The 45,114-nt window shown below is 37.4% G+C and carries 42 protein-coding genes, 3 riboswitches and 1 other annotated feature; of the genes, 30 read left to right on the plus strand and 12 right to left on the minus strand.

The window, feature by feature from the left end:
- Positions 1–92: 92 nt before the first annotated feature.
- Positions 93–542, minus strand: a complete 450-nt coding sequence (locus V7147_RS17950; RefSeq protein ID WP_335369202.1) for a GNAT family N-acetyltransferase — start codon at positions 540–542, stop codon at positions 93–95.
- 247 nt (positions 543–789) lie between these two features.
- Here V7147_RS17950 and V7147_RS17955 point away from each other — a divergent pair, with 247 nt between their 5' ends.
- Positions 790–1,287 (plus strand): LURP-one-related/scramblase family protein, encoded by a 498-nt coding sequence (locus tag V7147_RS17955; RefSeq protein WP_335369203.1) that lies wholly within the window; start codon positions 790–792, stop codon positions 1,285–1,287.
- 200 nt (positions 1,288–1,487) lie between these two features.
- On the opposite strand, the gene V7147_RS17960 is transcribed toward V7147_RS17955, so the two are convergent.
- A complete protein-coding gene (locus V7147_RS17960) occupies positions 1,488–2,591 on the minus strand; it encodes a signal peptidase I (RefSeq protein ID WP_335369204.1) in 1,104 nt (367 codons plus the stop codon).
- A 277-nt stretch (positions 2,592–2,868) separates the two neighbouring features.
- Here V7147_RS17960 and V7147_RS17965 point away from each other — a divergent pair, with 277 nt between their 5' ends.
- The 12 genes from V7147_RS17965 to V7147_RS18020 all read left to right on the plus strand — a co-directional run bounded on the left by V7147_RS17965 (position 2,869) and on the right by V7147_RS18020 (position 14,737).
- Complete coding sequence (locus V7147_RS17965) at positions 2,869–3,474, plus strand: hypothetical protein (protein ID WP_335369205.1); 606 nt, start codon at positions 2,869–2,871, stop codon at positions 3,472–3,474.
- A 174-nt stretch (positions 3,475–3,648) separates the two neighbouring features.
- Positions 3,649–3,730, plus strand: a riboswitch (cyclic di-GMP riboswitch).
- Between the two features lie 57 nt (positions 3,731–3,787).
- Entirely contained in the window at positions 3,788–4,201 is a 414-nt protein-coding gene (locus V7147_RS17970) for a hypothetical protein (RefSeq protein WP_335369206.1), read from the plus strand.
- A 14-nt stretch (positions 4,202–4,215) separates the two neighbouring features.
- Entirely contained in the window at positions 4,216–5,328 is a 1,113-nt protein-coding gene (locus tag V7147_RS17975; RefSeq protein ID WP_335369207.1) for a DUF5305 family protein, read from the plus strand.
- Between the two features lie 142 nt (positions 5,329–5,470).
- The gene (locus V7147_RS17980; RefSeq protein ID WP_335369208.1) at positions 5,471–7,018 is read left to right on the plus strand and encodes a sensor histidine kinase; all 1,548 of its coding nucleotides are present in this window, start codon (positions 5,471–5,473) and stop codon (positions 7,016–7,018) included.
- Between the two features lie 5 nt (positions 7,019–7,023).
- Positions 7,024–7,665: a response regulator transcription factor gene (locus V7147_RS17985; RefSeq protein WP_335369209.1), complete on the plus strand. Its 642-nt coding sequence runs from the start codon at positions 7,024–7,026 to the stop codon at positions 7,663–7,665.
- A gap of 361 nt (positions 7,666–8,026) precedes the next feature.
- Positions 8,027–9,634 carry a sensor histidine kinase gene (locus tag V7147_RS17990; protein WP_335369210.1) on the plus strand — a complete coding sequence of 536 codons (1,608 nt, stop codon included), beginning with the start codon at positions 8,027–8,029 and terminating at the stop codon, positions 9,632–9,634.
- Positions 9,627–10,310, plus strand: a complete 684-nt coding sequence (locus V7147_RS17995; protein WP_335369211.1) for a response regulator — start codon at positions 9,627–9,629, stop codon at positions 10,308–10,310. Before V7147_RS17990 ends, V7147_RS17995 begins: the two co-directional genes overlap by 8 nt.
- Positions 10,311–10,476: 166 nt before the next feature.
- Positions 10,477–11,772 (plus strand): CitMHS family transporter, encoded by a 1,296-nt coding sequence (locus V7147_RS18000; RefSeq protein WP_335369212.1) that lies wholly within the window; start codon positions 10,477–10,479, stop codon positions 11,770–11,772.
- A gap of 92 nt (positions 11,773–11,864) precedes the next feature.
- A complete protein-coding gene (locus V7147_RS18005; protein WP_335369213.1) occupies positions 11,865–12,674 on the plus strand; it encodes a fumarylacetoacetate hydrolase family protein in 810 nt (269 codons plus the stop codon).
- A 78-nt stretch (positions 12,675–12,752) separates the two neighbouring features.
- Positions 12,753–12,799: riboswitch (PreQ1 riboswitch) on the plus strand.
- Positions 12,800–12,921: 122 nt separating this feature from the next.
- Positions 12,922–13,422 (plus strand): preQ(1) synthase, encoded by a 501-nt coding sequence (gene queF, locus V7147_RS18010; protein ID WP_335369214.1) that lies wholly within the window; start codon positions 12,922–12,924, stop codon positions 13,420–13,422.
- Positions 13,423–13,434: 12 nt separating this feature from the next.
- A riboswitch (PreQ1 riboswitch) is annotated at positions 13,435–13,478 on the plus strand.
- 52 nt (positions 13,479–13,530) lie between these two features.
- Complete coding sequence (gene queC / locus V7147_RS18015; protein ID WP_335369215.1) at positions 13,531–14,193, plus strand: 7-cyano-7-deazaguanine synthase QueC; 663 nt, start codon at positions 13,531–13,533, stop codon at positions 14,191–14,193.
- Between the two features lie 4 nt (positions 14,194–14,197).
- A complete protein-coding gene (locus V7147_RS18020) occupies positions 14,198–14,737 on the plus strand; it encodes a VUT family protein (RefSeq protein WP_335369216.1) in 540 nt (179 codons plus the stop codon).
- Positions 14,738–14,857: 120 nt separating this feature from the next.
- Here the strand turns inward: V7147_RS18020 and V7147_RS18025 are convergent, their stop codons facing one another.
- Entirely contained in the window at positions 14,858–15,733 is an 876-nt protein-coding gene (locus tag V7147_RS18025) for a LysM peptidoglycan-binding and 3D domain-containing protein (RefSeq protein WP_335369217.1), read from the minus strand.
- Positions 15,734–15,934: 201 nt separating this feature from the next.
- Here V7147_RS18025 and V7147_RS18030 point away from each other — a divergent pair, with 201 nt between their 5' ends.
- Complete coding sequence (locus tag V7147_RS18030; protein WP_335369218.1) at positions 15,935–16,273, plus strand: zinc ribbon domain-containing protein YjdM; 339 nt, start codon at positions 15,935–15,937, stop codon at positions 16,271–16,273.
- Positions 16,274–16,335: 62 nt separating this feature from the next.
- On the opposite strand, the gene V7147_RS18035 is transcribed toward V7147_RS18030, so the two are convergent.
- From V7147_RS18035 to V7147_RS18045, 3 genes are all read right to left on the minus strand, one after another.
- Positions 16,336–17,238, minus strand: a complete 903-nt coding sequence (locus tag V7147_RS18035) for an EamA family transporter (RefSeq protein ID WP_335369219.1) — start codon at positions 17,236–17,238, stop codon at positions 16,336–16,338.
- A 146-nt stretch (positions 17,239–17,384) separates the two neighbouring features.
- Positions 17,385–18,917 carry a glycine betaine uptake BCCT transporter gene (locus V7147_RS18040; RefSeq protein WP_335369220.1) on the minus strand — a complete coding sequence of 511 codons (1,533 nt, stop codon included), beginning with the start codon at positions 18,915–18,917 and terminating at the stop codon, positions 17,385–17,387.
- A gap of 69 nt (positions 18,918–18,986) precedes the next feature.
- The gene (locus tag V7147_RS18045) at positions 18,987–19,667 is read right to left on the minus strand and encodes a hypothetical protein (protein ID WP_335369221.1); all 681 of its coding nucleotides are present in this window, start codon (positions 19,665–19,667) and stop codon (positions 18,987–18,989) included.
- 480 nt (positions 19,668–20,147) lie between these two features.
- Here V7147_RS18045 and V7147_RS18050 point away from each other — a divergent pair, with 480 nt between their 5' ends.
- The 3 genes from V7147_RS18050 (at position 20,148) to V7147_RS18060 (ending at position 23,886) form a co-directional block, all read left to right on the plus strand.
- Positions 20,148–21,617, plus strand: a complete 1,470-nt coding sequence (locus tag V7147_RS18050) for a multicopper oxidase family protein (protein ID WP_335369222.1) — start codon at positions 20,148–20,150, stop codon at positions 21,615–21,617.
- Positions 21,618–21,812: 195 nt separating this feature from the next.
- On the plus strand, positions 21,813–22,376 hold the full coding sequence (locus V7147_RS18055) for an RNA polymerase sigma factor (RefSeq protein ID WP_335369223.1): 564 nt from the start codon (positions 21,813–21,815) through the stop codon (positions 22,374–22,376).
- A complete protein-coding gene (locus V7147_RS18060) occupies positions 22,354–23,886 on the plus strand; it encodes an anti-sigma factor family protein (RefSeq protein WP_335369224.1) in 1,533 nt (510 codons plus the stop codon). The genes V7147_RS18055 and V7147_RS18060 overlap by 23 nt, the downstream gene beginning before the upstream one ends.
- Positions 23,887–24,041: 155 nt before the next feature.
- Here V7147_RS18060 and V7147_RS18065 read toward each other — a convergent pair whose 3' ends face one another.
- A complete protein-coding gene (locus tag V7147_RS18065) occupies positions 24,042–24,887 on the minus strand; it encodes a formate/nitrite transporter family protein (protein ID WP_335369225.1) in 846 nt (281 codons plus the stop codon).
- 546 nt (positions 24,888–25,433) lie between these two features.
- On the opposite strand from V7147_RS18065, the gene V7147_RS18070 reads away from it, so the two are divergent.
- Positions 25,434–25,658, plus strand: a complete 225-nt coding sequence (locus V7147_RS18070; RefSeq protein ID WP_335369226.1) for a hexameric tyrosine-coordinated heme protein — start codon at positions 25,434–25,436, stop codon at positions 25,656–25,658.
- Positions 25,659–25,763: 105 nt separating this feature from the next.
- Positions 25,764–26,006: a DUF4190 domain-containing protein gene (locus V7147_RS18075; RefSeq protein WP_335369227.1), complete on the plus strand. Its 243-nt coding sequence runs from the start codon at positions 25,764–25,766 to the stop codon at positions 26,004–26,006.
- 73 nt (positions 26,007–26,079) lie between these two features.
- Here V7147_RS18075 and ahpF read toward each other — a convergent pair whose 3' ends face one another.
- Complete coding sequence (gene ahpF, locus V7147_RS18080; RefSeq protein WP_335369228.1) at positions 26,080–27,660, minus strand: alkyl hydroperoxide reductase subunit F; 1,581 nt, start codon at positions 27,658–27,660, stop codon at positions 26,080–26,082.
- A 12-nt stretch (positions 27,661–27,672) separates the two neighbouring features.
- Positions 27,673–28,242, minus strand: a complete 570-nt coding sequence (ahpC, locus tag V7147_RS18085) for an alkyl hydroperoxide reductase subunit C (protein ID WP_335369229.1) — start codon at positions 28,240–28,242, stop codon at positions 27,673–27,675.
- Between the two features lie 287 nt (positions 28,243–28,529).
- Positions 28,530–28,755: a binding site (T-box leader), on the plus strand.
- Between the two features lie 47 nt (positions 28,756–28,802).
- On the opposite strand from ahpC, the gene proB reads away from it, so the two are divergent.
- The 5 genes from proB to V7147_RS18110 all read left to right on the plus strand — a co-directional run bounded on the left by proB (position 28,803) and on the right by V7147_RS18110 (position 34,620).
- Entirely contained in the window at positions 28,803–29,930 is a 1,128-nt protein-coding gene (gene proB, locus V7147_RS18090) for a glutamate 5-kinase (RefSeq protein WP_335369230.1), read from the plus strand.
- A complete protein-coding gene (locus V7147_RS18095; protein ID WP_335369231.1) occupies positions 29,923–31,167 on the plus strand; it encodes a glutamate-5-semialdehyde dehydrogenase in 1,245 nt (414 codons plus the stop codon). Before proB ends, V7147_RS18095 begins: the two co-directional genes overlap by 8 nt.
- 352 nt (positions 31,168–31,519) lie before the next feature.
- Positions 31,520–32,692, plus strand: a complete 1,173-nt coding sequence (locus tag V7147_RS18100) for a ParM/StbA family protein (RefSeq protein WP_335369232.1) — start codon at positions 31,520–31,522, stop codon at positions 32,690–32,692.
- A 25-nt stretch (positions 32,693–32,717) separates the two neighbouring features.
- Positions 32,718–33,311 carry a hypothetical protein gene (locus V7147_RS18105; RefSeq protein WP_335369233.1) on the plus strand — a complete coding sequence of 198 codons (594 nt, stop codon included), beginning with the start codon at positions 32,718–32,720 and terminating at the stop codon, positions 33,309–33,311.
- 112 nt (positions 33,312–33,423) lie between these two features.
- The gene (locus V7147_RS18110) at positions 33,424–34,620 is read left to right on the plus strand and encodes a class I SAM-dependent rRNA methyltransferase (protein ID WP_335369234.1); all 1,197 of its coding nucleotides are present in this window, start codon (positions 33,424–33,426) and stop codon (positions 34,618–34,620) included.
- Between the two features lie 60 nt (positions 34,621–34,680).
- Here the strand turns inward: V7147_RS18110 and V7147_RS18115 are convergent, their stop codons facing one another.
- Positions 34,681–36,273: an acetolactate synthase large subunit gene (locus V7147_RS18115; protein WP_335369235.1), complete on the minus strand. Its 1,593-nt coding sequence runs from the start codon at positions 36,271–36,273 to the stop codon at positions 34,681–34,683.
- A gap of 141 nt (positions 36,274–36,414) precedes the next feature.
- Between V7147_RS18115 and V7147_RS18120 the strand changes: the two genes are divergently transcribed.
- Complete coding sequence (locus tag V7147_RS18120) at positions 36,415–37,257, plus strand: sulfurtransferase (protein ID WP_335369236.1); 843 nt, start codon at positions 36,415–36,417, stop codon at positions 37,255–37,257.
- A 24-nt stretch (positions 37,258–37,281) separates the two neighbouring features.
- Positions 37,282–38,283 (plus strand): 3-dehydro-L-gulonate 2-dehydrogenase, encoded by a 1,002-nt coding sequence (gene yiaK, locus V7147_RS18125; protein ID WP_335369237.1) that lies wholly within the window; start codon positions 37,282–37,284, stop codon positions 38,281–38,283.
- A 99-nt stretch (positions 38,284–38,382) separates the two neighbouring features.
- Here the strand turns inward: yiaK and V7147_RS18130 are convergent, their stop codons facing one another.
- Positions 38,383–39,258 (minus strand): LysR family transcriptional regulator, encoded by an 876-nt coding sequence (locus V7147_RS18130; protein WP_335369238.1) that lies wholly within the window; start codon positions 39,256–39,258, stop codon positions 38,383–38,385.
- 180 nt (positions 39,259–39,438) lie between these two features.
- Between V7147_RS18130 and V7147_RS18135 the strand changes: the two genes are divergently transcribed.
- The 4 genes from V7147_RS18135 to hprK all read left to right on the plus strand — a co-directional run bounded on the left by V7147_RS18135 (position 39,439) and on the right by hprK (position 44,037).
- Positions 39,439–40,896, plus strand: coding sequence for an aldehyde dehydrogenase family protein (locus tag V7147_RS18135; RefSeq protein WP_335369239.1), 1,458 nt, complete (start codon positions 39,439–39,441; stop codon positions 40,894–40,896).
- Between the two features lie 33 nt (positions 40,897–40,929).
- Entirely contained in the window at positions 40,930–42,168 is a 1,239-nt protein-coding gene (locus tag V7147_RS18140) for an MFS transporter (RefSeq protein ID WP_335369240.1), read from the plus strand.
- Positions 42,169–42,253: 85 nt separating this feature from the next.
- A complete protein-coding gene (locus V7147_RS18145) occupies positions 42,254–42,868 on the plus strand; it encodes an isochorismatase family cysteine hydrolase (RefSeq protein WP_335369241.1) in 615 nt (204 codons plus the stop codon).
- A 230-nt stretch (positions 42,869–43,098) separates the two neighbouring features.
- A complete protein-coding gene (gene hprK / locus V7147_RS18150; RefSeq protein WP_335369242.1) occupies positions 43,099–44,037 on the plus strand; it encodes an HPr(Ser) kinase/phosphatase in 939 nt (312 codons plus the stop codon).
- A 118-nt stretch (positions 44,038–44,155) separates the two neighbouring features.
- Here hprK and V7147_RS18155 read toward each other — a convergent pair.
- On the minus strand, positions 44,156–45,114 hold a 959-nt coding region (locus V7147_RS18155), incomplete at its 5' end, for a pyridoxal-phosphate-dependent aminotransferase family protein (protein ID WP_335369243.1).

A 45,114-nucleotide genomic window follows, 5' to 3' on the forward strand; every position in this document is an offset into this window, starting at 1 on the left:
ATATTTATGGCTAGTTTTGTAAAAAACTAGCCATAAATATAATGGTTTAATTCTGTTGGTAAATCATCGATATAACGGCAGAATTGCCTATTTTAAAACGTATATCGGGACACCTGTTCGCCACCGATAAGAAGCCCATCTATTTCTTGAAAGCCGATTTTCTCATAGACACGTTTTGCGTGTTCATTAGTAGGTTCATAAGATAGTGTGATCGTTTGATGGTGATCTTTTTTTATATTTCTTATATCGTCTATCACCAGTTTAATTGCCTGTTTTCCATATCCTTTGCCTTGATGTTTCTGATCGATCATCATCCGATAAATCCAGTATTCATGGTCATCCTCGTCAATTCCATAAAGTGTGAAACCTATCATTTCGTCGCCAAGATAGATTGCTTTTGCTTGGAAATTTTCAAGGAAATTTAACTGTGCCAGTGATATCGCATTAGATGCAACAAACTTCACCTGGTCTTCACGGACACGCAGAGATATAGCATCTTGCCAATTCTCCTTTGTAATCATTTTTAAATATAACATTTTCATCTGTCCTTCCTGAATTCATACTTTTTTTACGGCTACTTTTGTTTTAACAACAGGGGTTAGAAAAGTCAATCAATTATGACATCTCCACTATTAATAAATTTCAACTATTGTTCAGAATTGAAAGATGGGAGTTTTTAATGTAACGTTTTGGCTGTATAAATCGTTCTTCTATTTGACTATGAGTAGTGTTTGTTACTGAATATTTGGTATAATTATACAAATTGTTTTTTCTTAGGGGGAGATTAGAATGAAGCAACTTTATATAAAGCAGAAGGTATTTAGTCTAAGTGGCAAATTTACGGTAAAGGATCAGCGGGAGAAGGATGTGTATTATGTAGAGGGAAGTTTTATGAAAATCCCGAAGACTTTCTCCATTATGAATACAAAAAGGGATGAAGTTGCGCTCATTACGAAAAAAGTGTTCAGTTTTTTACCGAAGTTTTTTGTTGAAGTGAATGGTCAAGAAGTGTTAACGATTAAGAAGGAGTTTTCCTTTTTTAAAGCACGCTATACGATTGATGCTGCAGGCATTGAGGTACATGGTAATTGGTGGGATATGGATTTTCAGGTATTGCAGCATGGTAAAGTCGTTGGTCAGGTGAACAAGGAGTGGTTCACTTGGGGCGATAGCTACAAAGTTCAAATATTAAATGAAGAGATGGAAGCCATCATTATTGCGATTGTCGTCGCAATTGATTGTGTGAAGGCTGACCAAGCCGCAGCCTCCTCAGCAGCATCAAATTAACGGAGGAATGAACGGGTTTTCTTTAGAAAGTTCATAAATAAAAAAACAATCGACAGGGAACCAAAAATGGATTCCCTGCTTTTTATTATGGAGTTTTCTGCATCGTGATAACTCGTTTTAATTTTAATTTGAGATCTTTTTGAATAAAGACATTTTATTTTTATTTTGGCAAAATACACGGTAGCCAATTGCCAATAGAATTAGAAGATGCTTAGTAGTTTCCTCTTTTTCTTTCTAATTACTTTGAAGGTCTTTCTTCTCATTTTTCCATCAATAAATGGATAAATTATCAGTGGCAACCCCGGGATAATTGATATACCTACTACCGCAAGCCAATAGCTTTTCTGGGCAAGGAAGTAGATAAGCGAAGAGGGTAAAAGTGGATAAAATAACCCTACTTTAATGGTTGATTTATACTTGCCTGTTTTTTTTGCATTTACTGTATAATTAGTGTTGATTTGCTGTCCTTTTGATAAAGTCACTTTTTTATGACTTAATTTAATTTGTTTGTCATTGGTAGTTATAACTCCTATTAAAGGAAAGATTCCCTCATTCTTTATTTCTGATAACGGGCGAGATACGGAGTCACCAACCTTAAGTATACCAACATCACTGCCCGTCATTACTCCCTGACTTTGTTCAGATACTTCATAAACTTGATTTAAGGTATGTCCGGAAGATATCATTGTGCCACCTACAATAATAGAAATCGATAATCCCCCTATAAAATAGATGAGCTGTAGCTCCATTCCTTTACCTTTCTTTTTACGTTTTGGTCCAGGCTTCAATTCCCCAACTGCAATAATAATACCAAGAATTAATGCAAAGCCTGGTAAAAGCAAAGGATTGCCTTGATATTTTTCCATCCATAAGGATAAGAAGCCTATTTTATCGATAACTATTGGATTGTCACCAATTTCCACTGCTCTTGCGGCAATCCATTCCCTTTCAATAGGACCAGTATCATCTGCTTCTTGGTCAGAAAATTTATTTGCATCACCTTTGGTAATGAAACCTTCTTCTGTATTCCCGCCTATTACTCGATGGGCAATCCAACCTTTTGGAGCGAGACTTCCTTTTTCAGCTTTGAAAAAGACAATATCCCCTTCACTTATGTTGTCTTCTATATTGAGGTTTTCAACTATCACCATGTCGCCTCGTTCCCAAACAGGGTACATGCTATTTGATCGGATGACTGTTAGAAGGACAGGCTCTTTTGTGATAGCTGAACCAACTGCAGCAAGTAAGGTACATAAAACAACTGAAACTAATAGTACATTGATAACCTTGGAAAATAATTTCATAGAATTCCTCCTCACAATTTATTTTATTGTAAATTCAAAGTAGAATAAGCCTTCCAAAGTAGAATTCAACTGGTACAAAAGTATACCTTTTATTACAGAAAGTAGAATGATAGGGTGCTAAAAAGTGACCAAGATACTAGTAAAAAGTAGATTGCAAAAGTAGACGAATGATATGGAAATTGCACACTTGAGAGTGACGAAAGGAAGAGTAGAACCTTCTATACTAGGATTATAACGAAGGCTAACAAAGCCGGAAAAATAAAGGGAGGAATTTAAAATGAAAATGAAAAAAGGATTATTAATGGTAGTGTTCCTACTAGCCATCTCGAGTGTGATGGCGGCAATGTCTTACAACAAGGCAACTGTAACAAATGCTGCAGAATTGAAAATTGTTAATACGGATACTGCACTAGTAACACTCCAAAAAGACGCACCTTGGTCATGGGAAAATAAAACTGGGGCAAAAGATGACACAACTGTCATGAAGGATGGCGAACTTTTCTTTCAATTTGGTAAAGGAATTAATGGTGGAACTGGCGAAGCACAATTCCACGGTCTTCAGCCTAATAGTGAATACCAATGGAACCATGTATTTACAATTAGAAACAAATCCGCTGAAACAGTGAATGTAACAGTTCGCGCTACAGGCGACCTAGCACAATATGTTACATTTGGTACATCACACAACCCAAGAGCAGCATCTCCTGAGCCTACTTGGGGGAAACAAGGCAAATCTCTAGTATTTGAAAATGTAGGCCCAGAAGTTCGTTCTGGTTTACAGAATGTTAGAAGTGTCGCAGTGAAAATCAATATCCCTAGCGGCGCTAAAGTTTCACAAGAAGAAGTACTTGGATCTATCATTGTAGAAACTGAAGCAAAATAAGTAGATAGGATAAAGGAAGAATAAATGGTCCGCCATTATTCTTCCTTTTTTTTACTTTTAATATTTCTTTCGAGAAAAGGTTACAAATATTTACAAAAATAGAAACAAACGAATGCCATAATATAACAAAATTTTCAGAAAACAATAGTTATAATAGACTATGTAAAATGGATTATGTAATGGAAACTGTGAAATACGTCCTGTATCTGGGCACCTTGGGCGTATGGAGTTATTGGTGCAACCGGCCTGATTAAATTTGGACAAGTTGTTCAATTTAATTAGGCCATTTTTATTAAGTCGGGAGGGAGAATATTTGAAGCTAATCTTTTCTTTTTTGATAGTATTTTTGTCGATATCATTACTTCTAATTCAAACGAATAGTTTTTCAAGATCTGAAATCTCGAATGAGGCAATATTATCAATTGCCACTGAAGAAAATGCGCCTATTTCTGTAACTTATGGAAAAGATAATAGATTTACAGTCATAAATAGGACAGAAAGTTCCATAAAAATAGTGAGTATTGAATTACTAGATAATCCAGACCAAGCGATAATTGAAGCAGCTGAAATTGATTCTTATCAAATACGACCAGGAGGAGTTAAAGAGTTTGTTATACCTGGTAATCTAGAGGATCGAATTGGAGGAACGATAAAGCTAAACATCCACTGGGATGGTGGAAGAGCTGAAATTAAATCAACAATACCCGAACGAATTGGTGAAACATGAGAGAGGTGTTAAAAATGATAGAAGGTTTTTCAATTAAGCTAAAGAGATATAAAAACAAACTATCCATGGTTATCATAATTTTGCTGGTCGTATCTGTCGTATTTACAATCTATTCTTTTTTGCAGCCGGCAACAACTACTGTCCAGATTAATGACAATCTTGCACAAATTGAGACAGGTTTTGACTATAAGGCTGAGATTACACCAAACATCCTTTATCCAAACGGCGGGACAGTTGATGTGGGAGAAACATTCTTTAAAAAGATTACGGCAGCAATTCCCTTTCATTTAAAATCAACAATATATTCCGAAGGACAAGTTACTGCAATGGGAACACATGAAGTTCAATTGCTGATTAATGCAGGTGATATTTGGGAGAGGAAATTCCCATTAGAACAAAAACAAGCATTTGAAGAGAGAGGTACAGATATATTAGTAGTTGATCATACATATAAGATTGATCTTGAACAGGTTAAAGCATTTATAAAGCAAGTAGAAGAAGAAACAGGAATTGTACCAGGTCAGTATACACTTGAAGTATTGCCTAATATTCAGGGGACGATTAATGGTGTCGAAATCGAGGAGGATTTTCAGTTGCAGGATAGGCTAGTATTTCAATATTCATATGAAGAAATCCAGCTGGCTAGTGAAAAAAACTTTACATCAATGCTTACAGTGACTTCCTCAGAGGTAGCTCCTAATTTTATAAAAATATTTGGCAAAGCTTTCACTTTAAGTTTTGTACGTATAAGTAGCACCTTATTTTCAATTCTCTTATTATTAGTATTGGTTTATAGTAGGAAAAATTTAAAAGCAAACTCTATCTTAAATGAAACGTCTGAACTGGACATAATCAATAAACGATATGCAAATAGAATTATTCCAGTTTTACAAAAAATAAATCTAACCCAAAAATCAATTTTCGTGTTGGATTCTTTCAAGTCAATAATAAAAATTTCCGATGAAAAGGAGCTCCCTATTTTTTCAAATAGAGATGAAAAAGGAGATATTTCTTTATATTTTATTGTTGATGGGGATTATTTATATACCTATGAAACCGATAAGGTCAATAGAGTTTCGGATACTGAAAAAATAGCAGGTAGTGATAAAAAGTATGCTAGTGGTTAATATATTCTATCAATTCTTAAAAAAGGGTCCTACCAGCATAGTGAATCTTGTATTTGTTTTTCGATTTATTTCGCTTTCCCTGACATCTATCTTATATTTACTAGGGCCACAATCACCCTTTTACTTTAAAGTTGGTGTGGTTTTGTCTCTATGTGTTGCTGCTTGGATAATAACAGATATACAAAGGAAGTATTTTGAAAATAATACAATACTGAAGTGGACAGTGCTAGCTGAACTCCTTGGATTAACTTTATTGCTATTTCCCACGGGAGGTATTTCAAGTCCCTTTATATGGTATGCTCTTAACCCAGTATTAGTAGCTGCAAGCTTTCATACAACATATTTTTGCTGGGGAGCCTTAACCTTCTACCTAGGAAGCACAACATTAATTACCTATCAACTTTTTCAAATTGATATTGTTTTGCTATTGCAGGAAAAATCTAATTTTTATCTAGTTTGTTTACTTACAACATTGCTGGTAAAACTATTTTCAGATCTAACGAAGGAGTTATATGCTAAAAAGGTTTTGCTAAACAACCAGCAGTTAGAACTGGTAAATGTAAATAGAAATTTGACGGATATGAATCAAAAATATAAACAAACCATAGAACATGTAATGTCACTTTACCATCTTATGGAGAATTTTAATTCTAAGAAGAGTATAAATAAGTTAGTGGAAGAAGTAACTTTAGCTATAAAAAAATGTACACAAAGTGATGAAGTATTCTTTTGGATTACGGATCATAATCAAAAGAATAGCTTTATTGAAAATTTGACTAATAATCACCAATTAGAAAGTTATCTAAAAGGAAATTGGAACCAGATTCGAATGAAAAGAAAGACGTTTACTCACAAGATTAACAATGATTCATTTCTAATGAAAATCATTAGAAGCGCCAACAATGTTGGGGTTATAGGAGTAAAGGTCTCCCATGAAAATGACGAGAAAAATACCTTTCTATTAAATCGCCCATTTGAATACTTAGCTGAATTAAGCGAAATAATGCTTGAGAAGAAACATATGGATCAAATGATGGATCAAATGATTATCGTTGAAGAACAGAATCGCATTGCGAATGAAATCCATGATAGTGTATCTCAGAGATTGTTTGGTCTAGTTTGTGCGCTCCATAGCTTACAGATTAAGGGTAAAGATATGACTAGGGAAGAATTGAATCAAGAGTATAAGTTCCTTTCACGGTCAGCAAATACAACGTTAAAAGAACTACGTACAGCTATATATCGACTAAGCTCGGTGAAGAAGGGGGAAAAGCCTTTTCTTGTCCATCTTAAAAAATATTTAGATGAATACGCTAGATTAAATGACATAAGAATTAACTACCAAATATTTGGAGATGAAGAATTAGCTTCAGAAGGTTTAAAGCAGGCACTCTATCGCATAATTTGTGAAGCTTGTGGAAATGCGGTCCGGCATGGTGAATGTAATGTTATTGAATTAAAATTGTCATTTTTTGATGAGAAATTACTATTAGTTATTCAGGACGACGGCAAAGGAATAAATTTAACCATTGATTCCGACAAGAATGAAAAAGGAATTGGTCTAATCAATATGAGGAATATGGTCAACTCCTATTCTGGAACCATATACATTAATGGGGTAAAGGGCGAAGGAACCGAGATTCATATAGGGTTTCCTTTAATTAAAGTCAGAGAGAGTCAGGAGGTTTAAGGATAATGAAAATTGTAATTATTGACGACCATCCTTTAGTTAGAAAAGGATTAACTTCTATCCTTAGTTTGGACGGATCAATGGAGATTCTTGGAGAGGCAACGAATAGCAGGGAGGCAATGGAACTTTTTACTTCAACAAAGCCCGACCTTGCATTAGTGGATCTTCGATTAGCAAATGAATCCGGTTTGGATTTAATATCAAAAGCTATGAATCAAGGAGTTAATTGTAAATTTGTTGTGTTAACCTCATCAACAGATGAAAAGGACTTTATGCAAGCCAAAGAAAAAGAAGTAGATGGATATATTTTAAAAGAAGCTTTCCCAGAAGAGCTTATACATGCAATAAGAATTGTAGGTAAGGGTCGAAAGTATTATGATCCTGGAGTAATGGATATGGCCATGAAATCTATTGAATCTATCGATGACCTTGGAGATATCGAACAGTTAACCCCAAAAGAAAAGGAAGTGTTAATTGAACTAGGGAAGGGGCATTCAAATAAAGATATTTCACAGGTATTGTTTATAACCGAATACACTGTAAAAAAGCACGTGAGTCAAATTTTGGCAAAATTGAGTCTCCATGATAGAACACAAGCTGCATTATATGCCAATGCAAAGGGGCTAGTAACATATATGGTACATTGAATTAAGGTATGCAACCGTCTACGTTTGCATACCTTTTTAGCGTTAAGAAGGTATTCCAAGAAAAGACATAGAATATAAATAATAAACTGATTCATGTCGTCGCAATTGATTGTGTGAAGGCTGACCAAGCCGCAGCCTCCTCAGCAGCATCAAATTAACGGAGGAATAAACGGGTTTTCTTTAGAAAGTTCATAAATAAAAAAACAATCGACAGGGAACCAAAAATGGATTCCCTGCTTTTTATTATGGAGTTTTATCGGTTTTTTCTATATGTTAATAATGAATTAAGACCCGTCCCATAAAGGGAGTAATGGTTATAATGGATGTAGATAAATCAAGCTGTTAAAAGAAGGGAAGCTTCATGAAAACGAAGAGAATATCATTGCAGAAAAAAATATTTGGGTTTGTTTTTATACTGGGATTATTGTTAATTTTGTTGTTAACAGCGTTTTTTAGCTATATGGAAAGTAAGCTAATAGAGGAAAATAGGGGGAGACTGGCATTAGAGCTATCAAAAACGGTATCATTCATCCCTCCAATCATTACAGCGTTGGAAACAAAAGAATCGACAGACGAGATTCAACTCATTGCTGAAAGGATTCGCAAAGAAACAGGTGCAGAATTTGTTGTCATAGGGGATAAGAGTGGAACTAGATATTCCCATCCATTAAAATCAATGATAGGGAAAAAAATGAAGGGCGGAGATAACGAAAGAGCACTTCAAAGAGGGGAGTATTATGTGTCCAAGTCAAAGGGTTCACTTGGTCAATCAATAAGAGGAAAATCCCCTATTTTCAATCAAAAAGGTGAAATTATTGGAATTGTGTCCGTAGGGTTTTTATTAGAGGATATTCATCAACAAATCATGAACAATATAAGTAAGGTTCTATATGTTTCGCTTCTTGCACTAATCATATCAGTGATTGGTAGTTTCATCCTTGGTCGTAACATTCGTAAGGATACAATGGGGCTTGAGCCGTCCGAAATCGCCAGGCTATATAAAGAAAAAAAAGCAATCTTGCATGCCGTTAAAGAAGGGATTTTGGCTATTGACCAAGAAGGGTTTATCACGTCAATGAATCAACCAGCTAAAAAGCTATTAAACATTCATGGTTCGGTTCGTCATTTGAAAGTGGATGGTCTGTTTCCAAGTAAGGATCTTTATGAAGTATTAAGAACCGGAATTCCCCAAATCGATAAAGAAATGAATTGGAATAAGAAAACGGTTATTGTGAACATTACACCTCTCATTGATGAGCACAAAATTAGTGGGGTGGTTGCGTCATTCCGTGACAAAACTGAAATTACACACATGGTAAATACAATCTCGGAAGTAAAAAGCTATTCTGAAGATCTTCGTGCACAAACACATGAATTTACCAATAAATTATACGTGCTGTTAGGACTGCTTCAGCTTGGTGAATATGAGCAAGCAATTGACATGATAAAAACAGAAACAAAAACGGTCCAAATTCAAAACTCTGTTGTTTTTAATCAGATAAAAGATACGAAAACTCAAGCCATCATTTTGGGGAAATTAGGAAAAGCATCGGAAAAGAAGATCAAGTTTGAAATCGCATCTGATAGTTATTTAGAACCGTTGCCGCCTCATGTTAAGCTGTCAAATTTAATTATAATCCTTGGTAATTTAATTGATAACGCTTTTGAAGCTGTTTATGATGTGGAATCCCCTACAGTAAAATTCGCCACTACTGATATCGGAAGTGACATTATCTTTGAAATTGCAGACAACGGGAAGGGTATGAGCGAACAAGAAATACCACTTCTTTTTCAAAAGGGGTTTACAACAAAAAGCGGGTCGGAATTAAGAGGATATGGTCTTTCGAATGCGGAGGAGGCTGCTTTGGAAATGAATGGTATGATTGAAGTTCAAAGTGCACCGAATAGTGGAACTATATTTACAGTTTATCTTCCAAAGAACCCGCCAGAGGAGGAAAAGAGTGAATAAAATTAAGGTAGTTATAGCAGAAGACGATTTTCGAATTGCAGATATTCATGAAAAGTATTTAATGAAATTCAAGGATTTTGAGGTCATTGGAAAGACAATAAATGGGGAAGAAACCCTCCGATTACTTCATTCGGAACAGCCTGATTTATTACTACTGGACGTGTATCTGCCGGATATGCTGGGGGCTGAGATGCTGCCCATCATTCGAGAAGATTTCCCTAAAATGGGGATTATCATGATTACAGCAGCAACTGATAAGACCATCATTGAAAAAGCACTAAGTTATGGTGTTGAGCATTATCTAATCAAACCGGTTACCAGGGAACGATTTAATGAGGTAATCTTAGATTTTTTAAAAAAGTATTCCTTATTGATCTCCAAACAAGAGGTAAATCAAACGTATGTTGATTTCCTTTTTGGAAAAGGAAAACAAGATACAGATGGAAAGAGTAGGGGATTGCCTAAGGGAATTGATGAAATAACCTTAAGGAAGGTGAAAGCTGTTCTTTTTGAGAAAAGAGAAGGGCTTTCTGCTGAAGAGGTTGGTAAGGAAATCGGAGCATCACGAATTACTGCAAGACGATATTTAGAATACCTGTCATCGATAAAAGAGGCAAAAACGGAAGTTATATATGGAGTTGTGGGAAGACCAGAAAGAAAGTATTTCCCGGAGTAAGGGGGATTGCGAAAAAGTGCAATCTTCCTTTTTTATGTGGAAAAATCCCCCTGTGAACAATATGTACTAAATACTAGTTAATATACGATAATAACTTTATTTTGGTAACGTTTTCATAGAAAATATTTTTGATTATTATTAATTTACTTACAAAGGGGTGACGACAATGTTAGCTATTTTAGGATTTTTAATGATTATTACTTTTCTGGTTTTAATTATGACCAGACGTTTATCTGCCATGATTGCTCTTATTGTGATTCCAATTATATTTGCCTTAATGGGTGGGTTTGGAAAAGAAATGGGACCTATGGCATTAGAAGGAATAAGAAGTGTAGCACCAACAGGAATTATGATTTTATTTGCAATCCTGTTTTTTGGAATTATGATTGATGCGGGAGTATTTGATCCGATTATTCGAATTATCTTAAAGGTTGTAAAAGGGGATCCAGTAAAAATCGCAGTTGGAACAGCTGCACTTGCCCTATTTATCTCTCTTGATGGAGATGGAACAACTACGTATATGATTACCATTTCCGCGATGCTTCCGTTATACAAACGGATAGGAATGAAACCATTGGTCCTAGCGGGTATAGCTGTTTCTGCTTCAGGGGTAATGAATCTACTTCCTTGGGGAGGGCCTACTGCAAGGGCTATGACGGCATTACACCTTGAAATGGGGGATATCTTTACACCGGTTATCCCAGCTATGATTGGTGGTGTAGTGTTTGTTCTAATAATGGCCTACATCCTTGGTCGAAAAGAACGTAAACGTATTGGTGTATTAGAAATTGATTATAGCACATTGCCACAGGAGGCAGCGGCAACTGCTGAGGATGCTCATCTGAAACGTCCAAAATTAATTCTAGTAAACTATCTGATAACAATCATGCTATTGATTGCTCTTATTCAAGAGCTACTGCCTACTACCGTCTTGTTTATGATAGGTTTTGCCATTGCCATTACATTTAATTACCCGAATGTAAAAGAGCAAAAAGAACGGGTTATGCACTATGCGGATAATGCCTTATCCGTTGTATCCATGGTTTTTGCTGCGGGGATTTTTACAGGTATTCTGACAGGTACGGCAATGGTGGACGAAATGGCAAACGTTATGATTTCTCATATACCTGATGCCATGGGTTCACATTTAGCTATTTTTACCGCGGTTATTAGTGCGCCTTTAACATTTTTTATGTCAAATGATGCATTCTATTATGGAGTTTTGCCATTGCTTGCAAAAGCAGCTAGCGTGTATGGGATTGATCCTGCTATGATTGGAAGGGCATCACTATTAGGGCAACCAGTCCATTTATTAAGTCCACTTGTTCCTTCTACTTATTTATTAGTGGGAATGGTTGGCGAGGATTTTGGGGACCTACAGCGCGGCTTCTTGAAATGGGCATGTTGTTCCACTGCAGTCATGATTATAGTGGCGGTTGCTCTTTCGATTATTCCATTTTAATAAGATATATATAAAAAGTATGATAAAAGCTCCTTCATTGGGGCTTTTGGTTTGTTTGTAGTAGGAAAAAGATATATGGAGATGTTTCATTAATGAAAATGAAGGTATTACAAAGAACACAAACGGTCGTTCGTTATCAGAATCAAAAGGGTCAAATATACTATGGGATTGTTGAAGATAAGGAAATTTTACAGTTATCTAGTAGCTTTGATGAAATCATAAACAATGAGATCACGTTTGATCGTGTAAGAGTGAAGATTGAAGATGTGAAGATAGTGGAGCCTGTAAAGCCCCAAAAGATAATTAATTTTGGTTGGACATATGCTGGGCACGCGACAGAAACTGGTGGAAAGGCAAATCTCAAAGAACCTTTTTTATTTTTAAAACCTTCAACTTCTTTGATTCCAACTGAGGGTGAAATCATTCTTCCCCCAACAAGTTTAACGAATCAGGTGGAATTAGAGGGTGAAGTCGCACTCATTATTGGAAAACGTGGGAAAAATATTAAAGAAGAAGATGCTTTGGATTATGTTTTTGGTTGTACAATCTTTAATGATGTAACTGCAAGAGATCTGACTAAAAAAGATCCCCAATTTACACGAGGCAAAGGTTTCGATACATTTGGGCCGCTGGGGCCGTGGATTGTGACAGGATTAGATCCAACTAATTTACAAATTGTTACGACTTTAAACGGAAAAGTCGTACAAGATGGCAATACGAATCAGATGTCGTTTTCCATTCCATTCCTTATCAGTTGGATTTCGAAGGTTATGACTTTGGAGCCAGGTGATGTTATAGCTACAGGCTCACCATCTGGCAGCTGTCCAATGGAGTCGGGAGACGTAGTAACTGTGGAAGTTGAGAACATTGGGAAACTGCGAAATTACGTAAGAAAAGTGTAAAGATGGGAATTATAAAAATTTCCATTTGACGTTCCCACCTTTATAATATATATTATGATGTAGTAAAGAATGCCCGGGCTAGGAGAGGTTCATAGCTGATACCCTCTATAAAAAACTATGGAAACATGACAAATGCCATGTCCATAATCGGATGTGGCTTTTTGTTTGTTACATACGTTTTTTTATAGAATGTTTGGCGGAGCCTCTCTTGAAAAGTGTTGGGATACATTTACAAGGAGGTATTTTTATGTCTGGCCGAAACCAAGAAGAAGGCTTAAAGGATTTAACCCTATTGGGTAATCAAAATACACAATATTCATTTGATTATGCACCAGAGGTACTTGAAGCAGTGGATAATCTTCATTCAAATCGGGATTATTTTGTGAAGTTTAATTGCCCTGAATTCACTAGCCTGTGTCCACTTACACATCAACCTGATTTTGCAACGATGTATATTTCATATATTCCAAATCAAAAAATTGTTGAAAGTAAATCACTAAAGTTATATTTATTTAGTTTTCGAAATCATGGTGATTTCCATGAGGATTGCGTCAATATCATTATGAACGATTTAATTAACTTACTTGATCCAAGATATATCGAGGTTTGGGGGAAATTTACTCCACGTGGAGGCATCTCGATTGATCCATGGTGTAACTATGGGAAGCCTGGAACGAGGTATGAAGAGATGGCGCATTATCGTTTAATGAACCATGATTTAAATCCAGAAAAAATCGATAATCGATAAGAAAATTTAAATAAGAAAGAGGTTTTTAGCTACCCTCTTTAAAAAACTAAGAAGATACAGCACTTTTTCTTAGGGTGCTGTTTTTTTCGTTATAAGGTGGTTTTGACTATGAAACGGGAAAAAGCAATCGTTGTGTTTAGTGGAGGTCAAGATAGTACAACATGTCTGTTTTGGGCAAAGGAACATTTTGGAGAGGTTGAAGCAGTGACTTTTGATTATGGTCAAAAGCATCGTCTTGAAATCCAATGTGCGAAGGATATAGCAGCAGAACTTGGTGTCAAACATCACATTCTTGATATGTCGCTTCTGAATCAGCTTGCTCCGAATGCATTGACACGGCAAGATATTAGAGTAGAAGAGGGAGCAAACGGCGAGCTACCTTCGACTTTCGTTCCTGGTCGAAATCTACTCTTCCTTTCATTTGCAGGGGTTTTAGCGCGTCAAGTAGGGGCAAAGCATATCGTTACAGGAGTAAGTGAAACAGATTTTAGCGGATATCCTGATTGCCGAGATATTTTTATGAAATCTTTAAATGTAACGTTAAATTTATCGATGGACGATACTTTTGTGATTGAAACACCATTGATGTGGCTTAATAAGGCACAGACATGGGAGCTTGCTGATCAGCTTGGGGCACTTGAGTTTGTTCGGGAAAGAACGTTAACTTGCTATAACGGTGTAATCGCAGATGGCTGTGGTGAATGCCCAGCTTGTAAACTACGAAAAAAAGGGCTTGATGAATTTTTGGAGAAATCAAATATAGAGGGGTAATATTATGAGAATACTATTTTACTTAATATCTATTGTTGCCGCGAATGTGGTAACGGCAGCATTAGCACCATTGCAGTTTGGAATTTTTATTGTTCCAATGGGAACGCTGTTGGTTGGAGCAACCTTTATCCTTCGGGATCTAGTGCAAAATAAATATGGTAGAACAAAAACATATTTATTTATTTTTATAGCCTTAATCTTATCAGGATTGGTTTCATTTATGCTTGGGGATACATTATTAATTGTGGTGGCATCGGCCATTTCATTTGTTGTCTCTGAATCAGCTGATACAGAAATTTATTCAAGATTGAAACTACCAATAGCTTGGCGCGTATTCTACAGCGGAATTGTTGGAGGATTTCTCGACTCTGTTATTTTCGTGATTGTTGGCTTAAGTCCATTGGGAGCCAATATCCTGCCTTGGGAGGCTGTACCAGCGGCTATATTAGGGCAAATTATTGTTAAGACGATCATTCAAATGATCGGAGCTCTGATTTTGAGTCAAGTCAGAATGAATGGATTGGATAACGCAAAAGAAGCATAAGAGTAAGCTGAGATTGTCGGGGGTTACTTAACAACCTAAATGACGGAAAAGCCACTGCAAAAACTTGAACGTAAAAGTTTTGCAGTGGCTTTATTTGATTCATAATAAATGTGAATTTGGTCAGTCTAAAATAGTTACTTTTACTTGTCTTACACCGAAGTTGATGGCATCTTGTTTAGAAGGAATAAAAATATCAATTTTATTTCCTTTAATCGCACCACCCGTATCTCCGGCAATTGCCTCGCCATATCCTTCTACATGGACTTTACTACCAAGTGGAATAACAGATGGGTCAACTGAGATTACCTTTGCATTAGGGTTTTCTAGTAGGTTAATTCCAGTCGATGTAATTCCAGAACATCCTTCACATGTAGCCGTATAAGCTGTGGCTGTCACTGTAATTTCCTTAGAACTTGCATTACTGTTATCAGTAGCGGGCGCTGCAGCTGTCGTAGTGTTAGTTGCTTTAGTTGCTGGTACAGCAACTGGCGTTTCTTTTTGTGTTTCAACAGCGGGAGCAGCAGCTGGCGTTTCCTTTTGTGTTTCAACAGCTGGTTCCGCACTTGTATTGACCTTTGGTGATGCTGCAACAGTCTGTACAGTTTTTTCCGGAACAGCGACGGCACTATTTTTTACACCTTCAAAGATTACTAGATTTAATCCAGGATGGATCAGGTCAGGATCAGTATGTATTTGGTTCCATTCTGTTATTTGTGAAACAGTAACCTGATGGTCCTGGGCGATGTCCCATAATGTGTCACCTAATTGAACCGTATATTGTTTTTCTGGTACAATAATCAGTTCATCTCCAGGGCGGATGAGGTCTGTTGTAAGCTGGTTAAGCATTTTGATATTTTCTACAGATGTATTGTTTGCTCGGGATAGATCCCAAAGTGTATCTCCTTTTTGTACCGTGGTTGTTGAAGCTTGTACATTAGCACTTACTGTTACTGAGAGTACAGTACCCGCCAAAATTGAAACCATTTTTTTAAGCATTCTTTTACCCTCCATGTTCTTTGTTGCTAACTTTCAACCATCGTAACATAGATTTTTCTCAGAAAAAGAACAGGGAGGTATTAAATTGGTAACATCCGTGGCAATTATATTGCAAAAGTATTTCTAGTAGTAATTAACGTAATATAATGTATGCTAATATGTATGGAAGATTTCAAAATTTACTAATGGGGGAGATATGTTATGAGTAATCTACCAAATTGTCCAAAATGTAATTCCGAATATACTTATGAGGATGGAACACTTTTGGTCTGTCCAATATGCGGAAATGAATGGACTTTGGGATCAGAAGTAGAAAACAATGAAGATAAAAAGGTAGTTAAGGATGCAAATGGGAATGTATTAAATGATGGAGATACGGTAACAGTCATTAAAGACCTTAAGGTAAAAGGAAGTTCATCCACATTAAAGCAAGGTACCAAAGTAAAAAGTATCCGATTGGTAGAAGGTGACCACAACATCGATTGCAAAATAGAAGGTTTTGGAGCAATGCAATTAAAATCCGAGTTTGTTAAAAAGTAAGCAAAAAAGCGTTAAAGACGAGATTAATGTCTTTGACGCTTTTTTGAATTCACCCAAAAATTTTACCCTTCTACATGTCTCCTGGCTTTATAAAGCCTACCACCAAGTTCATTTAACACAATCGCTACTAATATAATAGCTGTGCCTAACCACTGTAGTCCCGTCACCGTTTCCGACAAAATAAGGCTGGCTGAAAGGATGGCAACCGGTAATTCAACCGATGTTAATATATTGGCGATTCCACCCGTAACCAATGGTGAGCCCACGGCGAAAAAGAGTGGGGGAAGAACTGCTCCAAATAGCGAAACACCAAGAGCAGCCGTGAATAAGTTTGCCTCCAGTGGCAGTACGGACGGTATGTCACGCATGAATAGGACAAGAATTAAAATGGTGGATCCTGTTGCCATTAAAGAGGTTCTGGCCAATGGATCCACTTCTACAGCGACTTTTCCACTGAAAAAAATAAATCCCGCATAAGTGAATGCAGAAAGAATACCAAATAAGAAACCTTTAAAAGGTAGTCCCTGAATGTCACCATTTACGATATTTGAAGCAAAAAAGACTCCAATCAAAATGATAACAATTGAAAAAATCGTTAAAGGGGAAGGTTTTATTTTGCTGAAAATCCATTCTAAAATAATGCCGATCCAAACGAATTGAAACATTAAAATAATGGCCAATGAAGCTGGCAGATATTGCATTGAACCATAGTAAAAGATACTTGTTAATCCGATAAAACAACCGGTTATCATAATTTGAGGAATATTCTTTTTGTTTAGTCCTTTAAAGCTTGGGCGTTTAATGAGAGTGATGGACCATAATAATAACGAGGAAATGATCATTTGAACGATATTAATTTGGCCAAGTGAATAGCCATGGCTGAACCCTAATTTTGCAAATATCGGTGTAAAACCGAAACATCCAGCACCTAATAGTACGAATAAGATGCCTTTATTTTTTTTCATTATGAAACCTCCTGCTGTTCAAAACTATTAAACTATTATAGCATACACGACGGGATTGGTTGGCCACTTTCAGAAGGTTCATTTTGGAAATGATCCAAATTAAAAATCTCCTTGATCTTCATTCCATCAAGGAGATTTTTGATGTTTCAGTTCTTTATTGAACGCGTCATACTTTTATTGCCTCTTTGTACTTCAACTTCACTTTTTAAACCTTTCAATAGTGAGAAGGACATGATGATCAAGATAATCGCAAAAGGAAGGGCAGCTGCGATGGAGGCCGTTTGCAATACCTCCAATCCCCCAGCTAAGAGTAGTACAGCAGCTAAAGCTGATTGAATAACACCCCAGGTTACTTTAATTTTATTTGAAGGATTTAATGTACCACCTTCACTTAACATGCCTAATACAAAAGTGGCAGTGTCAGCAACTGTTATATAATAAATGACCACGACAGCAAACCCTAAAATACTTAACATAGAACTTATTGGGAGATAATCAAAGAATGTAAAAATAGACAATGAGACGTCTTCAGTAATTTTGGCTGCAAGGTCATGATTTCCTGTGTTTTGAACAAGTTCTAATGCGGAACCGCCGAATACCGACATCCAAAGGCATGTTCCGAGGGTAGGAAAAATCAACACGCCAATCACAAACTCTCTAACTGTTCTTCCTTTCGAAACTCGGGCAATGAACATGCCAACAAATGGAGCCCAGGCGATCCACCATGCCCAATAAAACAACGTCCATGATGCAATCCATTCTCCTTCACCAAAGGGATTAAGTCTTAAACTCATCTGAAGAAAATCACTAATATAGAGACCTGATGTATTAAAAAAGACTTTTATAATAGTCATGGATGGACCAATAATAAAAATCAGCAGCATAATCGCAAAAGATATAATCATCGCTGCATTTGATAAGTATTGGATTCCTCTCTCTAAGCCTGTATTAATCGAGATTGTAAAAATAACTGTTGCGACTGCAATCACAATTAGCTGGACGAATAACCCATTAGGAATGCCGAATAAGTCATGCATTCCGGCCGTAACTTGCATAGCACCAAGACCTAAGGATGTTGCAATACCGAAAACTGTTGCAAAAATGGACAGGATGTCAATGGTCTTCCCAATTGGTCCATAAATTCGATCACCCAGCATTGGATAGAATGCCGAACTAACGGATGCAGGAAGTTTTTTGTTATATTGAAAAAAAGCAAGGGCTAAACCAATAACAGTGTAGATTGCCCATGGGTCCAGGCCCCAATGAAAAAAGGTATATTTCATTGCGGTATTGGCTGCGCCAACTGTATAGGGTTCACCAAATGGAGGATTTGTGTAATGGGTGACTGGTTCGGCAACACCCCAATATACAATTCCTATACCCATCCCGGCGCCGAACAACATTGCAAGCCAAGATGCGGTATTGAAATCAGGTCGGTCCGTTTTTTTACCTAGTCGAATATCACCATATCTCGAAAACAATAAATAAACAGAGAAAATCACAAAGAATAAGGTTGCACCAAGATATACCCAGCCGAGGTAATCAATGGAACCGTTATAGATAATATCGGTGACATGAGCAAGATTATCTGTAAAAAAGACACCCCATATAATAAAGATAAGGGTAAGGATTAATGAAATAATAAAAACGCTTGATCCGTTTTGACTTTTTCTAGCCATGGGAACCTCCTAATAAGATAAATGCATGATTTTTGGAAAGTTTATAGTAGGGTTCATTCAATGATGAACTCACGTATCCTGGTCCTGAAGATTGTAAAGAAACTCCCACTTGTCGGCGTTCATCAACTCAAACGCCGATATTTCCAGTCCGCCTCCTAGATAAACAGTTTCGGCTTTAACTGCCAGAACCATAGTTATAAACAATTCGGTACTGTCCTTTTTTTGATAGATGTCTCCTAAGGCTGGTAGCAATGCATTGTCTAAAAGATTCACATTTTGAGGCGGAGACTCCTGTAAGTCTGCAACATCACCAGATTCCATGTCTTTAAAATCAATCGGATGACTGTCTTTGCCACGGCCGGGGACCATTAACATATACTCATTGTGTTTAATTCCGTGAGAATTACTTGTAATGATTCCTTTTTTATCAATCGTTTCAGCCATTTCAATTTCATTTAGAGAATAAGTATCTAAGGAATCGGGCCTAGGGTTGTGAATTAAAATATAATCTCCTTCTTCAGCATTTTGATCGAGTCTGAGCGTATATGCTTTGTGATTGAAAATAAAGCTGTCCAGTTCCTTTGGTTTATATCTTTCCACTTGTGCTGCACTGGTTAAATGCTGTGTTAAATCCCTTAGCCTTATAAGATGAACGGATTGCTTATACATTGGTTTTACCCCATAAACCTTATGTAACTCGTTATTGTAATAGACAAATTGTCCTTTTCTAACCTGAAACAATTTCACCATTAAAACTCCCTTCAACCATTGGTTATCAAGCTGTGAAATTACTAGAGAAAATTGAATGTAGTGGAAGGATTTTCACTTTATCCTTCATTAGCATGTCTTTTTTTAGGTAAAACCATGTAAGAATTGGGAAGTTAAATATGAAGGAAGAGTTGTAGCCTTAAGGATCAGATTTGAGTTCTAATTATTCTAAAAAAGATCAATGATATTACTGAAACATTTTATCCCTCCAATGATTGTTTTGTTATCTCGATAATAGATATTTTTCTGTAAAAGTAGGGTATAAAACAACAATACATAGAGTAGTCTCTCCATTTGGATAAATATATAAAATTGGAAGTTGGCGGTATTTACTAATTATGTGTCGATTTTATGACAAAATAGTGATTCAAAATGGACGAAGAAAAAACGTAGTAAAATAGAGTAGATACAGGCTATAGAAGGTAATCTACAAATGGGTATGAGAGGGAGTAAGAGAAAAAATTGAGATCATATAATAGATATTTTGCACTACTACTAACGTTATTTACAATTAGTTTGGCAGGTTGTGGGAAGGAAGAAATCGTTACAAATGTAGGAGAGCTAGAATTTACGCAAGCCTTAAAAATACCAGAACTTGTCGAACCTACGATAGAATCTGATGGTACCAAAAACTTTACATTAACGATGCAAACAGGAACAACAGAAATGTTGCCTGGTAAAGCCGCGGACACATTTGGAATCAATGGTACCTATTTAGGTCCAACTATTAAGGCTTCACGCGGTGATAAGGTTTCTTTTAATGTTGTAAATCAATTAGGGGAGACTTCTACGTTACACTGGCACGGGATGAGATTGCCAGCTGTGATGGATGGAGGTCCACATCAGATGATTGAGGCAGGGGAAACATGGACACCACATTGGACAATTGACCAACCGTCTGCAACTACCTGGTATCACCCTCACTTACATGGGAAAACAGCACAACATGTCTATAAAGGGCTTGCAGGCATGTTTATTATCGATGATGAAGATTCGAAAAAGTTACCCTCTAACTATGGTGTTGATGATATACCGCTTATTATCCAAGATAAGTTGTTTACAAGTGAGGGCCAAATGAAAATGGATAGCGAAGGACTCTTTGGTACACTTGGAGACGAAATACTTGTGAACGGAACGTATGACCCTTATCTTGAGGTAACATCAAGCCAGGTCCGATTTCGTTTACTTAATGGCTCAAATGCAAGAGCCTATCATTTTGGCTTCATCGATGGCCGTTTATTTAAGCTTGTCGCAAACGATGCTGGACTCCTTCAAGAGCCAGTCTCTATGGACAACTTCATGTTAAGTCCAGGTGAACGAGCAGAAATTGTTGTTGAATTTAAACCTGGTGACGAAACCATTCTCCATAGTAAAAGCGGAAATAACGGTATTGATAATGGGGAATTTGATTTGTTGAAGATTGTTGCAGCCCCTGAATTAACGCAGGTCGCGCCAATAGATGGACAGCTTTCCACTGTTCCGCCAATAGAAGCACCAAAGAATGCACCAGTTCGTCAATTTAAACTAACGATGGAGAATAAGATTAATGATAAACTCATGGATATGCATCGAATCGATGAGGTTGTTCCAGCCGGTACAACGGAAATTTGGGAGATTAATAATTTTGGTTGGTCTCATAACTTCCATATCCATAATGCAGCTTTCCGAGTCTTGGATATCAATGATAAGGAACCTTCAGAGTATGAAAGAGGTAGAAAGGACACAGTGTTTGTTCCAAATGGATCAAAAGTTAGAATTGTAGTAGAGTTCGGGAATTATGCCGATCCACATGTTCCATACATGTATCACTGCCATTTATTGCGTCATGAAGACGACGGCATGATGGGCCAATTCTTATTAGTCGAACCAGGTACAGAATCACAGGTGCCAACCACATTACCTAAAAACGAAAATGGACATGATCACCATTAAATGGACTCTACCCCCCCTTAACGGATTAAACATCCAAACGAGGGGGTTTTCTTTTATTTTTGGCTCTTTAAGTTATTTTTATCTTTTCTAAAAAGATTTCATCAATAAATGAAATTATTTCAAATCAAAACTCGTTATAATAGATGAAATACAAAAACGAGACATGCGCGCGGTCGTTTGAGGTAGGAGGTCACAATGGAAGAGGAATTTCAATGGATCCAAGAAGTACTATCCGGGAACAAACAAGCCTATTCACACATCATTAATAAATATAAAAATCAGTTATATGCCACGATTTTGCGTATGACAAAAAATCCACACGATGCACAAGACTTAGTACAGGAAGCATTTATCAAAGTGTATTACCAAATTGATAAATATAATGAAAAAGGATCCTTTTCTAGTTGGTTTTATCGAGTGGCAATCAATCATTGTATGGATGAATTCCGAAAGAAACGTTCTAAACAGGTGGAGATGAATGAGGAATTAATGGGAAAGAACCCTAACCATCCTGAAGTTGTTTATTTAAAAAGGGAGGAAAACAGACAGATAGAGCTGTTATTGGTTACTCTTCCAGAAGATGAACGAATGATAATGCTTTTACGATATGTCAATGAGCTAAGCTATGAGGAGATAAGTGAACTAGTAGATGTCCCTGTTTCAACCGTTCGCAATAAACTTCATCGAGCTAAGAAAAAATTGAGAAATACAGTTAACCGTGAAGGAGGCTATTTTAATGAAATGTCCGACTGTAGATGAGCTTTCACATTATGTAGATGATTTAGAAACTGGTCACGAATCCCTAAATATAGACAACCATCTAAAAAGCTGTATCGAATGCAAGCAAGTTGCTAAAGCACTCATGGAAGAGCAACAATTAATAAAAGAAACATTCAAAACACCAATATTACCGGATAATTTTGCCTCACTCGTTCTTGATCAGCTTGAGCCATATGAAGAGAAAAGTATAGCACTTTCGGAACTTAAGACGAAGGGTGAGCAGCCAAAGGTCAAGCGTAAAAAGAATCGCATATTAATCGCTGCTGCCTGCTTATTGATTGGGATACCCACGACAGCCTTCGGAGCAGTAAAAGCCTATGATATGATTGTCCAAAAACAAAATTATGAAGTGATTATTTCAGTGGCAAATAGCATTTTCAATAAAGACAGTTGGTATCAGATGAAAGTCGGCTACTTACCAGAAAATATGGAAGCATACGATAGTTTGGCTATGAAATATTCATATAAAGATAACTATGCAAATGGAGGATTTTCATTCATTCTATGGAGATTAGGGAAAAATTCCGATTTTCAAGCATTGTATGCAAACGGCTATGAAGAAAAGGAGATCAATGGTAGGAAAGCAGTGATTGTTAATAAAGATACTGGAAACAAAAATGTAATATTTGATAGACAGGTCTTTCTCTTATTCGAAGAAGAGGGGATGATGTTACAAAGTTATGTTGGAAATGATGTAAATGATGAACAAATGATGAAGGTCATAGAGAGCATTTCACTCGAACCAACAACGGAGGAAAATGCTTCATACACAGCGGATTATGATGGAGCCCTTTTTGATAAAGAGAAGGAAACAACAGAATCTCGCATTATTGCTTTGAAAAAAGACAGCAACCAGTTATTTAGCGTAGGTAAAACAGTTCCAGTAACCATAAATGAGGAAGACAAACTTGAATTTGTAATAGAAAAAGTTGAAGTCTTTGATTCAATCAAAGATTTTAAACAAGGGAACTTTAAAGAATTGAGACTTGAAAATCTAGGCGCGAATAAGGCTTTAGATCAGGCAAATAAATTGTTACCGTACAACCGAGATGTATATAAGGTAGGAAATGGTAAAGATTCTGTTGACGAATTAGTAGAGTCACAATTAGTTAATCTGAAATTTGTCTACCTGACAACAACAGTAAAAAATATTAGTAAAAAGAAAACGGAAGAAATCTATATGCATCCATCCTTACGAGTGCTTAAATCTGAAAGGAATGCATGGAACTATGCTGGAGAAAATGGAATTGCCGAAGAAGGTATTATGACGGGCGAAGTTGATTACCTAGAACCACACGGAAATGGAAAAAGCTTTTACAATATTGGCAGCATCCAGCCAGGACAAACGATGAAGATTAACCTAGGTTATTTTGTAGATGAGGATAAATTGGATTCAATCTTCCTTGATGCTTTCCATTATAGTGGATTTGGTGACACTGAAAATATGAATGCGGAAGATCGTTGGTGGATTGATATTCGTCAAAAATAGAAGGGGTTATTAATAATTGTAGCCCTTTCTAGGTACTATTACCGTCCCAAAATAAAAGCCAAATTCCTTACGTATAGGGATTTGGCTTTTATCGTGTCAAGGCCCTGATTATAAACTTTCTCTGTTACTCTGATTCAGAAGTTAGTCAGGCGATATTAAATTTCTTTATCCTTAAGGGCAGTAGGGTACTGAACAATGACGTTTTCGGTTTTTTTTATCTTATTTTTATTCACCAAATGAAGTGCCAATGCTGTGAAAATAAAGCCACCAAAAAAATTACCGATTGTAACAGGAATTTGATTCCACATCCACCAATCACCTAATGTAATGTCTGCCCCCATAAGAATGGCTGTGGGAATAACAAACATGTTTACGACAGCGTGCTCAAAGCCATGGGCGAAAAACAAAAACACCGGTAGCCACATTGCAGCAATTTTTCCGATCGTTGAACTTGAAACGAATGCCATAAAAGCGCCTAAAGTGACCATCCAATTACATAATATAGCCTTTGTTAAAGCAACAATTAGTCCTTCTCCACCAAGGCTTTTATATGCAAGGGTTTTTCCCTCTGCGACGCTTATGATTTTATCAATCATAGCTCCCTGGGTGTCATGTCCTAATTTTGTCGCAACAATATAAAATAAAATACCATACAGCAGGCTTCCTAGAAGATTTCCAAGGAATGCCCAAAAGAAGTTGTAGACTACTTTAGGGCTAGAGGTAAGGCCTCTAAATCTAGCAAGCGGCAACATCGCGAAATTGCCAGTCACCAGCTCGAGACCCAATAATAAGATGAGTACGAACCCGACTGGAAAGACAAGGGCACCGACAATACTTAGGTTTGTTTCAATCGTAGCGGTATAGGCGAGTGTTGTAGCAAAGCCTAAAAAGGCACCTGAAAGTATCCCCTTTATTAAAATATCACTTCGTTTCAATTTGGATTTGTAAGCACCAGCAGATGCAACATCTTCTACTAGTTTAGTTGGTTTTATGTAATCCAAGATCTAGTCCTCATTTCGTTTGAATAGTAATACTCTCTATATTGTAATGAGGTAGAATTTCCTTTGACAAGAACAATTTTACAAATTACTACATTTAACTATTTACATTGTGGTTATAGAATAGATATTGAAAAATATTTATCGGATTCAGTAGAAAAACTTAAATTGACAACTGCGTAAAATGCTTCAATGGGGATAGAGTACTGAGTAACCGGCAATAGAAATTATAAGCGGAGATTTTCCGGTTAAATGCAAAATGGAGGCCGTTTTGGGGAATATAAGGGGAGGTATTCCGACTATACAAAACAAAATTGTCTATTTTCGAATTTTTATAGTCAATAGGCGGAATATCTCCGTCTATATAAGCTCTTTTTTAAAAAAGTTATGAGTTAAGCGAAATTTCTCCGACTATTTATCGGCTCGGGTGCTTAACCCGATCCCAGCCGATAAGTGTGAACTCTTTAATAATTATAAGGTGGCATTTACGTATTTTCACGGTATCCGCCTTATAGATATAAAGTAAGAAGCTAAAGGGGGATACAAATTATGAACGAATGGCTTACGAGCTTAAAGACGAAAACATCTCAAGGGGGATTTGAATTGGCAATTACGTTGGCAAGGAAGGGAGTGGCATACACTCAACCTTCAGAAGATATTCGAAAAAAGTTACGGCCTAAGTATGCAAAAAATCCGGATAGTCTGAACATGGCATCACAGGTAATTGCCATTCATTTTCAAACGATCGCGGCGGCTAATAACTATTGGAAATAAGACAACAATCTAAGGGGAAATACTGTATAATTTTCTAAGGATCATTCTTTTGACTTACTTTTGTGTAATGCGGATAAAAAGAAGCAAGGAAGGGAGGGGGGAATCTTGGCTGTAGCGGCTTTAGTTTTAGGGATTATTGGTTTATTTTTTGCATGGATTCCTCTTTTAGGTTATGTTATGCCGGTTTTAGCTATTATTTTTGGGGTGATAGAAAGAAATAATGAAGAGAAAAGGGCAATGGCATTATCCGGTTTAATTCTTGGTATCATCTCATTGGTTATATTTAAATTAGGATTTTGGATATTGGTTATGATAGGGGTATTCTCCGATAGCATTCGCGGCATATAAGGATATTTGATTACAGACAGTTTTTTATAAAAGAAAGTCCCATTCCACCTGAGGGAAAGGGACCTTCTTATCTTTATTGATGAATTAGAGTTTTCTGATCAGCGTCTTCAGCTTTTGTATCCCATTTGTTACGGATGATATAATCGAATGCGCTTAGAGACGCAGTTGCACCTGATCCCATTGAAATGATAATTTGCTTATATGGGCTATTTGTACAGTCTCCAGCAGCAAACACTCCAGGGATATTCGTTGCACCACGGTTATCTACAACAATCTCGCCCATTTTGTTTCGTTCGACTGTGTCACCAAGCCAATCTGTACTTGGAGCAAGACCGATTTGAATAAACACACCTTGTGCTTCAATATGTTGTTCTTTTCCAGTCTCACGGTTAACGTAAGTAATACCATTTACTTTGTCAGATCCAGCGATTTCCGATGTTTGGGCATTCGTAATCACCGTTACATTTGGAAGACTTAAAAGACGTTCTTGTAGGACAGTATCAGCCTTCAATTCGGAATTATATTCAAGAACTGTTACATGTTTCACAATACCTGCAAGGTCGATGGCAGATTCTACACCAGAGTTACCGCCGCCAATAACGGCTACATCTTTGCCTTCAAACAACGGACCATCACAATGAGTACAGTATGCGATCCCTTTGTTCTTGAACTCTTTTTCGCCTGGTACATTTATATCACGCCATTTAGCACCTGTTGAAATAATAACGGTTTTACTTTTTAGAATAGCACCGTTTTCTAGCTCAACCTCAATGAGGTCTTTCTTTTCAATACGTTTTGCACGCTGCAGGTTCATTACATCAACATTATATTCCTTTACGTGCTCTTCAAGGCTTGCCGCAAGCTTAGGGCCTTCCGTATACTTAACACTAATAAAGTTCTCAATGCCAAGAGTATCCATAACCTGACCACCAAAGCGGTCAGCAACAATACCTGTACGAATTCCTTTACGTGCTGCATAAACTGCTGCACTTGCACCAGCAGGTCCGCCTCCAACAACAAGAACATCAAATGGTTCCTTATTAGCAAACTCAGATGCATCAGGAGCACTTCCAAGCTTGGCGAGGATTTCCTCTAATGACATACGACCACTGCTGAAAGATTCCCCATTTAGGAATACTGTTGGTACTGCCAATACGTTTTTACTTTCAACTTCTTCTTTAAAAGCAGCCCCGTCAACCATAGTATGTGTAATGCTAGGGTTGAGAACGCTCATTAAGTTAAGCGCTTGAACAACATCAGGACAGTTTTGACAGCTTAGGCTTATATAAGATACAAAGTGATATTCACCTTTAATATTTTTGATTTGGTCAATCAGTTTTTGCTCAGCCTTTGGAGCTCTTCCGCTTACTTGTAAAAGAGCCAAAACAAGGGAAGTAAATTCATGTCCAAGCGGGATACCAGCAAATGTTACTCCAGTATCTTCACCGATACGATTCACACTAAAGCTTGGTGTTCTTTCTAGCTCAGACTGTTCAACCTTAATTTTAGGTGACATTTCTGCCAATTCATTAACGAGTGACAGCATGTCCTTTGAAACCTTATCAGAACCTGCGCTGACTTTTAGTAGCACATCATTTTCTAAAAGTTGGAGATATTGGTTTAATTGTTGCTTAATACCAGCATCTAATACCATTTATCGCACCCCTTAAATTTTACCTACTAGGTCTAGGCTTGGCTTAAGTGTTTCGCTTCCTTCTTCCCATTTAGCAGGGCATACTTCACCTGGGTTGTTACGTACATATTGTGCAGCTTTAATTTTGTTAACAAGAGTACTTGCATCACGGCCAATACCGTCAGCATTAATTTCCATAGCTTGTACAACACCGTCTGGATCAATAATGAAAGTTCCGCGTTGTGCAAGACCAGCTTCTTCGTCTAGTACGTCAAAGTTGCGTGAAATTGTTTGTGAAGGGTCACCGATCATTGTATACGTAATTTTGCTAATTGCATCTGAATGATCATGCCATGCTTTATGTGTGAAATGTGTGTCTGTTGATACAGAATATACTTCAACACCTAATTCTTTTAGTGTTGCATATTGGCTTTGAAGATCTTCAAGCTCAGTTGGGCAAACGAATGTAAAATCTGCTGGGTAAAAGCAAACAATACTCCATTGTCCTTTTAGGTTTTCTTGAGAAACCTCAACAAAATCGCCATTTCCGGCATTGTAAGCTTGTGCTGTGAATGGTAGTATTTCTTTTCCAATAAGTGACATAATAAATTCCTCCAATATGGTTATATTTAAAAATAGATTATTAGTATTATGCACCAAAAATCTATAATTATTACTTGTTTATACTAATTATTATATAGATATTATTATTTATGTCAACTTTAAAGCATAAATAATTATAACTAAATAGTATTTTACACAATTAAGATAAAAAAATTCTATTCCCATTATTCCTCCCATATTATCAGTTAGCGACATTGACATTGCAACAAATTTGATTCATAATATTCCTAATCATAAAATAAAAAGATCGTTATAGGGTTTATATATAGGAAGTAATGATAGGGAACTAGTAAATAGTCCTCGGGTAAAAGAGAGTAAAATTCGTCGGCTGAAAGATTTTACAACCTGCAATGCTATTGAACCTGTCCCTTGAACTGTTAGGCAAAACCTAACCGCCCGCCCGCGTTAAAAGGTTTTCGAGTGGACCTAGAATGAACTTCTAGTGTCAATAAAGGTGGTACCACGAGAGACAATGGTCTTTTCGTCCTTTTTATAGGGATGGAAGGGCCTTTTTTCATTAATAATTGGCGGTGAAAGTAATGAAGAAAAAACGAATTGTTGTCAAAATAGGGAGTAGTTCATTAACAAATCTAAATGGTGGTCTTAGTATTGAGAAACTTCGTGAGCATGTTGATGCGATTGCACAATTAAAGGAACTTGGGCATGATGTCATTCTTATTTCATCAGGTGCCGTTGCGGCTGGCTTTATGGATCTTGGTTATTCTTCCCGCCCTAAAACCGTTGCAGGTAAGCAAGCGGCTGCAGCAGTGGGGCAGGGTCTGCTTTTAAGGGGATATACGGAAGAATTTAAAAAGCATGGTATTGTTGCTGCACAATTGCTGTTAACAAGGCAAAACTTCTTATATAAGGATCAATATAATAATGCCAATGCAACCTTATCAGAATTGCTAAAACGAAATGTTGTACCTATCATCAATGAAAATGATTCCGTGTCACTAGAAGAATTAAATTTCGGAGATAATGACATGTTATCGGCGCTAGTAAGTGGGCTTGTTCATGCGAACTTTTTGATTATTATTACGGATGTTAATGGCATCTATGATCAAAATCCACGAACACATCCAGAGGCAAAAAGATACAACTTCCTTGATGATATCCATGATGAATTAATGAGTGGTGCTTCTGAAGCAGGGTCAAAGGTAGGCACTGGTGGAATGAAATCAAAAATTGAGGCAGCGCGTACAGCGTTGGGTCTAGGGGTTAAAGTGTTTATTGGCTCCGGTTCAGGAGTAGAAAAGTTTGTTGATATTCTTGCAGGAAAAGGGGATGGAACATACATTGGGAATTCTTCCCGACCAAGTATGAAAACATCAAAGCAGTGGCTAGCCTTACATTCTATCCCAAGCGGAAAAATTGAAGTGGACCAGGGCGCTGCAACGGCTATACTAAGAAATGGTAAAAGCCTTCTCCCTGCAGGAGTGACGAATATAATTGGCAATTTTAGAATGAACGACGTCGTTGAAGTTGTTAACGTAAAGGGAGATATTATCGGTAAAGGAAAAGTTAATTTTTCATCCGATCAATTAATACAAATTAAAGGTTTATCGAGTACTAAGGCAATGGTGAAGGTAAAGAGTGATCAAGGTGTTGTCATCCATAGAGATAATTGGGTAAGTCAAAAAGAGAGGAGAATGAGGTATGAGTGAGTTAATTGAAAAAGCGAAAAAGGCAAAAATGGCAGCTGCAATTCTAGCAAAAGCGACGACAGAACAAAAAAACAAGGCACTTTCGACGATTTCCATGCAACTAATTAAGGAACAAGCATTTATATTAGAAGAAAATCAAAAGGATTTACAAGCTGGAAAAGAAAATGGCATGAGTGAATCCTTACTTGACCGCCTAAAATTAAATGAACAGCGTATCCAAGAAATGGCTGATGCCCTTATTCAGTTAACAAAGCTAGCAGACCCAATCGGACAATTAGTAGAGGAATGGGAACGTCCAAATGGCCTTAAAATGGCTCAGGTTCGAGTTCCGCTTGGGGTTATTGGAATGATTTATGAGGCAAGACCAAATGTAACGGTCGATGCATCGAGTCTTTGTTTAAAAACAGGAAATGCCGTAGTACTTCGTGGTAGCTCCACTGCCATTCATTCAAATAAAGCGTTAGTGAAGGTTATTCAACATGCGCTTGAGTTAAGTAACCTACCAATTGAGGCCGTACAATTATTAGAAGATACTAGCCGCGAGACCGCATCAGAATTGTTCAAGCTTAATGAATATCTTGATGTATTGATTCCACGTGGCGGTGCGAAGTTGATTCAGACAGTTGTTCAAAATTCGACCGTTCCGGTATTAGAAACGGGTGCAGGCAATTGTCATGTATTTATTGATGAAACGGCTGATCCAAAGATGGCAATCGAGATTGCGATTAATGCGAAAACTCAACGTCCATCTGTATGTAATGCGATTGAAAATGTTTTAATGCAAAAGGATTGGGCGTCCAACCATTTACAAGAGCTAATAACAGCTTTACAAGAACATGATGTGAAAATTCATGGTGATGAAGTGGTCCAACGGGTAGGAAAGAATGTCATTCCTGCTAGTTTGGAAGACTGGGGCATGGAATTTTTAGGGCTGGAAGTTGCTTTAAAAGTGGTTGAGAATGTAGGAGAGGCCATTGCTCATATTAATCAATATGGAACAAAGCATTCAGAAGCAATTATTTCTGAATCAGTTGAAAATGTAGAGCAATTTTTCACAGAAGTGGATGCTGCAGTTGTTTACCATAATGCATCAACGAGATTCACAGATGGATTTGAATTTGGATTTGGTGCTGAAATCGGAATCAGTACACAAAAACTACATGCACGTGGACCAATGGGGTTACCAGCTCTTACATCTACCAAATATACAATTCGAGGAAATGGACAAATAAGATAATTGAAAATGAAAGTGTAGGGGGTGTTACTAAGAAATTTGGTAGCATTCCTTTTTTATTTTCGGATGTTTACAAAAGTGTTTACATGTACACGAAAAGTAAACAGCGCGTGTACAATTCCGTTTACATGTATACAAGTCTGTATACATCCCGAAACGACAATGTGTGTACATTTTTGTATTCTAAGTTTACAAAAATGTATACAAAAATCGTCATGTTTACAGAGTGTTTACAGGTTTACAGTTATGTATCTTTTCGTCCAGAGTCATTGTGGAATCTAGTAATCTCTTATAACCTTTTAGTAAGTCAGTATACATAAAAATGCTCTACTAAATGAAAGGGATGATGTTTAAAATGTCTATGTCCAGAATTGCAGCAGTTGATGTTGGAAATGACTCAGTTAAGGCTATCTTTGGTGAGCTAGATTATGAATTAAATATACCTAATATTATCGCTAGAGACACCGAGGACCGTCCGGTGATTGGAATAGAAGAATTAAATAGTAAGGACCCATTGGAAGGAATTCATATTAAGGTGCATTCCCCAGCTCTAAAAGAAAATAATATGATTTATCGTGTTGGCCATTTGGCGACTAAGAGCGGCAGCTCGTCAGAATTGGACCCGGGAAGCAGCAAGTCAGAAGAAGATCAAACACTAATTATGCTTTTTGCTACATTGGCTTTAGATGCAGTAAGAGAGGAAAACACATCTGCCTTTCCGCGTTCAAAAAATGTGATTGACGCGAATTACACCCTCGGAACTGGTTTACCACTTCGAGAAGTAAAGGAAGGAAAAGATGCGGGATACAGCTCAAAATTAACAGGCTCCGTCCATCAGGTGGAATTTCTTGTAACACCAAGATACCAGGGACTAAAGGTAAACATTAAATTTGAAGAGGTGAAGATTTATCCTGAAGGTTTTGCCGCTTATATTAATCTAGTAATGGATAATAATCTAAAAGTAATCAATAAGGATTTAATTGATAAACGAATTTTAATTCAAGATATTGGCGGACTTTCGACGGATATCGCGGTCATTCGTAACCGAACTGTCGATGATGATAAGGCTCAAGGCTTTAATCTTGGGGTATCTGAATCATTGGAATCGATTAGGGAAGAAATCCGCTCCAAGCATGGAATAGAATTAGATAGTCGCCGTGATGTGGTTGAAATCATTACAAGAAAAAATAACCGAAATCATATTATGGTAAAAGGGAGCCGGACAAGTGTTCATGATATAACAGACCGCATAATGCTTGAATTAGCGAAAAAGCAATATCGATTACTTCGCAATGTTTGGTTGAAAAATTCACAAACCGAAATTTGCTATTTCGTTGGTGGCGGGTCCATTGTGTTAAAGGATTATCTCAAAACACTGAACAATAATCTTGATGGCTATAACATTGAATTCTTTGAGGATGAAAAAGAGAGCATTTGGATGATGGCGAATGCCTATTATAAGCTCATTACTGATTATGCAAGAAAAAATGTGAAGCAAAAGGTACCACAAGAGCCGGTGAAAAAATAAGTATAAAAAAAGATAAGGTGATCCTATGAAAAAGTCTGCCTCAACCGAGGTGAAAAGGGGACAAGCGATATCATTTCGCGTACCATCCGATACACCTGATCATTTATTAAAGCATCTACAAAAGTTGAAGGAAACAGAGCGAAGGAATTTTTCCAGTAAAATTGCCGAGTTTGTCATGCAGGGAGTAGGTCAATCCTACTCAAAGGAGCGGGAGGTCATTACCGTTCCACTCCCACAAACATTAAGTAAATCCCAGCGGAATTGGCTAAAACATGAGCATTCTGAGGCTCTACTTGGCAGTATTATTTATCAGCTATTAATGGATCCAGTTCGTGCAACTGCACTGCTAGCCTCCTTAAATAGTAAATCTTTAGATTTAGATGAGGCTCTTTATCTACAAGAGGAATTATCGGCTGAGGCACACCGGGTTAATCCTTTAATTAAGGAGGACCATATACAAGCTGCTGACGAAGTCGCTGTAACTACAGACAACTTTGAGGATGATTTAAATCATTTTAACTGGGAAACGGCAAAGAAAGATGAACCTATGGAAGAAGTTGAGGACGAAGCTGATTTAGACGGTCTTTTAGGGGATTTTCTTTCAGCGATGAATAAGTAAAAAATGGGGGCAGTCCTCGTTACTTTAAAAGTAGCGTGGGGCTGCCCCTTTTAAATTTGCATGGAGAAATGTATCATAGGTAAAAGTAGACACATTGGATAGGATGGAGATAATGGGTACGGAATTGAACATAAAGGTAAAATCGAATCTAGTGAATAAGTATAAGGGAGGGTACCCTCTTATCACGAAACAAGTCTTTGACCAAAAAAGTCAAATGGAAGAGGGCACAATCATTAACCTCGTTGATGAAAATCATTCATTTATAGCAAAGGGTTATTACGGTCTGCAGAACAAAGGGTACGGTTGGGTATTAACGAGGAACAACACCGAAAAGATTGATCAGTCGTTTTTCGAAAGAAAGATTAAATCAGCCCTAGATAAAAGAAATTCATTTTTTAAGGATAAGGAAACAACCGCTTTTCGAGTGTTTAATGGAGAAGGTGACGGAATCGGGGGCTTTACCATTGACTATTTCGATGGTTATTATTTAATCAACTGGTACAGTAAAGGGATTTATACATATAAAGAGTATGTACTTGCTTCGCTAAAAAACCTAGTTGAATATAAAGCGATTTACGAGAAAATACGGTTTCGCACAGATGAGAAACTAATTGAAGAAGATGGATTTGTAGACGGAGAACGAGGTCAGTTTCCTATCATTGTGAAAGAGAACGGGGCCAATTTTGCTGTGTATTTTAACGAGGAAGCAATGGTGGGAGTTTTTCTTGACCAACGGGATGTGAGGCGTACTATTCGCGATAAATATGCACAAGGGAAAACCGTATTAAATACCTTTTCATATACCGGGGCGTTTTCCGTTTTTGCCGCACTGGGTGGAGCTGTTAAGACAACAAGTGTTGACTTGGCTAATCGTAGTTTACCGAAGACAATTGAGCAGTTCAGTGTAAATGGAATTGATTATGAAGTACAAGATATTATTGTTGAGGATGTTTTCCACTATTTTAAATATGCGGGTAAAAAGAATCTGAAATTTGATATGGTTATCCTTGATCCACCAAGTTTTGCAAGGTCGAAGAAATTTACCTTCAGTGCAGAAAAAGACTATAAGAATCTCCTAAAGGAAGCAATTGCGATTACTGAGAATAATGGGGTCGTTGTCGCTTCAACAAATAGTGCCTCATTTGACATGAAAAAATTCAAAGGATTTATCGATGCGGCATTTAAGGAAAGTAACAGCACATATAAAATTGTAGAGGAATTTTCATTACCTCAAGATTTCCAAACCATTAAGCAGTTTAAGGAAGGGAACTATCTTAAGGTTGCGTTTATCAAGAAGCTTAAAGGCTAGAGTCTTTATTAAAAAAGGATGTTTATTTTTGCATGGAAGCAGAATAAACATCCCTTTTTTTCATTGATTTGGCATGTGAATATCAATTAGTGTGAGTCCATTGTCACCAGTTAATGCATTTTTCAAAAATTCGTCAAACTCATTTAATTGGGAAGGCCTCACGCCTTTTACCCCGAAGCTTTCAGCAAGCTTCAAAAAATCAGGATTTCCAAAGCTGTCTCCATAGCTGTGAAAGAACTTTTCTTCCATCATTTGTTCCTCTAATTTTAAGGTAAGGTTATTTAACACAATGACAATAATCGATAATCCTAATCGTTTGGCAGTCTCTAATTCAGCTATATTCATTAATGCTCCCCCATCACCGGTAATACAAATAACAGGATCATCTGGGCAAGCTAATTTGGCACCAATGGCACCAGGTAAGGCAATCCCCATTGAAGCTAATCCGTTTGAGATAATAAGTTGACCGGCTTGTTTTGGTTGATAAGTACGGGCAATGGCTAGCTTGTGGGCACCGACATCAGAGATCACTATGGTCTTTTCTGTTGAAAGGTTTTCTATAACAGTTAAAACATTCTCGATCGAAAGTGCTTGTTTTCCATTTAAATCTTTATTAATTTGATAGGCTATCTCAATTTGTTCTTTTAGATTTCTAGTCGGAACCCATTGTTTAGACGGAACCTCCAGTTGAGTAAGGACATGAATTGTTTCATTTAAGTCTCCAATTAATTCCGCTTTTACAGGGTAATATTCATCGGTTTCTGCGGGGAGTGGATTAATGTGTAAAATATGGCATTTCTTTTTATTCCAGTCCATAGGCGGTTTCTCAATTGTATCAAAACCAATGACAATTAATAAATCAGATTCGTCTATCAAAGGCAGGGCTTCATCCTTCTTGATAAACCCAAATGTAAAATTATTGAGTGGATGGTCCTTTGGCAAGATTCCCTTTGCCATAAAACTATGAATAACAGGTGAATTGAGTTGTTCTATAAATTTCGTGAGTTCTTTCCCCGCTTCTTGCCGGATTACCCCATTACCTACGATTACAACCGGATTTTTGCTCTGCTCTATTAGAGTTCGTGCAACTTCCAATGCTTCTGTAGTAGGTATACTTTTCGGGATTGGTGTCACCACTAATGGCTGGGAGGCAGTCATTTCAGGTGCTAGATTCTCTGGCAGTTCAATTAAGACAGCGCCGGGCTTTTCCATTTGTGCTTCTCTAAAACCCTTGCGAATTATTTTCGGTATCGTTTTAGAATCCTTAATTTGAACGCTCCATTTTGTAGCGGGTTCAAACATTTTAACGATATCTAAATATTGATGAGACTCTTTGTGTTGATTCTCAAAGCCGGCTTGTCCTGTTATCGCGACAACTGGTGAATGGTCAAGAGTAGCACTTGCTATACCCGTTAACAGATTTGTAGCACCAGGTCCTAGTGTTGCTAGGCAAACGCCAACCTTTCTTGATAATCTTCCGTAAACATCAGCCATAAAAGCGGCTCCTTGTTCATGACGTACATTTATATAAGTAATCTGTTTGGATCTGGACAATGAATCCATGAGATCAAGAGTTTCCTTTCCCATGATGCCAAAAACATATTCAACTCCTTCATTTTCTAAACAATGAACAAGTACATCTGTTGCCTTCATTCGATTCTTCCTTTCAAACTTTGTTTTACCTATTTTCCCCTTAGATTGAATTAAAAAACTTATTTTCTTCATCCTTCTTTGAATGATTCCCATTATTAATTGTAAAATGGGTATATGAAGAAAAAAATGGAGGCGGTTTGAGTGGATATTGTTGTGAATAAGGAATGGCTTGTTGAACAACTACATAACAAGGATGTAAAAATAGTAGATTGCCGATTTGCATTAGGAAATCCAACCGAAGGGGAACGGTTTTTTCAAGAAAGCCATATTCTAGGAGCTATTTACTTTGATTTAGAAAAGCAGTTGTCCGCGCCGGTTGCAAAACATGGAGGAAGACATCCGCTTCCAGAGATGGAGCAATTTAGGCGTGAAATTGAGAAAGTAGGAATCGATAATTCAAAAACAGTAGTTGCCTATGATGGTGGTGAAGGTCAGTTTGCATCCCGTTTTTGGTGGTTGCTGACGTATCTTGGACATGACAAGGTTTATGTATTAAACGAAGGCTTTAATGGCTGGGTTGAAGCGGGATATCCAACAACAAAGGAGGTAGCGGAAGTAGAACAAGCTTCATTTATAGTAAATATTCGTGAGAGCATGCTGGCATCATACAAGGAAGTAAAGGAAATCGTTAACCAGAAGAAAAGGTCTCCCATCTTAATAGATTCAAGAGATGAAAGTCGTTATTTAGGGAAAGCAGAGCCGATAGACCGGATCGCAGGGCATATCCCAGGGGCTATAAATAAGTGTTGGGCAGAAGGTTTTGAACAAGGTAGCTTTAAAAATAGTGAAGAACAGAAAAAGAGATTTGCAGACCTAAACAAGGACGATGAGATCATCGTTTATTGTGGCTCAGGTGTAACAGCCACCCCGAATTATATTGCATTAAAAATGGCAGGGTTTAAAAATGTAAGATTATATGCAGGAAGCTATAGCGATTGGGTTTCTTATGAGGAAAATCCAGTAGTAAAAGGGAACGAGGATTAATATTTCGTAAGGAGAGTTGTAGACATGCGTGTACCGTACGATGAATTGAAAAATGAATTTAAAAGGGTTCTTTTAAAAAGAGGATTTGAAGAGGAAATGGCAGAGACAGCTGCATCGATTATCACTGATAATAGCCGTGATGGTGTCTACTCCCATGGGTTGAATAGGTTTCCCTCGATTGTAAAGGCAATAGACGAGGGTGCGATTAAGCCAAAGATGCGTCCGGAAAAACGTAGTGGCATTGGCGCACTTGAGCAATGGGATGGACAATTGGGGTTTGGCCCAACAAATGCAACAATTGCGATGGAAAGAGCGGTTGAGCTAGCTGGAGAATTTGGAATCGGCTGCGTTGCTTTAAATAATACAAATCACTGGCTCCGGGGTGGTTCTTATGGTTTGAAGGCAGCTGATGCAGGCTGTATTGGCATTTGCATGACAAACACATTCCCTAATATGCCTCCATGGGGTGGAACAGCAAAGCGAATCGGTAATAATCCTTTAATTATATCCATCCCACAACAAAATGGAGATCATGTTTTATTGGACATGGCACAGTCGTTGTTTTCATATGGCAAGCTGCAAACCTATTCGTTAGCAGGAAAGAAGCTACCATTTGATGGTGGATATGATTCAGAAGGTAATCTTACGGATGACCCAGACGCTATTCTAAACGGCGGTGAGATTCTTCCTGCTGGTTTTTGGAAGGGTTCAGGACTTTCGATCGCAATTGATATGGTGGTCTCGGCGTTATCGATGGGTAGATCTACATTTGATATGAGGATGGATGCGAGGGACGAAGGGATTTCACAAGTATTTATTGTAATCAATCCGACGGCCTATGCAGGTGAAGAGTATGCGGACCAATATATCAAGAATATGTCCGAGTATATAAAGACATCAGCAAAAAGGGATGGTATTTCGGATATCCTCTACCCAGGTGAAAGAACATCTAAAGAGCGCGAGGAAAATTTAAATGAGGGTATCCCGGTTAACGAAGAAATTTGGGAAACTGTGAAAAGTTTATAAGGAGATTAGGGCTTTCTAATAGGGTAGGCTGAATAATTAAGCAAGCATCCATTTATAGTGGATGCTTGTTTAATTATATGCATATAAGTCTAAAGCAAGTTATCCATCAAAACTTTCAATAAACCGTTGAGCAACCTTTGAGAGATAACCATTCTTTAGCCATATCACATAAGAATCCATTTGTACCTCGCAATCTATAATTTCAATAAAATTAAATTCCTTTTTCGAATAGACATGCGCTGCAGAAATTGGAAGAATTGTCGCCCCTATACCAGCTTCAACCAGAGATAAAAGAATAATGGCATCAGGAGATTCGCATTCGATTTTTGGAGTAAGCCCTAATCTGTTAAACTCTGATAAAAGGAGTTCATATGCACCAGCTCCATATATTCTGTGTAGCAATAGCAAGGGATATTCTGAAATCTCCTTCATTGTAATTGACGATTGTGACTGTAATTCCCAACTCTTTGGAGCAACAAAAACAAATGGCTCTCTGCCTATGTGTTTGGAAGAATACCTATCAGTATCCGTAGGTGAGCGAACAATTGCAAGTTCGATGCTCCGCTCTTTAAGATAGTCGGTTATAAGGTATGGATCACCTTCCCATATTTTAAACGTAACATTAGGAAAGGCTAATTTAAATGCTTTAATACGTTCGGGAAGAAAACATATGGAAGACGTAGTTGTGGCAATTCTCAACACTCCTTTTAATCCAGCTCCGGTCTCCTTTACTTCATTTTCAATTTCATCAAGGTTATTAAGCAACTCATTTCCTTTGTCATAAAGAATCTTACCTGCCTCAGTTAATTCAAACTTTCGACCATTTCTTAATATCAGTTTGGTATTCATTTCCTCCTCTAACAGTTTCAGTTGATGACTTAAAGGTGGCTGGGCCATATTCAGTTTATTTGCTGCTTTGGTGATTTGCCCTTCCTCAACAATTGTTAGGAAATAACGCAATTGTCTTATATCCATATTTAACCTCCATTTGCTTAAAGCATACTTTAAAAGTATGAACACATAATGTTATCGGTATTTTCTAAATTTTCAGTACCATGATAGTATAAAATTACATATTTATCAATGAAAGAGATTTCAACCACGGTCGCCTTGCAGTAATAAGCAAGGCTACAAAAAAATGAAAGGGGAAATGAAATGGATTTTCAGAAATGGAATAAACAATTTATAGGTGGTGTTTGGCGCGAGGGCTCTAACAACAAGATTTTAGAAAATAGGAACCCTTTTACGGATGAAGTACTAGTAGAGCTTAAATTAGCTAATACACAGGATGTCGATGAAGCATATGAAAGTGCGAATGAAGCACAAAAGCAATGGGTGAAGGTTCCGGCTTCCAAAAAAGTAGAAATAATTGAAAGCGCAATCACCGCCATAGAAAGACGGCAAAGTGAATTGGTTGAAATTCTGATAGCTGAAGCTGGTAGTACTCAAATGAAAGCAAAACTAGAATTTTTAGGATTAGCGGTAGCAATTATGAAAGAGGCAGCAACCTATCCTTATCGAATGGTTGAAGAAACAGTACCATCCATTATACCCGGTAAAGAAAACAGACTTATTCATTTACCATTAGGCGTAGTAGGAGTCATTGCTCCGTGGAATGTACCGTTTCATTTGGCAATGCGATCAGTCATTTCGGCATTGGCAACAGGAAGTGGTGTTGTCTTAAAACCAGCCTCTTTTACTTTTATAAGTGGTGGTTTGGTGATGGCAGAAATTTTTGAGGAGGCAGGATTACCAAGTGGATTATTTAATGTTGTTATAGGGGCGGGAAGTGACATTGGTGATTATTTTGTTGAACATCCGATCCCAAGAATGATTTCATTTACTGGGTCCACAGAGGTCGGGCAACGGATAGGCTCTTTAGCAAGTAAACATTTGAAAAAAACAGCACTAGAATTAGGCGGAAATAATGCTTTTATTGTATTAGATGATGCTGATCTAGAACAAGCTGCATCAGCAGCCGTGTTTGGAAAGTTTATGAATCAGGGTCAAATTTGTATGGCAATCAACCGATTTGTTGTAGATAGAAAAGTATATCAACCTTTTATAGAGAAATTTAAAGGAAAAGTACAGATGTTAAAGTCGGGGGACCCCACAGATCCTACTACCGATATTGGACCATTAATTGAGCGAAAACAGGTTGACCAAATTAAATCATTAATAGATATGAGCATTAAAGAAGGCGCAAGTTTCGCTTTAGAAGGACGTATAGAAGGAAATTTAATGTCTCCCTACATATTAATGGATGTTAACAATGAAATGGAAATTGCACAAACAGAAATATTTGGACCTGTAGCGATTATCATTCCTGTAGAAAATGAAGAAGAGGCGATAGCAGTAGCAAACCATTCATTATTTGGTTTAAGTGGATCAGTATTTTCTAAATCTGTTGAGCGCGGTGTCAGCGTGGCAAATCAGATACATACTGGAATGATCCATGTGAATGATCAAAGTATCAATGACGAACCCCATATCGCTTTTGGTGGAGAAAAAGCTTCAGGAATCGGTAGATTTAATGGGAAATGGGCTTTGGATGAGTTTACCACCATTAAATGGGTTTCAGTACAACATAGTCCAAGGGAATTTCCTTTTTAATACTTTAAGACAAAATAAGAAGGGGTTGATCAAATGAAAAAAAGTACTTTTTTTAATTATGAAAATGGTATTGTCCTTATGATGTTTTTCTTGTTTGGGTTCGTATTTATGGAAAGATTAAGTATTGTGTTTTTATTTCCCTTTATTGCACCTGATCTGGGATTAACAAATGCAGATCTCGGAATGATTGTAGCAGTTCTATCAATAACATGGGCTATATCCGGTTGGGTCTTTAGTTCATTATCGGATCTTATAGGGTCAAAACGCAAGGTACTTTTACCTGCAACGTTGGTCTTTTCAATATGTTCATTTCTTTCAGGTATAGCGACTACCTTCTTGGCCATGATTCTAGTACGTGCTGCGATGGGGCTTGCGGAAGGACCAGTACAACCCATTGCACAATCTGCAATATTGTCAGAATCTACCCCAAAGCGCAGAGGATTTAATGCAGGGTTTATGCAAAGTTCATTGGGGCTCATAGGGGCAACACTTACTCCAATTATCGTAACAGCTTATGCAGTAAAATATTCGTGGCATGGTGCATTTTATCTCGTAGGTGTTCCAGGAATAATTATGTTTTTCATTCTAGCAAAATACATGCGTGATCCAAAAAAAGCTGTTGATGATGTACAGCAGGAGCCTGTAAAGGTAACGCGAAAAGATTATCTTCAAGTCTATAAGAATCGTAATACATTATTATGTACACTTATTTCCGCTGTATTTATGACATGGTTATTTGTATTTACAACTTTTGCTCCTGTTTATCTTACATCGATAGGATACACTCCTGGTCAAATGGGACTGATTATGGCGTCAGTTGGCTTTGGATCATTTATATGGGGATTTGTAGGACCTGCAATTTCCGATAAAATTGGAAGAAAACCTACACTCATTATCTTTAGTTTTGTTGCATGCTTATCACCACTTGTTTTAGCTTTAGTACATGGATCAGTAGGTTTAATGATGATTTTAGGATTCTTTACTGCAGTAGGGCAGGCGTGCTTCCCATTATTTATGGCTATTATCCCTGGTGAGTCTATCAAGGCAGGATTAATTGCTAGTGCGATTTCAGTCACTCAATTAATTGGTGAACTTGTTGGGGGATGTGTAGCACCAGTCTTAGCAGGTTTTGCGGCTGATGCATGGGGACTAGAGGCACCTCTTTATATAGCATGTGCTGGCGCTATAATCGGTGGTATCATTGCTTTTGGATTGAAGGAAACGGCCCCGATAAAACTCAAAAAGAATGAACTAGCATCTATTGCAACTTGATTAGTAATCGATTATTAATAACGTCAAACAAAGGTAGGTCTATGCCTACCTTTGTATTCAATTCTAATAAAAAGGAGAAAATAATATGGAAAAATTAGTTGATTTGCCTTGGGAATTTAATAGTAAAAAAGCCGTTTTATTAGCGATTGACATGCAAAATGATTTTGTTAATGAAGGTGCAATTATGGAAGTGCCGATGGCTAGAGAAAATATTCCCAACATGAAACGTATAGTGGATCATTGTCGGGAAGTGGGCATTCCAATCATATTTACAAGACATGTATTATCTGACCATTTCAATATTTCACCTCTAGAAGCAGCGTATAATACGAAGTTGAAAGAAGCGGGGATGCGTGATGGGACCTATGGAGCTGAAATTATAAAAGAGTTAGAACCTTTACCAGGGGAAGTAATCATTACGAAACACAGGTATGATGCTTTTTATAATACCCAGCTAGAAACCATAATTAACAACATACGTGGAATGAACGAGGTAGATACTGTTATCATTATCGGAACTGTAACAAATATTTGTTGTGAATCCACCGCACGTAGTGCATTTATGCGGGATTATAAGGTTGCCTTTATTAGCGATGCTAATGGAGGATTAGATGAAATGTCCCATAATGCCACACTTTCAATAATCGGGAAAGTATTTGGTAGAGTCATGAATACGGATGAATTAATAGCAGAAATTTAATGGGAAGCTTCTTAGGGGGCTAAAAAGGATTTGTGAATTTATCGGACAAAGTTGCTGGCTATCGATCCATCTTAGAAATAAATCAGACCTAATTCAAATAAATCGGACCAAAACCACCATATATGGATAAATGCAAAATCCACCATAAATAAATACAACAATATGATGACGCTTCCACCCTTCTTAAAGTATAATTCTATTAATAAAGATTTTGGGAAGTGAATGGAATTGTGAAGAAAATAACTGTAGAAGACTTGGTACGCAAGTTTTCATTGAAGGTCCTTGCTGGTGAAAGTCAGCTGCAGAATACAATCATACAATCTCGGGTGCATCGTCCTGGCCTAGAGTTTGTTGGCCATTTTGATTTTTTTCCGACAGAGCGAGTTCAAATTTTAGGGAAAAAGGAAGTTACGTATTTACATAAGCTCACAAAAGAGGAGCGCAAAATCAGGATTGGGAATATTGTTCAATATCATCCCCCTTGTTTTATCGTTACTTGCGGGGAAGAGGGACTCACTTATTTAACGCAACACTGTGTGGAGCAAGGGATTCCGTTATTGGTGACCAAAGAGATTGAGGTAACCTCTGATTTTATTGTGAATTTGGATGCTTTTTTGATTAAGGAATTAGCCGAGGAAATTGCTGTCCATGGTGTTTGTATGAATGTGTCTGGGATCGGGATTCTAATTCGTGGAAATTCAGGCGTAGGAAAAAGCGAGACGGCTCATACGTTAATTCGAAGGGGACACCGGCTTGTATCGGATGATATCGTCGTTTTGAAAAAGCTAAGCCCACAAACCATCCTTGGAACACATGATGAAAAATCAAAGGAATTTTTGGCACTCCGTAGTATAGGGCTTTTAAATGTAGTTCGTATGTATGGACGGAAAGCATTTCAAGATGAAACGCGCATTTCCCTTGATATTCATTTGACGAAGTGGGAAAAAGACGGCTTGTATAATGATTTGGATCAAGAAATTAATACAATGGAATATATGGGTGTAAAGATTCCTTCAATTGAAATTCAGCTACAGCCAGGACGCGATGTAGCAGGGTTAATTGAGGCAGCTGCAAATAATTGGTATTTAAAGCAGCAAGGGTACAATGCGGCAGAGGAATTCATGAGTAGAATTGAGGAAGAAATGTCGAATTCCAATGGAGATAAATAAAGTGAATAACAATAAAAAATGACCAAGTTTAAGTTTGTACTGAGTTTATATTAGTTGGCAATGAATTCATAATAAAAACGGCAGAGGATTCTGCCGTTTTATTCGATATTGACTTATGCTATTTTCTTAAAGAGGACAAGAAAACATTTTGTGCTGCATTCACTCCTGTACCAGGCTCAAAACGATAGGAAAAGTCCTGCAAACCTGCTTCCATTAGGGAAACTGCTTGAAGAATATCGCTAGGGAAGCAATAACCCATATGTCCAAATCTGAATATTTTACCTTGAAGATGGCCAAGACCACCAGCAAAGTCAAGGTGATACTGCTTCTTTAAGTGTCCTATATAGGATGCGAGATCCAATCCTTCTGGAGCACGAACTGCCGTAATTGTTGGTGATGCAAACTCATCACTCGTTAATAATTCAATTGACAGGGCCTTCATAGATTCACGAACCATGTTTTTCATCACTTCATGTCGTTCAACCGTTTTCGAAAATCCGCCTTCCTCCTCAATTAAGTCGCACACAGCAGAAAGACCCATAATGAGCGAAATTGATGGCGTATTAGGTGTCATTCCTTTTACGGCCCACTCTCGGTAGCTTAAGAGATTTAGATAATATGCAGTAGTCTGATTAGCCTCTATTACTTTCCATGCCCTATCACTGACGGCTAGAAGGGCAAGTCCCGGAGGAAGCATCATCGCTTTTTGCGAACCCGTTACCAATATATCAATTCCCCATTCATCCATTTCAGCAGGGGCACCGCCAATACAGCTTACACCATCGACTATAAAAAGAGCATCTGAATGATTGCGTACCACTTCTGCTAATTCGTTGACGGGGTTTAAGATCCCTGTTGACGTTTCATTATACGTAGTAAAAACAGCTTTAATATTAGATAGCGGTTTCAAAAAAACCACGAGGTCTTCCTTTGTACAAGCTTCACCCCAACTTTTTTCAAGTTTATGTACAGTCAAGCCATATTTTTCACAGATCGAAACGAAGTAATCTCCAAATGCCCCAACCGTGATGACGACTACTTCATCTCCAGGGGAAACCGTATTTACCACAGCTGCTT

The sequence above is a fragment of the Bacillus sp. JJ1521 genome, from assembly GCF_036965165.1.
Taxonomy (GTDB): Bacteria; Bacillota; Bacilli; order Bacillales; family Bacillaceae_L; genus Ferdinandcohnia.

What these genes read in the sequence shown, in the direction of transcription:
- V7147_RS17950 (WP_335369202.1), bottom strand. Translation starts at nt 542, where the DNA reads ATGAAAATGTTATATTTAAAAATGATTACAAAGGAGAATTGGCAAGAT.
- V7147_RS17955 (WP_335369203.1), top strand. Translation starts at nt 790, where the DNA reads ATGAAGCAACTTTATATAAAGCAGAAGGTATTTAGTCTAAGTGGCAAA.
- V7147_RS17960 (WP_335369204.1), bottom strand. Translation starts at nt 2,591, where the DNA reads ATGAAATTATTTTCCAAGGTTATCAATGTACTATTAGTTTCAGTTGTT.
- V7147_RS17965 (WP_335369205.1), top strand. Translation starts at nt 2,869, where the DNA reads ATGAAAATGAAAAAAGGATTATTAATGGTAGTGTTCCTACTAGCCATC.
- V7147_RS17975 (WP_335369207.1), top strand. Translation starts at nt 4,216, where the DNA reads ATGATAGAAGGTTTTTCAATTAAGCTAAAGAGATATAAAAACAAACTA.
- V7147_RS17985 (WP_335369209.1), top strand. Translation starts at nt 7,024, where the DNA reads ATGAAAATTGTAATTATTGACGACCATCCTTTAGTTAGAAAAGGATTA.
- V7147_RS17990 (WP_335369210.1), top strand. Translation starts at nt 8,027, where the DNA reads ATGAAAACGAAGAGAATATCATTGCAGAAAAAAATATTTGGGTTTGTT.
- V7147_RS18000 (WP_335369212.1), top strand. Translation starts at nt 10,477, where the DNA reads ATGTTAGCTATTTTAGGATTTTTAATGATTATTACTTTTCTGGTTTTA.
- V7147_RS18005 (WP_335369213.1), top strand. Translation starts at nt 11,865, where the DNA reads ATGAAAATGAAGGTATTACAAAGAACACAAACGGTCGTTCGTTATCAG.
- queF (WP_335369214.1), top strand. Translation starts at nt 12,922, where the DNA reads ATGTCTGGCCGAAACCAAGAAGAAGGCTTAAAGGATTTAACCCTATTG.
- queC (WP_335369215.1), top strand. Translation starts at nt 13,531, where the DNA reads ATGAAACGGGAAAAAGCAATCGTTGTGTTTAGTGGAGGTCAAGATAGT.
- V7147_RS18020 (WP_335369216.1), top strand. Translation starts at nt 14,198, where the DNA reads ATGAGAATACTATTTTACTTAATATCTATTGTTGCCGCGAATGTGGTA.
- V7147_RS18025 (WP_335369217.1), bottom strand. Translation starts at nt 15,733, where the DNA reads ATGCTTAAAAAAATGGTTTCAATTTTGGCGGGTACTGTACTCTCAGTA.
- V7147_RS18030 (WP_335369218.1), top strand. Translation starts at nt 15,935, where the DNA reads ATGAGTAATCTACCAAATTGTCCAAAATGTAATTCCGAATATACTTAT.
- V7147_RS18035 (WP_335369219.1), bottom strand. Translation starts at nt 17,238, where the DNA reads ATGAAAAAAAATAAAGGCATCTTATTCGTACTATTAGGTGCTGGATGT.
- V7147_RS18040 (WP_335369220.1), bottom strand. Translation starts at nt 18,917, where the DNA reads ATGGCTAGAAAAAGTCAAAACGGATCAAGCGTTTTTATTATTTCATTA.
- V7147_RS18045 (WP_335369221.1), bottom strand. Translation starts at nt 19,667, where the DNA reads ATGGTGAAATTGTTTCAGGTTAGAAAAGGACAATTTGTCTATTACAAT.
- V7147_RS18055 (WP_335369223.1), top strand. Translation starts at nt 21,813, where the DNA reads ATGGAAGAGGAATTTCAATGGATCCAAGAAGTACTATCCGGGAACAAA.
- V7147_RS18060 (WP_335369224.1), top strand. Translation starts at nt 22,354, where the DNA reads ATGAAATGTCCGACTGTAGATGAGCTTTCACATTATGTAGATGATTTA.
- V7147_RS18070 (WP_335369226.1), top strand. Translation starts at nt 25,434, where the DNA reads ATGAACGAATGGCTTACGAGCTTAAAGACGAAAACATCTCAAGGGGGA.
- ahpF (WP_335369228.1), bottom strand. Translation starts at nt 27,660, where the DNA reads ATGGTATTAGATGCTGGTATTAAGCAACAATTAAACCAATATCTCCAA.
- ahpC (WP_335369229.1), bottom strand. Translation starts at nt 28,242, where the DNA reads ATGTCACTTATTGGAAAAGAAATACTACCATTCACAGCACAAGCTTAC.
- proB (WP_335369230.1), top strand. Translation starts at nt 28,803, where the DNA reads ATGAAGAAAAAACGAATTGTTGTCAAAATAGGGAGTAGTTCATTAACA.
- V7147_RS18095 (WP_335369231.1), top strand. Translation starts at nt 29,923, where the DNA reads ATGAGTGAGTTAATTGAAAAAGCGAAAAAGGCAAAAATGGCAGCTGCA.
- V7147_RS18100 (WP_335369232.1), top strand. Translation starts at nt 31,520, where the DNA reads ATGTCTATGTCCAGAATTGCAGCAGTTGATGTTGGAAATGACTCAGTT.
- V7147_RS18105 (WP_335369233.1), top strand. Translation starts at nt 32,718, where the DNA reads ATGAAAAAGTCTGCCTCAACCGAGGTGAAAAGGGGACAAGCGATATCA.
- V7147_RS18110 (WP_335369234.1), top strand. Translation starts at nt 33,424, where the DNA reads ATGGGTACGGAATTGAACATAAAGGTAAAATCGAATCTAGTGAATAAG.
- V7147_RS18115 (WP_335369235.1), bottom strand. Translation starts at nt 36,273, where the DNA reads ATGAAGGCAACAGATGTACTTGTTCATTGTTTAGAAAATGAAGGAGTT.
- yiaK (WP_335369237.1), top strand. Translation starts at nt 37,282, where the DNA reads ATGCGTGTACCGTACGATGAATTGAAAAATGAATTTAAAAGGGTTCTT.
- V7147_RS18130 (WP_335369238.1), bottom strand. Translation starts at nt 39,258, where the DNA reads ATGGATATAAGACAATTGCGTTATTTCCTAACAATTGTTGAGGAAGGG.
- V7147_RS18135 (WP_335369239.1), top strand. Translation starts at nt 39,439, where the DNA reads ATGGATTTTCAGAAATGGAATAAACAATTTATAGGTGGTGTTTGGCGC.
- V7147_RS18140 (WP_335369240.1), top strand. Translation starts at nt 40,930, where the DNA reads ATGAAAAAAAGTACTTTTTTTAATTATGAAAATGGTATTGTCCTTATG.
- V7147_RS18145 (WP_335369241.1), top strand. Translation starts at nt 42,254, where the DNA reads ATGGAAAAATTAGTTGATTTGCCTTGGGAATTTAATAGTAAAAAAGCC.